The following is a 57671-nucleotide window of genomic DNA, read 5'->3' on the forward strand; positions in this document are numbered from 1 at the left end:
GGTATGACGGAAACAGGGACCGTATCACCGGAAGGACGCTCGACAGGCATCGATTATTTATTGGACCTCGGTGTGACCCATCTCCAACTGTTACCGGTTCATTTGTTTACGACGACGGAAGAAGTGAGCCGCCTTCCTTACAATTGGGGATACGATCCTGTTCAGTGGTTTTCACTGACAGGCTGTTATGCCAGCGATCCAATCGATCCAAAGGTCCGGATTCTTGAGTATGTCGGGATGATTGAACGGCTTCATGCAGCGGGAATTCGAGTGACGTTTGACGTAGTCATGAATCATGTCTACATCCGGGAACGGTCAGCGCTCGAATACCTGGTGCCGGGCTACTATTTCCGCTATGAAATGGACGGAACACTTGCCAATGGAACTGGAGTCGGGAATGACACCGCATCGGAACGGTTCATGATGCGACGGATGATTGTGGACTGCCTGACCTATTTTGCAGACATTTTTCATGTGGACGCCTTTCGTTTCGATTTGATGGGCATTCATGATGTTGAGACGATGAATCATGTCCGGTCAGCATTAGATCATATTGATCCGACCATTCTTGTGTACGGCGAAGGATGGGACTTGGCGACACCATTACCGCAACGTCAAAAGGCAATCAGTTCAGTCGCTTCACAAATGCCGCGAATCGGTCATTTTAATGATGTTTTCCGGGATGCTTTAAAAGGCTCGACGTTCAATGAAACAGACTGTGGTTTTGTATCGGGCAACGGTTGGTGGGAAGGGGAAGTACGCAACGGAATGGCCGGCAGTATCACGTTGAATGGTCAGACGACGGGGCGTTTCCCTGAGCCGACGTATTCGATCAATTATGTGGAAGCACATGACAATCACACCTTGTACGACAAGTTGACACTCGCCCGGCCGGACCTCGATGAAACGACACGGTTACAGATGAGCAGACTGGCCCAAACGATTATATTTTTATCAGCCGGCATCCCGTTTCTTCATGCTGGACAAGAGTTCGGCCGAACGAAACAAGGCGTCGAGAACAGCTATAATGCACCTGATGCGATTAATCGGGTGGACTGGACGTTACGGGACCGCCAGGCACAGATGGTCGAGTATTTAAAAAACATCTTGCAAATCCGTCGGATGCACGGTGGATTCCGGTTGCACCGAGCTAACCAAGTGCAGGAACTGATGCATTTTTTGCCGATGCAACCTGGAGTCATCGCATACGAAGTAGGGGCTGTTCATTCCTACGATGCCTGGCAACGGACGCTTGTCGTGCATAATGTGACGTCTGAGAAGATTGATATCGCGCTGGATCATCCTAAATGGAATGTGCATGTTTATGGAAACGAAGCATCTATCACACCGATTGAGAAGGGTGTTTCGCAGATCACGGTCCTTCCGTTGTCAACAACGATCGCCACATGTTAAGATAATCATTGTGCCTTAAGGCAAATCTACTAAAAAGTTGAGCGGATTATAATGGAATTAGATATTTTAGATGCGCTTGGCGAAGGCTGGACCCTTACGCCAGCAGGCGGAATTACGGGAGAAGCATACATTGCCTCAACGGGGCAGTCAAAACTCTTTTTAAAACGAAACTCCTCGCCATTTTTGGCGATTTTATCAGCGGATGGTATCGTGCCGAAGCTGCTTTGGACAAAGCGGATTTACAGCGGAGATGTCATCAGCGCCCAGCAATTCATCGAAGGTCAAGAGTTGGAACCGGAAATGATGGAACGGCCGGAAGTCGCAAGGTTGCTCGGAAAGATTCATGATTCGAAGGAACTGTTGTTCATGTTACAACAATTGGATCAGCGTCCGATCGAACCGGATGAACTCTTGCGGCAGTGTCGTTTATATTTTCAACCTGCTGAACTGGCACAACCGGAATTGATTGAACAGGCCATCGACTATTTGTCCGAGCGGTTAACTTACGTCCGGACAGACGAGCAAGTCGTCTGCCATTCGGATTTAAATCATAATAACTGGTTGGTCGGAACAGACGGACATCTGTATCTTAATGATTGGGATGATGCGATTATCGCAGATCGTGCGTATGATCTGGGGATGATGTTATACAGTTATGTCGATGAAGAGTGCTGGCCAGAATGGTTTGCGCATTACGGACATCCGTTGACGAAAGATTTGAAACAACGCATGTACTGGTACGTCGTGGCGCAAGCCGTACTCTCGATTTACTGGTATGAAGATACCATGCATCCTGATGCAACAGAGAGTTATCTTTTTTTAGCGCAATTGCTGGAAATGGAACAGGAAGATTAAAGCGGCGATCTGTTCAAGACAAGAATTTTAAAACACTAACGAAAAACGTGCGGACACAAGTGATTCTGTGTCCGCACGTTTTTTTAGCCTTCGGCAATTTGGATTTCTTTTTCGATATCATGACTTTCAAGATCAGCTGTCCGGTACGCTGCTGTCGTCGGCAAACGTAAGTCCAACTTTGGTTTTTCCTCGAATGTAACGGTTACGTCTTGTACCGTATAGTCGAAGACATGTCCGCCACCGCTTCGTTCTTGATCGATGAAATGAAGATGGTAGCCGGCGACTGCGATTCCATGACCAAACCGGGGTGTGAAATAACCGGCTAACGTACCGTCGATGTGTTCGAATGTCCGGGCGCTTTGTGTCGCGACGGCTTCAGTGATTGGACGGAATGGTTTTTCCTGCCGAGCGACGGTTCGTGTCTTGACCTCGGAAAATCGTCCTTCAATCCGGACGGCGTAAAAGCTGTTGATCGTACCAAGCTGTTCACTTAGCCAGTGTTCAAAATCAGCTTTAGACATCGTTTGCTTCACGGACAACGACTGTTCAGGAACGAATCGCGTAAGAGAACAGAACGGAGTTGTCGTTTTGGGATCGAGCGGACGGGCGCTGCCGTCCGACCGCAGTTGATAAAAGGAACCGTCAAAACCAATCATTTCCCCGTCGAGATGGTCGAATGTACCGATTCCGAAATCATAACCGGAAAGAATCGATTCGTAGCGTGTTTCACTTTCGAATACACCGTCGAGTAAGGCCATCATTGTCGAAATCTGAAGTAATGTATCGTCATGCTGCATCGCTTTCATCTCCTTATCAGTTCAATTGATCCAAGTGTACCTCTTTACCGAGTGTAATGTTATCGCTGTAGTCGATCGGAACATCCACGATGACAGGTCCCTCTGTTTGCCATGCTTCTTCCATGACCGAGATGAGTTCGGACGGATGATTGACACGGAGTCCTTTTGCGCCGAAGCTTTCAGCGTATTTTACTAAATCGACTTCTCCGAACGAGGTACCGGATTTCCGTTTGTATTTCATTTCCTGCTGGAATGCTACCATATCAAACCCGCTGTCCCGCCATACGAAATGGACGAGCGGAGCATTCAGGCGGACTGCCGTTTCCAGTTCCATGGCGGAAAAGAGGAATCCACCGTCGCCGGAAATCGAGACCGCTTTTTTACCCGGACGGACGAGCGTCGCGGCGATTGCCCAAGGTAATGCGACACCAAGTGTCTGCATGCCGTTGCTGAACAAGAGATGACGAGGCTCGTACGACCGGAAGTGACGTGCCATCCAGATGTAATGCGATCCGACATCTACTGTGACCGTGACGTCGTCCGCGATTTGTTCGCGTAATGTTTTCATGAAGTAAAGCGGATGAGTCAGTGGTGAGTCCTTCACGATTGGCGGGATGTCCCGTTCTTCCAGACGTTGTTGAAGACCGTGTAAAAATTCAGTTGAGCTTGCCGGAAGTGTCAATGCATGCAAACGTTCTGATAACGCATTGATGGTTGCTGCAACATCACCGACGAGTTCCCGGTCCGGACGATAGAAGTGATCGATTTCGGCCCGCATCTGATCAAGATGAATCAATGTCCGCTCGTGAGACGGTTGATTCCAGAATTTCGGATCATATCCGATTGGATCGTATCCGATCGATAAGACGAGATCGGCTTCAGCAAGTAAGGCGTCTCCCGGTTGGTTACGGAAAAGACCGACCCGTCCGTAGAAATTAGATTCAAGCTCGCGTGACAACGTACCGGCGGCCTGGAATGTCTGAACGACCGGGATCGACACGCGTTCGAGCAAAGCACGGATGGCTTGAACGACACGCGGTTGACTCGAGCGCATACCGAGTAACAAAACCGGTAACTTCGCTTGTTCAATCAGGGTAGCCGTCTCATCAATCCATTCTTCCGGAGCGATGCCGAGTTTAGGTGCTTCGACCGCTTTGAACGAAGTGACGTTCGCTTCATTTAATCCGACATCCTGCGGAATGCTGACAAAAGCGGCACCGCACGTCGTTTCCGCTGTCCGGAAAGCATTGGATAAGACTTCAGGGATATTGTCGGCATCTTGAACTTCAGCGCTGAAGTTGGTAATCGGTTTGAACAGTGCCTGGTTATCCATCGATTGGTGGGTCCGTTTCAACCGATCGGCTCGTGTGACGGCACCGGCAATCGCGACGACAGGGTCACCTTCCGAGTTGGCCGTGACAAGACCGGTCGCGAGATTGGAAGCACCGGGTCCTGACGTGACAAGTACCACGCCGGGTTTGTCCGTCAAGCGGCCGATTGCTTGTGCCATGAACGCGGCATTCTGTTCATGACGTGCGACGATCAGTTCCGGTCCCCGGTCCTGCAGAACATTAAAGACAGAGTCAATTTTCGCTCCAGGAATCCCGAAGATATAGTCGACACCCTGTTCGATGAGGGTATCGACGACCAAATCGGCTCCTGTTTTCTTCTGTACTAAGTCATTTGAATCACTGTTTTGTTTTTCTTTCATTACAATTCTCCTTTTATACCAGTAGTTTTGGTTGTTCGATAGCTGTAATATAAAAACTGTTTCGTGAAAAGTATACATCTGTTTCAATGAGAAACCAAGGTGAATCCTTCAGAAACTAAAAAAGACACCTTGTGATCAACACAAGATGTCTGCCGCTAACTGTTTATTCCGCATTCACTTTTCCGAACGTCGCCCAGACGAAAAGAGCCGTTACACCCATGACGAGAACGATCGGAGAACCCCACGCAATCAAGAAGTCTTCCAATATTAAAACCTCCTTTAGGAATCATCGTACTGTAAGTGTAGTAGATTGCTCACTTATTCTCAAGTGACGATCTGCTGAACATTCTTTTGGGAGAATGAAGAACATCTTATATATTTACCCGAATCATGATAAACTTATCTGCGGATAATTTAAGAATCGAAAGGATGAGCAGTATGCGTTTACGTCACAAACCATGGGCACTGGATTATATGAAAGAGCAATCCTCCATCTATATAGCAGACCCGTCGACTCTAAAAGGAAACTGGTCGAATGAATTTAAGAATGAGAATCCGATTTACATCGAAGTCGGATCAGGTAAAGGCGCCTTCATCACAGGGATGGCAAAACAGTATCCGGAGGTCAACTTCGTCGCAATCGAACTGTTTGAGAGTGTTGCAGTCGCCATCGTTCAAAAGATGGTGGAAGAACCGCTTGCTAACGTCCGTGTCTTGACGGTCGATGCCAAAGACTTGCGTGACTTCTTTGAAAAAGGAGAGGTGGCCCGTGTTTATTTGAACTTCTCCGATCCGTGGCCGAAATCACGGCATGCGAAACGCCGCTTGACGTACAAAACGTTTTTGGCAACATATGAAGATATTTTACCGGAAAAAGGGCAGATTCATTTCAAGACGGATAACCGGAAATTATTTGAATCAAGTCTGATGACGATGTCTGCTTACGGGATGACATTTGATTGGATGTCACTTGATTTACATGCCAACGAGCCGGAAAATAACGTCAGAACGGAATACGAAGAACGATTTTCAGCAATGGGTCAACCGATTTATCGGATGGAAGCAACGTATACGAAATAATTTAGACAAAAAGTTTTCTTATTTTCCTAGCATTTCTTTCACACTTTTTTCTTATTAATTGGTACAATGTTGTTGACTGAAGAACTGTATTTACAGGTAAAGGGGGAAATTGGGGATGTGGCAAAAAAGCTTAGCCTTCGTAACGGCACTCTTTCTCGCATTGAGTATCGGACAATCGGTATTCGCTGCGATTGATACGTCATCTATGCAAAAAGCACTTGACGAGGATTTGAAGAGTACACATTACGACTATAAAAAAGGTTCTGTAGAAATTGAAGATCCAAAAACATTCACTGGTGAAAAAGGTGAAAATATTATCGGTGGAATCGCGGTAATCGAGACAGTTCGTGATGGAATCTTCATCACGATCAAACGTGAAATTCATTTCTACAACGCAGACAGCGGTAAATTACTTACAAGCGCAGATGCGGCTAAAGTAAAAGGCGTCAAAGAATACATCGACAGCAACTCGGATAACCTGCACCAAAAGGTGGTTTACTGGTTGCCGATGTTACTGATGTTATTAATCATTGCAGTACCAGCTATCATGCTATACGTTGTTGTACCGCGTCTGTATTCAACAAGTGAATACATGAACCCGATCTACGAACGTAATGATAACCCGCGTTAATCTTTTATGAATTAAATGAAAATCCCTTGTCTACCCGAATTACCGGGTGCGACAAGGGATTTTTTTTGATGAATTCAGACGAATAAGACGAGTAAAAAAGCAATGATGGCCGGAAGCCCTTGTTTGAAAAGAATTGAGGTGTTGGCAGTAGCTGCACCATACAGAGCGGCGACGATGACACAACCGAGGAAATACAATTGGACCGCTGAGGAATCAAGGATCAGCCCGAAAACCAGACCAGCAGCAAGAAAACCGTTATAAAGACCTTGGTTGGCAAACAGTGTCCGGATCTGCGGATTGGAGACGGCTTCTTCGGTCAGACCGAATGTACGCCGGGCAGATTTTGATGACAGGAAAAACATTTCAAGTGCCAGAATATAAAAATGTTCCACGGCGACTATTAAAACGAAGAGAGTAGCGAGTAAAGACATGTCGAGTGTCTCCTTTCTGAAAAAAACCATACTTCGTCGATCGAAGTATGGTCCGTCTATTATGCGTATTCGAGTAAAGCACCTGTTTCCGCATCAACTGTGAATTGATACGTTTTTTCATCGTCACCTTCAAGGACCGAGATGCCACCTTTGTAGCTTTGGTAGTCACGTGACTCGTATGCGTACGCCTCTGGTGTTGCAGAGATCCATGCACCTTGGACACGTCCTTTTGCTGAAAATGTGCGTTTCGTGATTTCGAGCGCTTCCTCGGCAGAGAGTTGTTTGTTGTCGACAGCCTTCTTGACTGCGAAAGCGGCAACGACCGCTGCTGCGAGACCGATAATCCAATAGCGTTTTTTCATTAAAATTCCCCTCCTTACAGGTTCTATTCCTACTGTACCAAATAATCCGTCCAGTGAGAAACAAAAGGTTAAGTGATTGAAGCAAAATTTTGTATAATGAATGAACAGGAGGGGATACATATGAATGAAAAAACAAGAGACTTGTTTCGAACATTGACAGAATTGAACGGTGCACCCGGGTTTGAACATGATGTCAGACGCTTTGTGAAAGAACGGATTACACCGGTGACGGATGAAATCGTCATGGACGGTCTTGGTTCAATTTTCGGAAAACGCACGGGTCAGGCGGATGGTCCGAAAGTTATGGTTGCCGGTCATATGGATGAAGTAGCTTTCATGGTCACACAGATTACGAAAAACGGGATGCTCCGGATTCAACCGCTCGGTGGCTGGTGGAGTCAGGTTCTGCTTGCACAACGTTTTTCGATTTGCGGCGATAACGGGATCATTCCCGGTGTCATTGCGTCAACACCACCACATTTGCTGACGGATGAAGTCCGGAATAAACCGATGGCGATCAAAGATATGTTCATCGATGTCGGGGCAGACTCAAAAGAAGAAGCGGAATCCTTTGGTATTCGTCCGGGTATTCCGGCTGTCCCGTTTTTCCCGTTCACACCGATGGCGAACCCGAAAAAAATCATGGCCAAAGCATGGGACAACCGCTACGGCGTCGGGATGGCAATTGAGTTGTTGGAAGAAACGACAGCAGCGGATCATCCGAACGTCTTATTCTCAGGTGCAACGGTTCAAGAAGAAGTCGGCTTGCGCGGTGCACAAACGGCCACCAATCTGATTGATCCGGATGTTGCTTTTGTCGTTGACGCCTCACCGGCCAACGATGCTTCAGGAGATAAAACGGAATTCGGTCAGCTTGGTCAAGGACCGTTGTTACGTATTAAAGACAGCGTCATGATTTTATCGAAAGAAATGACGGATTATGTGCTCGATACAGCGGAATCGAACAATATTCCGTATCAGTATTACGTCGGAGCAGGTGGAACGGACGGAGGCGTCATCCATCGTTCGAACAACGGAATTCCAACGACGGTCGTCGGTCTTCCGGCACGTTATATCCATACACATGCTTCAATCATGCACACGGATGACTATGATGCGGCAAAAGAATTACTGAAGAAACTGGTCACGCAACTGGATGCGACGACACTTGCGACGTTACAAATTAAATGAACGTGATAGAAGAGGGGATCGTTGCGATCCTCTTTTTTTTGGTTTCAACTGTCTTGTCAGATGAAAAACAAATGTATGACCTTTTTTTAGAGTTTGTTATAATGAATCTGATTTTAAACAGAAGGAAGTGGCAGCTTGTTAAAAAGAAAAGGAATTTTACTCAGTCCGAAAGTATATTTTATTACGGTACTCAGTTATATGGCATTAGGATTATTCAGTTCTTTGATTATGGGACTAATTTTAAAGACGATTGGTGAAGGGTTAATCACAAAAGGAATCGATGCGGAAATACTCGTCACGGTCGGGCAGCAGGCTATCGCACTGACAGGGCCGGCAATCGGAGTAGCGGTTGCCTTTGCGCTCGAAGCTCCGCCGCTTGTCTTGTTTTCAGCCGTTGCGGTCGGTGCCTTTGGTTACGAAGCGGGAGGTCCTGCCGGAAGTTACGTGGCAGCCGTCATTGCGACCGAAATCGGAAAACTGATCTCAAAAACGACGCGACTCGATATCATTTTGACGCCATTCATCACCTTGCTCATCGGTTTTGTGAGTGGAAAATATGTCGGAGCTTGGATTGGAACGCTGATGACCGATTTAGGGGAAATCATCCGGTGGGGAACAGAAAGAGAACCTTTAGTCATGGGGATTTTTGTAGCGACCGTCATGGGTCTCGCTTTGACGGCTCCCATCTCGAGTGCAGCTCTCGGAATCATGTTAGGTCTGGATGGACTGGCAGCCGGTGCTGCAACGATCGGCTGTGCCGCACAAATGATCGGTTTCGGTGTCATCAGTTATCGCGATAACGGGATTGGGGGTTTCATTGCCCAAGGAATCGGCACGTCGATGTTGCAGGTGGGGAACATCATTCGAAATCCATGGACGATTGTTCCGCCGACACTGGCGGGCGCATTGCTCGCTCCATTTGCGACTGTCTTACTCACACTCGAAAGTAATCCTGAAGGGTCGGGGATGGGGACGAGCGGACTGGTCGGTCCGCTGATGTTGCTAAAGACGATGGGATTCGAAGGCGAGTACTACTTAGCGGTTTTCGTATTGTGTTTCCTGGCACCAGCACTGATCAGTTATTTGATTTACCGTATCCTCCGTCGCATGGGACGGATTAAAGACGGGGATCTGAAAATCGAGTATTGATGAACAAATTTTTTCGATGAGTAGATAAGCAAAGGTGGCAGATTATCATTCTGCCACCCTTGCTTTTTTGTAGAGACTGACTCAAAAGTCAGTCCCTTCATGTTCACAGTGAAAAGCCGAACGCACTGGAGTAAAAACTGGTGAAAAAGACATACAAGTATAAAAGATAGAGCGGAATCAAATACCGCATCCGAACGATCGGCAATTTTCTGGCGAGCCGTTTCCCGATTGCTTCGAGCAACATGATGATGGCAAATCCGACTACAAGAAGGATCAGGATTTGAGGCAGGCTACGTTCGGAATCGATAAACGAATAGCCGTACCGGAGACAGCTTGTCATGCCGACAAAACCAACAAATCGTTCAAAAGGATGCTTAACAGGTTGATCAGTCATAATAATTTCCTTTCAGGACATTTTCTAGTTGCAGTATAGCAAACAGAGCACGAAAACGCACAGAAACATTCGAATATGCTATGATGGAGCCAATGAAAAAGCAAGTATTGAAGGAGTGTAACAGATGAAAAAATTAGAATCGAAAGAACAATTTGATCAAGCGAAAAAAGAAAAATCGATTTTCCTCTTTTCAGCGGATTGGTGCCCGGATTGCCGGTTTTTAGATCCCTTCATGCCGGAAATGGAACAGACGTTCAGTGAATTTAATTTTTATTACGTCGACCGCGATCAGCACATTGAAATTGCCCAGGAAATGGACATCTTCGGAATTCCGAGCTTTGTTGCGTATCGTGAAAATGAAGAAACGGGTCGTTATGTCGGGAAAGAACGAAAAACACCTGAACAGGTGACCGCATTTTTAGAAACAGTCTGAAACAAAAGCGAGCGCTGACTCGCTTTTTTTAATAGGAAAGGATGAAATGGATTCATGGAACTACAACAAATTCGCCGCCTCGTTACGGAGGCATTTGATACCACTCAATATACAACGTATTTCGATCGGGAAAAATCGGTTCTCCGCATCGAACGCAAACAGGATCGGACAGGAGTCGATCTGGGATTGAATCCGCTTGTAGCGAAAGCAAAGCGTCGCGGTGTCATAGCGGTCGAAGAGACGATCGAATACATTAAAGCCGTTTTGGAGCAGACGGAACCGGTTTCGCTGATTGGTCATGAACAACAGGTCTTCCCTGTCATTCGGGCAAAATCTTTTGCCGATGAGACGAAAGATGGCAAAAAAATCATCAGTACACCACATACCGGTGAAACGAAAATCATGTACGCGCTTGATTTAGGGGCTACGTACCGGTTGATTGACGAAGAATTGTTGAATCAAGCAGGATGGACGACCGAACATTTGTCAGAGGCAGCGCGGTTTAATTTAAAATCACTCGAAGCGCCGTTTAAGATGGATGAAGTGGCCGGGAATATCTTTTATTTCTTGAGTACGGGTGACGGCTACGAAGCGAGTCGTGTCTTAAACAAACAATTATTAAGCGATTACGCTGAAAAAATGACAGGAGAGTTTGCTGTCGGAATTCCGCATCAGGACGTGCTGATCTTTGCTGACATTCGAAACGACGCGGGATACGATGTTCTGCAACAATTGATGTTTGACTTCTTCACGAACGGACGGGTTCCGGTAACGGCACTTCCTTTCATGTACGAAGAAGGCAGACTCGAACCTGTCTTCGTCCTTGCAAAAAACAAGCATCCGAAAAGCTGAATAATCTGCTACAATAGGCATTGTGAGAAAGTTTGAAGGGAGTCATGGATTGCATGAATGTTTTTTATAATAAAGAAGGTGTCGGAGACGTCTTGATGGTCATCTTAGCAGATGCACCCCGCGCTGAAATCACTGCCGAAAGAAAAGGCGATGTAGCAACGATTTTCCATGGCGAAGACGTAATTGGCTATAACATCTTCGAAGCATCAAACCAGTTTGAATTAAATGCTGTAGGACCGGTCGACTTGACACCGGAAATTGTTGAAACGATTCAACGCATACTAGGAGAAAATGGAATCAATTTTGAAGCACGTGAAATTGATTATTCACCTAAATTCGTCGTCGGATTCGTAGCATCTGCCGAAAAACATCCAGATGCGGACAAGTTGTCGGTTTGTCAGGTAGAGGTGGATGGTCAGACACTGCAAATCGTCTGCGGGGCACCTAATGTTGCCGCCGGACAAAAAGTAGTCGTCGCTAAACCGGGGGCGGTCATGCCGTCCGGATTGATTATTCGTCCTTCCGCTTTACGTGGAGTGGCTTCTAGCGGAATGCTTTGTTCTGCCCGGGAACTGGCATTGCCGGATGCACCGCAGGAAAAAGGAATTCTTGTACTCGAAGGTACCGCGAAAACGGGGGAAGCATTTTTAATCGGTCGATAATTCGGCCGATTTTTTAACAAGATGGAGGGGTGAGGGAATGAGCAATCGTTATGAGCAGTCGTTAAAGGAACAAGCAGCACGGATTCGACGTGAATTAGCAGGCGAAAAAGAAACGAAACCCGTCGAACGTCCAAAAAAAGAAGAACGTGAAGATCGATTCGTGTTGACGGATGTTCCATCGCCTATTTACGGATTCCAACGACCTAAAAAGCAACGGTCGATCCAAGAGGAAATCCATTCGGACGAATCTGAAGTCGATGTTTCAAGTGTACATGAAGAGGAAAAGTCATCAGAAGAGTCGCTTGAACATGAGACAGAGGAATTGAACGAAGGGTCGCGGATCGAGACGATGGAACAGACGGATCTAACCGAAGCGGATGCTGGCTTGGTACCGATGACAGATTCAGAGATTCTCGTTCCGGAACCGTCGATTGAAGAAAATTCTTCGCCGGAGGATATTGTCGAAAATCAAGTCGAAGCGCAAGCGTCAACAGAAACTCTTCTTCCTGAAGAAGAGGATGCAGTTGAAGAAGCAGAAAATCCGGGTGCAGAAGAAACGGACAAAGAAGATAAGGTAGAAGAAACAGTTGCAGAAGAAACCGACAAAGAAGAAACAGTGGAAACGCAAATCGAAGCGACTCCTGAGGTTCCTGTAGCAGATCAGACGGTACAGGAAGAAACAGAAACCATTCCGTCCTCAACGGATATGGTACACGTGGATTCTCAGATGGAAGAACCGCTCTCTGCCGACGACGCTTCAGTTGATGAAATGAAGCAAGTAGTTGCAGTGGAAACAGAACCGACGGCAAACCAGTCGATTCAAATCAAAAAGCCGGTCGGTCCGCCGGTAAACGTCGTGATGACGACGAAGGACTTGATGGCGATGTATCGTGCACGTCGGGAACAAAATAATTTACATGGTAAAAAATAAGTCGGTTTGCTATAATGGTACAGGTTTTGTACCCAAGCCCGATGGTACGGACCGGAACGTGAATTGGAGGGCTCATATATGACAAATTATCATTTTGTAGGGATCAAAGGAACAGGGATGAGTGCGCTCGCCCAAGTACTGCATGAAATGAATCATCAAGTACAAGGTTCTGATATTGACAAGCATATTTTTACAGAGGATGCCTTACGGGCAAAAGGAATTCCGTTTTTCCCGTTTAGTGCGGAAAACATTAAAGAAGATCAAGTCATCATCCAAGGGAATGCTTTTGGGGATGACCATCCAGAAATTGCTCGGGCAAAGGAACTGGATTTGACGATTTATCACTATTACGATTTCTTGGGGCATTTAGCAGATGAGTATCGGTCTGTTGCGATTACCGGATCACATGGTAAAACATCGACGACTGGTTTACTCTCGCACGTCTTGAGTGGAATTACACCAACGGCATTTCTGATTGGTGATGGAACAGGTGCCGGTGTGGCAGAAGCAAAAGCATTTGTCTTTGAAGCGTGCGAGTACAAACGCCACTTCTTATATTACAAACCAGACTATGCCATCATGACGAACATTGACTTCGACCATTCTGACTACTTTACGGGAATCGACGACGTCGTCTCGGCATTCCAAGAGATGGCGATGCAGGTCAAACAAGCAATCGTTGCTTGTGGAGATGACGAGCACCTGCAAAACCTTCAGGCGAATGTTCCGATTCTGTATTATGGTTTTGGAGAAAATAATGATTTTCGTGCAGAAAACGCGACGTCGACGCCGGACGGAACATCATTTGATGTCTATCTCCGGGATGATTTTTACGGGACGTTCCTGATTCCTGGTTTTGGCCGACACCATGTCTTGAATGCGTTGTCTGTCATTGCGATCTGCCAGTATGAAGGACTGAACAAAGAAGAAGTCGCTGCACGTCTGTCTACATTCGGTGGAGTGAAACGTCGTTTTAGCGAAACAAACTTCGGTTCGCAAATCCTTGTTGACGACTACGCGCATCACCCGAAAGAAATCAGTGCGACGATTGAATCGGCACGCAAGAAATATCCGGATCGTGAAGTCGTAGCGATTTTCCAACCGCATACGTATACCCGCTTAAAGTCATTCATGGATGATTTTGCGACATCATTACGTGAGGCGGATGCTACTTATCTGTGTGAAATCTTTGGATCGGCACGTGAGCAAGAAGGGCAAGTCCGTGTAGAAGATTTACAAGATAAAGTGCCGGGGTCTGATATTTTGACGCGGGACAATGTATCGATTTTACGTAAACATGAAAATGCCGTGTTGCTCTTTATGGGAGCAGGAGACATTCAAACGTATCAACACCAGTACGAAAATGCCAAGTAACATCATCAGAAGGAACAGGCGCTGACATTCATTTGTCAGCGTCTTTTTTGTCGGTTTCGTGAAACAAAAAATCGGAAGGGATTTTGAGAAAAAATCTGTTGAATTTTTGATTGCATCTTGAATTGATTTTTGGAATAGTGGGGGTATGTTATTTAGAAAGGAAAGACGTCATGGGACAAATTTTACTCATCTTACTGTTGCAGCTGATTTACGTACCTGTTTTGACACTACGTACCATCATGCTCGTCAAAGGAAGAACTATCATTGCAGGTGTGTTAGGAACGGTTGAAACGTTGATTTATATCTTTGCGCTCGGAATCGTATTCCGTGACTTGACGACAGTCGGCATGATTGTCTACGCCCTTGGATTCGGGCTTGGAATTCTGATCGGAGGATTTGTCGAACGGAAGCTGGCAATCGGATACAACATGATTCAAGTGCATACACAGGACTTCCCAGCAGAGCTGATTCAGGTCATCCGGGATAACGGATTCGGAGTCACGCATTATCAAGGGCAGGGCCGTGATGGAATTCGATACCGTCTGGATGTACTAGCAGCCCGGACGAGAATGAAAGTGTTGCGTAATCTGGTCGAGGAATATGAACCAAAAGCTTTTCTTGTCGCATTTGATTCCGTTGATTTCAAAGGAGGCTATATGCTCAAGGGATTAAAACGATCCCAGTAAGGAATTTCATCATCGGTCTTTGAAAGAATCTCCCATGAAATCATGTTTAAGTTTTGTTATTTAAGGATAAAGATGATATAGAACAAAACACAGTTTTATGAGAGGAGAGATCGATCATGATTAGTAATCACGCTAAGAGTGCTTTAAACCAACAGGTGGCAAACTACGGGGTACTGTTTGTAAAACTTCATAACTACCACTGGTACATTAAAGGTCCTGATTTCTTGACGCTGCATGTAAAACTTGAAGAGTTATACACTTGGGTTTCAGAACAATATGATGTCGTGGCAGAACGTCTGTTGATGAACAATGGAATGCCTTCTGCGACGCTGAAGGAATATTTAGAGCAGACGACGCTTGAAGAAGCAAAACCGGGTTTATCGGCAGATGAAATGGTGGAGTCGGTCATCAGTGATTTCCAACAGATTCGCAAAGAAATGCTAGATGCAATCGTTCATCTTGAATCGCAAGACGTAACGGTTGAAGATGATTTGCTGGCACAAGCAAAAGAAATCGAGAAACAAATTTGGATGTTGCGCGCGACATTAAAAAAATAACTTAAAAAAGCGGATGGCTTCATCCTATGTGGAATAAGCCATCCGTTTTCCCTTACTTTAAGTTTTCAGGATTCAAGACGTCGAGTTCAGGTAAAACGAAGCGACCGTCTTTGCGAATCAAAACATCATCAAACCAGATTTCTCCGCCGCCGTAATCCGGACGTTGAATGTTCACCAAATCCCAGTGAATGGATGAGTCGTTTCCGTTATACGCTTCAGCATATGCTTGACCAGGCGTAAAGTGGAAACTGCCGTCGATTTTTTCATCAAACAAGATATCTTTCATCGGGTGTTGGATGAACGGGTTGACACCGATTGCGAATTCTCCGACGAAACGAGCTCCGGCATCTGTATCAAATACTTGGTTGATGCGTTCCGTATCGTTTGCTGTCGCTTCTACGATTTTACCGTCTTTAAACGTCAGTTTGACGTTTTCGAAGGTAAATCCTTGATAAGGAGAAGGTGTATTGTAAGAGATGGTACCGTTAATCGAATCCTTGACCGGTGCGGTGAAGACTTCTCCGTCCGGAATGTTGGCATTGCCGGCACACTTGATGGCTGGAATGTCCTTGATGGAGAAAGCCAGGTCTGTTCCCGGGCCGACAAGACGGACGCGATCAGTTTTGTTCATCAGATCGACGAGGGGTGTCATGGCGTCGCCCATCTTCGCATAATCAAGCGTACAAACATCGAAGTAAAAGTCTTCGAACGCTTCCGTTGATTGGTTCGCCAGTTGTGCCATGGAAGTCGTCGGGAAACGTAAAACGACCCACTTCGTACCTTTGACCCGGTCTTCGGTATGCATCTTGCCGAGTGTTTGACCGTACAGCTTCATCTTGTCAGACGGAACGTCAGACAGTTCGTTGATATTGTCGCCGGCACGCAACCCGATATAAGCATCCATTGCCTGCATTTGTTTTTGTTCGATGTCCGCCATCAGTTGAAGCTGTTCTTCCGACGCATTGCGGTACAATTTCCGTAACACGCGGTTATCCTTTAAGAGGACGAATGGAAGGCCACCGGCTTCATAAGCGGCATCAACGAGTGCTTCGACAAGTTCACGTTCGATTCCGAAATTCTCGATCAAGACTTTTTCACCAGGAGCAAGTGCTACTGAATAATTGATAAGATTCGTTGCGAGTTGTGTTAGACGTGGGTCACGCATGAAAAGTTCCTCCTCAAAATGATGTATGTAGGTTTCATTTATCATTGTAACGGAAATAAACCATTTGGAGTAGCAGGAACCATCGCTTCTACGTCGAACTACCAACTAGACACTAGCAAAAGAAATTGGAGGCACGAACCATGGAAATCACATTAGGCGGAATTGCCGGACTGGTCGCTGCGATTGCATTCGTAGTACTCGTCATCTTCCTCGCACGCGTTTTAAGCGCAGCAGGTAAGACACTTAACAACGTAGCAGATACGACAGCAGGACTCGAACGTCAATTAGACGGGATCATGATGGAGACGACAGCGTTGTTACACAAAACGAACCGTCTTGTTGATACGATTGAAGAAAAAACTGAATTGCTTGCACCAGTTGCCAATTCAATTGAAGAACTCGGAACATCGCTTAATAAAGTAACCGATTCAGTCCGGACCGTATCTGATACGGTTGCAGGTGCTGCCGATACAAATAAAGAACAAATCGCGCAAGCTGTCCGTTGGGGATCAGTCGCGGTTGAACTCTTTAAAAAAAATAAGCCTGAACCGGGTCAGGAAGTTTCATCTTCGACAACGGCTACAACGACTGTTGAAAAGAAACCGCGTCGTCGTTTCCGTAAAAAAGCAGAAACACCGGTCACACCGGAAATCGTTTCCGTACCGGATGTCGAAAGTATTCCAGATGAGTTGAAGGGAGATCGTTCATAATGACAAAACAACATCCATACCAAACACAAGATACTTCTAAGGGCGGCGGATTTCTCGCAGGTATCATCGTCGGTGGATTAATCGGCGCAGCAGCAGCCTTATTATCAAGTCCAAAATCAGGCCGTGAAATGCGCGGAATGCTCGATGAGCGCACAGCACCGGCACGCCAACGTTTGAACGAACAGACACAAGTCGTTCGTGAAAAAGCAGAACCGCTCGTAGGGGAATGGATTCAACTGGCAAAAGATAAAGCAGCGCCTGTCATTGAAAAAGCGAAGAAAAACCCTACTGTTCAAGAAGCAGCACAATATGCTGGGTTTGAAAAAGACCAATCAAGCATCGATGCAGCACTTGCTGAGGCGGAACAGCTGGTCCGTGACATCGAACGTGAAATCGGCGACGAAGTGGACGGAGCATCGGTTGCAGAAGAACTGGATACAGAAACCGTCGCTGAACTGTCGGAATTCCGGGAGAAGCTTGTAGAAGAGCAGGATGATACAGAAGATGAGGACAACGATCCTCAGTCAAAATTAAGTCATGAAAAGAAACCTAAAAAATAAAGAATCGGAGCGTACTGCCTGACTTTTAACGGGTAGTACGCTTTCTTTGTATACAATTGCAAAAGAGTTCGCTATAATTAGTTGCTATTACGAGCTATATGCTGATTAGGGAGTGGTAGAAGAATGGATCAACATGCAGAATTGAAACGTTTACGGGATGAACTTGATTTAGTGAATGCTGAGTTGCTGGCGTTAATTAATAAACGAGGGGAAATCGCGGTTGAAATTGGTGAAGTTAAACGTGCCCAGGGAATCGACCGGTATGATCCGGTACGTGAACGTCAAATGCTTGAATCGATTGCAGCAAGCAATCATGGTCCATTTGAAACAGGACGCCTACAGCACGTATTTAAAGAAATCTTCAAAGCATCGCTTGAGTTACAAGGAGAAGACCGGACACGCAAGTTACTGGTTTCCCGCAAACAAAAACCGACGAATACAATCATTCGGATCGGGGATGATGTGATTGGTGACGGTTCCCAACAATTGATTGCGGGTCCATGTGCGGTCGAAAGTGAAGAACAGGTCTTTGAGGTGGCAGAGCAACTGGCGAAGCATGGTGTTCGATTCATGCGCGGCGGTGCTTACAAACCACGGACATCCCCATATGATTTCCAAGGTCTTGGATTAGAAGGATTAAAAATGTTGAAAAAAGCAGCAGATGCACATGGTCTTCATGTCATTACTGAAATCATGACACCGAGTGCGGTCGAATCAGCTTTACCTTACGTCGACATCATTCAAGTCGGTGCCCGCAACATGCAGAACTTTGACTTATTGAAGGAAGTAGGGCGGACAAACAAGCCGGTTCTGTTGAAGCGGGGCTTATCGGCCACACTTGAAGAGTTCATGTACGCTGCGGAATACATCATGGCAAGCGGTAACGAACAGGTCATCTTATGCGAACGCGGTATCCGGACATATGAACGGGCAACCCGCAATACGCTTGATATCTCTGCCGTGCCAATCCTGAAACAAGAAACACATCTTCCGGTCATGGTGGATGTGACCCATTCGACAGGGCGCAAAGATTTACTTCTTCCGACTGCCAAAGCAGCGTATGCCATCGGGGCAGACGCGGTGATGGTAGAAGTCCATCCGTTTCCGGCGCTTGCGTTGTCGGACGCGAACCAACAATTAGATTTTAATGAGTTCGATTCGTTCATCGAGAATCTGACTTCTACTTTTCCGGCACTAAACGTTCAATGATTTTCTAAAAAGGCTGTTCTTTAGCGAATGAAAACGTTTTACAATGAGGGAAGAATGGGAAAAGAAAGGTATCTTTTCCTGTCTTCCTTTCGTGTTGCCTAAAAATGAAAACGAGAATGAAAACAAAAGGATTGTCTAAAATAAGGAGGAATTTGTTTTGAACAGTAATATAACGATTTATGATGTCGCCCGGGAAGCCGCCGTCTCCATGGCGACCGTCTCACGTGTAGTGAATGGAAATCCGAACGTCAAACCATCGACGCGAAAAAAAGTACAGGATGCTATCGATCAGCTCGGATATCGTCCGAATGCAGTGGCACGAGGTCTTGCCAGTAAGAAAACGACAACTGTCGGTGTTATCGTACCGGATATTTCGAACATCTTTTTTGCCGATTTGGCACGTGGAATCGAAGACGTTGCGACAATGTATAAGTACAACATCATCTTGTGTAACTCGGATCAAAACCCGGAAAAAGAGATTCACCTGTTGAATACGTTGCTTGGAAAACAAGTCGACGGCATTATTTTCATGGGTGGACGTCTTCATGAAGATCTTGTCCGTGAATTCAAAACATCGCCTGTTCCAATCGTGTTGGCGGCTACTTTAAATCAAGAGTATGATCTTCCGGCCGTTAATATTGATTATGAGAGTGCTGCACATGATGCGGTCAAATCGTTGATTGACAATGGTCATAAACGTATCGGCTTCATTACCGGACCGTTGGAACAACAGATTAATGGCGAAAAGAAATTTGCTGGTTACCGCAGTGCCCTGGAAGAAGCCAATCTGCCGTTCGATGAGCAAAACGTTGTCCTTGGGAACTATACGTATGATTCAGGCATGAAGGCGATGAACCAATTACTTGAACTCGGGGATGCTTGTCCGCGTGCGATTTTTGCGGGAACAGATGAAATGGCACTTGGTGTCATTCACGCTCTGCAAGACGCCGGTCACCAAGTACCGGAAGATTTCGAAGTCATCGGACATGACAACACACGTCTTGCGACGATGATTCGTCCGAAGCTGACGACGGTCGTACAACCGATGTATGATATCGGCGCAGTATCAATGCGTTTATTGACGAAAATCCTCAATAAAGAAGAAATCGAGACAAATGACGTGACGTTACCACACCGTATCGAACAACGTGATTCGACACGTTCTTGATTAAAAAAAGACAATGAATCAAAAAGAAATCACCCGTTCTTTCACGCCTTTTCCTCAGGCGAGACACAAGACCCGCTTTCCTGTAGGAGTCGTGTGAAAAGAGTGATTCTTTTTAAACGGGAAAGGGCGGCAGATTTCAAATCTGCCGCCCTTTTTTATTACTTAACTGAAATGGTTTGATCCTGATGATGATGTAATTGATCGTTCTCGACATGAAGTCGGATGATGGTCTTGCCTGGATGTGTTAACGAAACTTCCCCTACGTATTGATCTGATTTTTTAGTGAGCGGCAGATACGTATGTTTTTCGACACCGGGCTCGATGACTTCGATTTGAACATCTGCCTGGAGCGGTTTGCCGTTTAGGAAGACATGAAAGGAGACAGGTAGCTTGGCCCCGGCTTTCATTGTTTTAGCACCCATGTAATGAACAGACAGTCCTTCGACGGTCGCATGCTCATGTGCCTGTTCAGTCGTGTCTTTTTTTGTGTCTTCATGGGAGTGATCCATGACGACGAATGAGATTTTATCCATATGATGAAGTCCGTTCTTATCATTGATATGATAAAGACCTTCGTATTCGCCTTCGGCAAGCTTGGCTTCGGCTTGATAAGTACCGGTCTTTTTTAAGGCTGCTTTGAATTTTTGATGAACCGCTTCTTTTTCATCGGCTTTCCAGACTTCAAAAGCCACGTTTTCCAGATTAACAGCCTTTTTGTTTTCAAGTGCTGTCGCTTGGAAAACTACTTTTTGGTTTTCCATCGTCTTCGCCGGTACATCAACTGTAACGTCGACCGGTTTTTTTCTCGAGCCTTGCATTGTATCGTGATCCATTGCTTGTTTGTCATTCGCGCATCCGGCAAGCAAAAGTCCTGTCGCGAAAAACATCCCCATGAAGCCTATTGTTTTTTTCTTCAACACGGATTCCCCCAATTTTCGTTTACTAAATAAAGTAATGAAAGCTTATTCAGTATAACAAGAACTTGTGAAATGCCCACGAAGTAATTGTGAAAAGAACAAGACATTTTTAATCATTTGAATAAGGGGATGAGAATGATAAATGTTCTTTTTTAGAATCATCGATGAACGGCCACAGTAATCGTTTAACGGTCTCCCAGTTTTTTTCTTCGATTTCCGGACGACGAGGAATCATCGGATACAGCGGAACAGGATCGGCCCATGTCACCGGAACCGTCGGACTCTCTTTCTGCCATCGCTGAATCCATTCTTCCGGAAGATTCCCGTGGAAGGGAGGTTGATTCGTTAAAGCAGCAAATACTTGACTCCAGGCGCGAGGGACGACGCGGTACCAATCGTACCCGCCGCCACCTAAAGCGACAATCCTTCCGTCTGTGTACCGGTCAGCAGCCTCAACAGCGATTTGAGGAATCTGTTCGTAGCTCTTCATCGTTAACGACAGATGGGTCAAGGGATCAAGGGCATGTGCGTCGGCGCCATTTTGAGTAATGATTAAATCCGGCTTAAAGAGTTCACATGCTTCAAACAGGACGGTCCGGTAGGCCTGCAAAAAAGAAGCGTCTTCCGTAAAAGCGTCAAAGGGAACGTTCCAGCTCCAGCCGTAGCCTTCTTCTGCTCCACGCTCCGTCACCATTCCGGTTCCGGGAAATAAGTAACGTCCGGTTTCGTGAAGCGACAATGTCATGACATCCGCCCGGTTGTAAAACGCCCATTGAACACCATCACCGTGATGGGCATCGGTATCGACGTATAAAATCCGGCAATCGTATTTTTGAATCATGGCTGCCATCGCGACGGCAGTGTCGTTGTAGATACAAAAACCGGAAGCCCGTCCGCGAAAGCCGTGATGCAGTCCACCTCCGATATGGAATGTCCGCCGGTATTGACCGGACAGGACGAGTTCGCATGCTTCAATCGTTCCGCCGACGAGCAAGGCTGCACTTTCATGCATCCGGTCAAAAAGAGGGGTGTCTTCGGTTCCTAATCCGTACATTTGCGCCTTCATCGGAGAAAGTTCGCCGTGTCCTGCGAGTTTCACCGCCTGTATGTAGTCCGCATCGTGTATCAGCGACAATTCCTCGTCGGTTGCCGGACGGGGGACGATGCAGTCGATATTCTCGAGGGCACCGGTTGCTTCCAATAAGGACAGGGTTAATTCAAGTCGAATCGGATTAAACGGATGGGAGTCGGAGAACCGGTAGGCGGCCTCTTCCGGGCTGTAAAGATAAGCAAACTCCTTCATCGGCTCATGTCAGGACCGACGACGTCGAATCCTTCCTTTCGTAATTTTTCGATGACGCGGATTGGATTCATTGTTTGGACACGAAAAGCGACGATTCGGACGTACGGATCATTTGTCGGGTAGACCAGGACGTTTAGGATGTTGACGTTTGTTTTCGCCAGGAGTCCGGCAATTTTAGCAAGTGTTCCTGCCGTATTTTCGACGCGGACTTCGATTTGGGAACTCGGTTCAAGGGCACCAGTCAATTGGACGAATGTCCGCAACAAATCCGTCTCTGTCACTAAGCCGACCAATCTTCGTCCCCGCACAATCGGAAGACAGGAGAGACGGTGTTCGTAAAATAAGACCGCCGCATCTTCGATGAAATCGAGCGGGTGAGCGGTGATGGGTGTTCGTTGCATGATGCTTGAAACAGCATTTTGCTGATCCTTCAAAAAAGTTTCCGGGTGAAAGACGCTGCTTGCGCTTTGCATCTCCTGAAGACCAATCAGCCCGAGCAGTTCCTGACGGGCGTTCGTCACAGGCAAGTGACGGATTTTGTGACGGCGCATCAACTCAGCCGCATGAGCAATTGAATTCGTAGGTTGGATGGTGATACAGTGTGTCTTCATGATTTGTTCGATTAACATGCGATCCCTCCTTAATCGTACATGAAGCGACGGCGGAGCCGTAAGGCATCGAAATGCGCTACGACTTCAGGTGCGACATGTTTACCGATCCGTGCCATTAAACAATTGGCAGGATGCGAGGCGATTTCTGGATCGTCCGTCGGGAAAAACACCAAACCACCGTGATTCATCATCTTTTCCATGATTTTGCGGTAGTCCCAAACGGATAAACCACTTCCTTTTAAATCCCAGTGCCAATAATATTCTGTCGTTAAAATCAAATAATGTTCCATCGCCGGATCGAGCATCGAAACTTCGAGGAGTTTCTTACCGATTTGTTGTCCCCGAAAACGGGCTGCCACTTCGATGGCACCCAGTTCTAAAATATACGGATTGTTCCCTTCGCTCCATGTCTCATACGGATCGGGATACAGGAATGTTACGTAGCCGATGATATCATTTCCTTGTCGGGCGATGATGATGCGTCCTTCTTCCAGCGCAGCGATCTCAACGAGTGCTTCGTGTTGCTCCGCTGGTTGTCGAAAAGCTGTCAGCCCGGGATCGAGTGTGTAAGTAGCAAGGATCTGGCTTGTGACTGGTCCTTCGATTTCCACCGGACCAAGCGATGTTTCAAGAGTACGATGATTGAATTGTTTTTCAAACATGTAAGCGTCACCACCTTCTTGTTCATTATAATCGAAAGCAGCAAAAGAAAGAGAGGGATTTTTTAACAAATTGACGGCAAATGGATTGAACTACACGATAACTAGCTTATAATGTAGTAGAGAACAGTGAAGGGGAGGAACGAGACATGAAAGTTTTGAAAGCGCTTCCGGGGAAGCATTGGTTATCCGAATATGATGGTTCAGATTCATATGATTGGCAAGAAGCGGAACAGTATTTTTCGTGGTCGACGACGGGGAAAGTCAACATGGCCTACGAAGCAATCGATCGTCATGCAGAAGGTGAACGTGCCAATAAGACGGCATTGATTTATTTTGATGGGACAACGGAACAGACGTTTACGTATGCCGATATGAAAAGACTGACGAATAAAGCGGCGAACGTCCTGAAAGACGCAGGAATCGAAGCGGGAGATCGGATTTTCATTTTCATGCCACGTTCACCGGAATTGTATTTTGCCTTACTCGGTGCGTTGAAAGTCGGCGCGATTGTCGGCCCGTTATTTGAAGCCTTCATGGAGCAGGCAGTTCGGGATCGCCTGCTGGATTCGGAAGCAAAAATGCTGATTACGACAAAGGCCTTATTGCCGCGTGTTCCTGTTGATGAGCTGACATCACTCGAACAGATTTTCCTAGTTGATGAAGACGTAGGGGAAGACGATAAAATCAAGGACTTCCGACAAGCGTTCCAACAAGCATCTGAATCGTTTGAGCCTGTCTGGCTGGACCGGGAAGATGGTTTGATTCTTCATTATACATCGGGATCGACGGGTAAACCGAAAGGCGTTTTACATGTTCAAAATGCCATGATCCAACATATGATGACAGGACGATGGGTGCTTGATCTACAGGAAGACGACGTCTACTGGTGTACGGCAGATCCGGGATGGGTCACGGGGACAAGCTACGGTATCTTTGCACCTTTCTTAAACGGTGCGACGAATGTTGTCGTAGGCGGTCGTTTTAACCCGGACTTCTGGTACAGTGTCATCGAGAAATATAAAGTAACTGTGTGGTACAGCGCACCAACCGCTTTCCGAATGCTGATGGGAGCAGGGGCGGAAGTCGCCAATACACATGATTTGTCCAGTTTACGGCATGTCCTTTCCGTAGGAGAACCTCTTAATCCGGAAGTCATCCGCTGGGGGAAAGAAGCTTTTGATCAACGGATTCATGATACGTGGTGGATGACGGAGACAGGGGCCATGATGATCTGTAACTACAAATCCATGGATATCAAACCGGGATCGATGGGGAAACCGATTCCGGGAACAAAAGCGGCTATTGTAGATGATCAGGGAAATGAGTTACCTCCGTTCCGGATGGGAAATTTGGCATTAAAAACACCTTGGCCGTCGATGATGCGCCAAATTTGGAACAATCCGCAAAAGTACGAGTCGTATTTCTTTAAAGGGTGGTATGTATCAGGGGACTCGGCCTATATGGACGATGAAGGATACTTCTGGTTCCAGGGTCGTGTCGATGATGTCATCATGACTGCCGGAGAACGTGTTGGACCATTCGAAGTGGAAAGCCGCTTAGTCGAGCATCCGGCTGTTGCAGAAGCGGGTGTCATCGGGAAACCGGATCCGGTTCGCGGTGAAATCATTAAAGCCTTCATTTCGCTGAGAGACGGTTATGAGCCGACAGAAGAGCTCAAACAAGAAATTCAAAAGTTTGTCAAAGAAGGATTAGCCGCACATGCTGCTCCGCGTGAAATTGATTTCCGCGATAAATTACCGAAAACACGTAGTGGTAAAATCATGCGTCGTGTTTTAAAGGCGTGGGAGCTGAATCTTGAAACGGGAGATTTGTCGACGATGGAAGACTGAGGAAACATCATAAAACGAGACCATCTATTTCCGGAAAAATCGGAAGTAGGTGGTTTTATTTTTTAATTTTAAAAGGAAACCTAAAAAAACACCGACTTGTTTAGAGTCGGTGTTTGAGTGACGGAACTTGGATTACTCTGCATTTTTCCGATTCTCATCGGCTTTCTTTTTGGCATCAGCCTTGGCTTTTGCTTCATCCGCTTTACGTTTGGCATCAGCATCAGCTTTGGCTTTTGCTTCATCCGCTTTACGTTTGGCATCAGCATCAGCTTTGGCTTTTGCTTCATCCGCTTTACGTTTGGCGTCAGCATCGGCCTTGGCTTTTGCTTCATCCGCTTTACGTTTGGCATCAGCATCGGCCTTGGCTTTTGCTTCGTCCGCTTTACGTTTGGCGTCAGCATCGGCCTTGGCTTTTGCTTCGTCTGCTTTACGTTTGGCGTCAGCATCGGCTTTGGCTTTTGAGTCGTCCGCTTTCTGTTTCGCATCAGCGTCGGCTTTGGCTTTTGCTTCATCTGCTTTCTTTTTATCTTGTTCCGCTTGTTTTTTCTTTTCTGCTTCCGCTTTTTTCTTCGCTTCCGCTTCTTTTTTCTTTTGATCTTCCTCTTTGAAACGACCGGTATTTTTGAAGTCGTCTGCACTGACAGAGGCTGGCTGATTGAATCGGGCACCTGACTTGAAGTAACTGCTGTTTGCGTTATATGTCAGATTCGCCATTTGAGCCCAAAGATTTTGTGTCCGTTGATAGTACGTCGTCGCACCCATCAAGGAGTTGTTTTGGTCATGTCCAGTCCAGACGGCAAGCGTGACACCAGGTGTTGAACCGACAAGATATGAGTCTTTGATTTCATTCGTCGTCCCGGTTTTACCTGCCCAATCACCAGGTGCCTTGAGTAATGAATTGGCATATTGCGCCGTTCCTTTATCAAAGACACCTCGCATCATATCAAGCGTTAAATAAGCCGTCCGATCCTGGTAAATCCGTTTTTTCTTTGATTTTGCTTTATAGATGTTTTTGCCGTCTTTCGTAATCTTCGAGATGACATACGGTTTGACGTATTGTCCGTAGTTGGCAAGTGTCGCATAGGCGCCGGCCAGTTCGACCGGTGTGATTTCCATCGTTCCTAACGCGGCAGATGGTGCATAGCGGATGTTATCGGGAATTTCAATTCCCATATCCACTAACTTTTGAATCGAGTTCGACATGTTCATCTTTTCATACGTTTTAACGGCAGGAACGTTAAGCGAGAGTTCCAGTGCTTCCCGGACAGTGACGTTTCCGCGGTAACGTCCGCCTTCGTTGTTGATCGGGTTATCACCGGGTTGACGCGGGACGGTCTGGTAATAATATTCTTCGTCATTAATGGTGGATGCCGGTGTGATCAATCCGTTTTCGATTCCGTTTGAATAAACAAGAATCGGTTTAGCGGTAGAACCGATCTGGCGTTTTGCCTGGAATGCGCGGTTGAAGTCATCCGCTGTCCCATCCGTGTAACGTCCACCTACAAATCCCAGTATCCGGCCGGTTTCATTTTGAACCATGACCGCAGCGGTCTCTTCCGGATCTTTTTTCGTGACGGTCTTTTTCGTTTTTGGATTAACGACTTGTTTGTATTGCGGCGCACTTGGGAAGTTGGCCGCATTTTTAGCCGGTGCCTGCATCGCTTCGTGAATCTTTTTATCGAGCGTCAAATGAATTTTATATCCACCTTGTTTCATGGCAATCATCGCCTGATCCCGGTAGTTGGCTTTGACTTCGGCCAGTTCAGAAGGTTTGACTTCATCCTCTTTAATCCCGTCCTGTTTCATGAAATAGCTGGTCATGATTTTAAGCGCTTCTTTTTCGGCTAAATCATAGACGTAAGGATACGTATCGCGGGAACGTTTTGAGGTTTTGGCAAAGTCCTTTGTAATATCGTATTTTACAGCTTTTTCATATTGGGCTTTTGTAATACTTTTTGCGACATACATCCGCTTCAAGACGGTTTTCATCCGATTGGTACTCGGCGTCAAATCTTTTTTGACGACCCCACCTTGAAGGTAAGGCGTATAGTAGTAAGGTTTTTTTGGAATACCGGCCAGGAATGCTGCTTGCGGTAATGTCAGTTTTTTAGCGGGTTTATTGAATACACCGCGTGACGCAGCTTCGATTCCGGCGATATTTCGCCCGAGTGAATTCCGTCCGAATGAAACGACGTTCAGATATGCTTGAAGAATTTCATCTTTAGTCATTGCATTTTCGAGACGAAGTGCCAAAATGATTTCTTTCGCTTTTCTTTCAAAAGATACTTCATTCGTCAAAATTTGGTTTTTAATCAATTGTTGTGTTAACGTACTTCCGCCCGTCCGAGAAGACGAGTTCGTCAATTCCTGTAAGACGGCACGTAAAGTGGCTTTTGGAACGACTCCATCATGCTCATAGAAATCAACATCTTCCGTTGATAAAACAGCATCGAGCAGATAAGGAGAAATTTCTTTGATATTGACAGGTTGACGTTCTTCGTCTGTGGCGATGTTCGTCAGCTTTTCGCCACTTCCCCAGTAGATCTCACTCGTAACGGCGTAACTGTTTACTTGTTGTTTCATTTCTGTTAGTTTCGGAGCTTTTGTATCTTTGACGAGCGAAGCGAAATAGCCGCCAGCTGCTCCGACAGAAAAACTTCCGACCAACAGGACCCCTATAATGAGGAATAAAATGATATTCCAAGACACATCATATGTGATATTTGACCAGTGCCGAACGGCTTTCGTCCGGGGATGATTCCAAAACTTGAACCAGTTCTCGCGCATAAATGATCTCCTTTACATCTTAAACTTGGGTGTAAATTAACATTAAATCACAGATAGACGTATTATACCATAACTGAAGTATTAGAAAATGGCTTGACAGTGGATTCTGCTTCAACGTATCATGGAAACAGCTTCATCAAATGTATAGTAAAATCAGCTGTGATTGGAAAAAAGTAATGAACCGCTCCCTGTATCAGAGACCTAGTGGTGCTGCGAACTAGGACATAGCGCTTCATGAATTACGCTTCCAGGAGCTTCTTGAGAAATCAAGCGGACTGCCCCGTTATCGGCAATCTAAGTGGCATGATTTTCATGCAATTAGGGTGGTACCACGGAATATTCCGTCCCTTCGTTTCAGACGAGGGGACGGTTTTTTTTTAGACTATTTTAGGGGGAAGACAGATGACGTTACTTGAAGATTTAGAGTTTCGCGGATTGATCAGCCAGATGACGGATGAAGAAGGAATTAAGGAGTTACTTTCCAGTCCGACGACACTTTACACGGGATTCGATCCGACAGCTGATTCGCTCCACATCGGACATTTACTGCCGATTCTTGTCTTACGACGCTTCCAGGAAGCAGGACATCATGCGATTGGATTAGTTGGCGGAGCGACAGGGATGATCGGGGATCCAAGCGGTCGTTCGACGGAACGCTCATTGAATACATCAGATATCGTTGAAGAATTTGCTAACCGGATTAAAGGGCAGTTATCCCGCTTTTTACCGCTTGATGGTGAAAATCCGGTGACGATTGCGAACAATCTTGACTGGACAAAGGATTTGACGATCATTGATTTCTTACGTGATATCGGAAAACATTTCCCGATCAGCTACATGCTCGCGAAAGATTCCGTTGACTCGCGTCTGCAAAATGGGATTTCATTCACGGAGTTTTCTTACATGTTGCTTCAGTCATTCGATTTCCTGAAGCTGTATGAAAATGAAGGATGCCGCCTGCAGGTCGGAGGAAGTGACCAGTGGGGGAACATCACAGCTGGAATGGAATTGATCCGCCGTGTCGGTCACGATCAAAAGGCATTCGGGATTACCGTACCGCTTGTGACGAAATCGGATGGACAAAAGTTCGGGAAAACAGCCGGCGGAGCAGTCTGGCTCGATGCCGATAAAACGACGCCGTACGAATTTTACCAGTTCTGGTTCAACGTCGACGATCTCGATGTCATCAAGTTCTTAAAATACTTTACGTTCCTGACACCTGACGAAATCAACGCACTCCAACAGGAAGTCGAAACGGCACCGGAAAAACGCGTCGCGCAACGCCGGTTGGCTGAAGAGATGACGGTTCTTGTTCACGGAGCAGAGGCGCTTGAACAATCGGAACGCATTACAAAAGCACTTTTCAGCGGGGAAATCAAATCGTTGAAAGCAGAAGATATTGCCGATGCCTTTAAAGGAATGCCGCGTTTCACACTCGGTGAAGCAACCAATCTGGTCGATATCCTTGTTGAAGCCAAAATCAGCCCGTCAAAACGTCAAGCACGTGAAGATGTAACGAACGGTGCGATTTACATCAATGGAGATCGTGAACAAGAATTAACAAAAGAGATCACAAAACAAGATGCGATCGGTGATTTTACAATTATCCGCCGCGGGAAAAAGAAATACTTCGTGCTTGAACATGCTTAAATAGAATGAAAAACAACGCTGACGATTTCGTCAGCGTTGTTTTTTTGGTTTAAGCGACACGGAACAACCGGAGCGGAAGCAGTCGAACCGCGATTGTCGTTGCAAGCAATGCTTTCAGGACATCCCCCAAAATAAACGGTGTGTTGATGACAAGGGCATCCATGAAGGAAAGGTGGAGAACCAGCATTAATCCGAATGTACCAAGGACATAGACAAGACCAAGTCCAAACACAATCATCCCGATGAACAACGGTAGGAAACGGCGGGTCTTTTCAGCGACCAGACCGATGAAGAAACCGGCAATCGGAAAAGCAATCAGATAACCGACAGTCGGACCGACGAACGGGGCAAGTCCTCCTTTTCCACCGAGCAATGGGAGACCGGCAGCGGCAAGCAATAAGAAAATCAAGACAGCCAGTCCGCCGCGTTTCGCGCCGAGAATGGCGCTGACCGTCATGATGGCCAGCATTTGCAGTGTGATCGGCACAGGACCGACGAGTTGAAGTTGCGGCAACAGACTGACCGCAGAAATGATGGCAGCACCTAACGCAATAAATGTAAGGTCTTTTGTTTTCATAAGATGACACGTCCTCTATGTTTTTGTGTTAACCAATATAAAATAAAGGTTAACACAAAAAAAGCAAAAGGGAAACATAAAAAAAGCACCCACCGGAGTGGATGCTTGAAACAACTGATTAACGTGAGTAGTACTCAACGACGAGTTGTTCTTGGATTTGATCGTTCAATTCAGAACGCTCTGGAAGACGGACGAACGTTCCTTCGAGCTTCTCAGCATCGAAAGTAACGAAGTCTTTAGTTGCTGGTGCAACTTCGAGTGCTTCTTTGATAACGACAAAGTTCTTCGATTTTTCGCGAACTGAGATCGTTTGACCTGGTTTCACGCGGAACGACGGGATGTCGACGCGAGCGCCATCAACTTGGATGTGACCGTGGTTGACGAGCTGACGAGCAGCACGACGTGTACGAGCCATACCCATACGGTAAACGACGTTGTCAAGACGTGCTTCAAGTAAGAACATGAAGTTCTCACCGTGGATACCAGGCATTTTGCCAGCATCGTTGAAGATACGGTTGAATTGGCGTTCGTTTACTCCGTACATGTGACGAAGCGTTTGCTTCGCTTGAAGTTGAAGACCGTACTCAGACATTTTACGACGGCTGTTACCGTGTTGTCCTGGAGCGTACGGACGTTTTGCGATTTCTTTTCCTGTTTCAGTAAGTGAGATACCGAGACGACGTGAAAGTTTCCAAGCTGGACCTGTATAGCGAGCCATAATAAGACTCCTCCTTAGTGTTCGTTATTATTTGCATAAAAATAATAACGCCATCAAACCCACGTTACGCCCATTTCATGATGTGGCACCCTCGCTTGATAGCAAAGTTACACGATGCCCCTCCGGCAAAGCCGAGTCATGAAATGTGATACGCAAGCGATTTGACCGCTATCGTTATCATTTCTGCACTTTTACAAGTATACGTCTGCTGATTCGTGCTGTCAATCAAATATGACGAAGAAGAATTTCGCTGAATGCTTCGAGACCGGCTTGATCCGTCTCATCGAAACGGCTGAGTTCAGGACTGTCGATATCGAGGACACCAATCGTTTTTCCGTCTTTAATCAACGGGACGACGATTTCCGAATTCGTGGCCGCGTCACAGGCGATGTGTCCCGGGAACGCATGAACATCCATGACGAGTTGTGTCGTCTGATCTTGTGCCGCTGTACCGCAAACGCCACGACCAAGCGGAATCCGGACACATGCCGGTAATCCTTGGAATGGTCCGAGCACCAATTCATTTTGTTCTTGATCCATCAGATAAAAACCGACCCAGTTTGTTCGGTCGAGAAATTGACCGAGGAGTGCACTTGCATTTGACAGATTGGCAATCTGGTTTGTTTCTCCCGTCAGCAAAGCATCAAGCTGTTTATTCAACATCTCGTATTGTTTTGTACGGTCACCATCATAAGTCGTTGTCTCAAACATATAGAATTCCTCCTGAAAAATCATATTTCATTCATCTTATCGGGTTTTCCCGTGACTGACAAACAATTGATTTCAGGAATTCCGACTTAAAAATCCGGAAGAAATTAGTAAAAGCCCGAGTAAATCTATGCAAATCGGTTGCGCTATACTATTATAAGGATAAGATTAAAGCGAATTTCTCAAAATATAAAGTCGCTTGATAGGGTGGAGGTCGTAGCAAATGTGGGCATGGGTGATTGGCGTCATCGTCATCGTATTACTCGTCATGCTGTTCAGCATGGTCAGTCGGAAAAAATATTATACGAAAATCGATGAACTTGATCTTCGGAAACAAGGAATCATCAGCGCGTCGATTCCGAAGGAGTTGCAAGAACTGAAGGAACTCCCGATGGCGGGTGAGACGGAGACGAAATTCACTTCCTGGCATCAAGCATGGGAGGAACTCGTGACAGTCCACGTCGCACAAATCGACGAGACATTATATCGAGCGGAAGAAGGATTGGATCGTTACCGGTTTGTTGCGGTCAAAAATGATCTGGAAGTGACAGAACAATTAATTGCCGAACTGGAAGGATTAATTGATGAAATGCTGGCAGAGATGTCAACATTCAAAACGAATCAGTCGGTCTTGGCGGAACTCAAGGCGCAAGGCGAAACAAATTCGAGCCAAGTTCGTAAGTCGCTGTTGTTGCAGGCGACGTCATTCGGACCTGCATTACCTAATCTAGAAGAGCAGGCGGAACAAATCGACCGGTTACGCGTCGAGATGGTTGCCTTTGAAGAGGCGGGCGAAGTGACGAAAGCTTATGAGACCAGTCTGTTACTGGAAGCAAAAGTAGAAGAAACACGCCAACTCGTCGAAGTGATTCCGCAACAATGGAAGACACTTGCGCATGAATTACGTCAACGGATTGACCAGCTCAGTGCCGGATACAAAGAAATGACGCTTGACGGTTATCCGCTTGAACCGCTCGGAATGCAGTCGGATATCAAACGGTTTGAAGAACAACGTCTGAGCCTCGTCAAAAAGCTCGAATTCCTGGAAATCGCGGGACTTGAAGAGCAGGTGCAACAACTCGCTTCGGATATCGATCAAATGTACGATACATTCCGGCGGGAAGTCGATGCAAGACATCATGTCAAAAAAGAAAATCAATCATTGAAACAAAAAGCATTACGGATGCGGGAAAAGGTCCATCAACTGGCACAGGAATTCAGCATGCTCCGTGAGAATTACGAGATTTCAGCAGATTTAGGGGAACATTACGAATCGATTCAGCGCGATGAAGAAATGTTGTTCGGAGCAGCAAAAGATTTAGATGAATCGATTGCGAGCCGGATCATTCCTTTCAGCATGCTTGAAGATCAAATGCGGGATGCGGTCCGTTTGGAAGAACAGCTGATACTTCAATATGAACGGTTCGCTGTTGAACTGCAGGCATTACGGAAGGAAGAAACGGAAGTCCGTCAACGTGTTGCCGAGTGGCGTCAACTGTTATCGACCATCCGATTACGCTTAAAACGACTCGGTCTCCCGAAAATTCCGGCAGACGTCGAAGAGGCTTTGCAGGCATCAAGCCGTTCACTGCAGACACTTGAGATGCGGTTGGAAGAGTTACCGTTTAACGTCCATTACATCGTTTCGCAAAGTGAAGATGTCAACGGAACGTTTAAAACATTGCAAGAACGGATAGATAAAGTAGTATTCGAAGTCACGTATGCAGAGCGACTCGTCCAATACGCCAATCGATTCCGTCGACAAGATAACGAGATACATATGTCGTTGACGATTGCTGAGACGAAGTTCCTTGCAGGAGACTATGAACGGACGATTGCATTAGGGGAACAAGTGTTACAACAGTTTGATCCTAATTCGATTGAACGTATTCGAAAAGCATGCGGTCAACCGGAAACGATGCATGCATAATCATCACTGACAATTCAGGGTGGCCGTCCAGGTCACCCTGTTTTTGTAAAAAAAGGAGCGATTGAGATGGGGAAACTGTATGTGAACGGAATCATTCGAACGATGTCGCATGAAACAGACATTCATTCGGCGATGTTCGTTGAAGGAACGCGTATCATTGCAATGGGGGAAGAAGGAAAGTTACGCCGACGGTTCGGAAGACGGATTCTGTCAATCGTTGACCTGAACGGGAAAGCTGTTTACCCGGCCTTCACGGATGCGCACATTCATTTAATCGGATACGGAGAAGCGATCGGGCGGGTCGATGCATCAAACTATGCGACACTTGAGGAATTAGGAAAAGCATTTGTTGAGGCAGAGGCAATCAACGGGTTACATGTGGCGGAAGGGTACGATGAAACGAAGCTTGACCGGGCACCGACGAAAGCATGGTTAAACCAACTGTTCCCGACAGAACCAGCGCTCTTAAAGCGGACGGATCGGCATACAGTCCTCGTTAATGATGTGTTATTCAAACAGCTGGGGTATAAAGCCTCAACTGTCGTCGAAGGCGGGAAAATCGGATTACTTGAATCAGGAGAAGCAGACGGATTCCTTTACGATGCAGCGATTGAACCGCTGTACGCCTTACAATCCGGATCGGTCGAGCGGAATAAATCCTCGTTGCGGTCGGCAATCAAAGACTTGTACCGTCACGGAATTATTGCTGCGCATACGGAAGATTTAGCGTATCACGGTGATTTAGAAGAAGTCCTGCAGGCATACCGGGAGGTGACGGAAGAAACAGGCTTCCATGCCCATCTGCTTGTTCATCATTTAGTCATCGATCAACTCATTCAGATGAATCCCGTGTTGCCATCGACCCTGTCGACCGGCGCAATGAAACTTTTTGTTGACGGAGCGCTTGGCGGACGAACGGCACTGCTTGGCAGAGGATATTCGGATGATGCGACGACACGCGGCATCGAAGTCCATTCGCCGGAACAATTGGAACAACTCGTCAAACGAGCCCGGAGTTACGGCTTCACGGTGGCGGCACATGTCATCGGCGATTTGGCGGTCGAACGTTTTGTCGCCGTCCTCGAAAAATATCCAGCGCCAAAAGGAACACGGGACCGGATCATTCATGCGACGGTCGTCCGTCCGGAATTATTGGCACGGATTCGTAAATTGCCGGTCTTGATTGACGTCCAACCGGTCTTCCTGCTCGATGATGCAGATTTTGCGCAGGAACGTCTTGGTCTGAACCGTCTCGATTGGGCGTATCGATTGAAGTCACTGGCGGAAACGGGAGCACTTCTCTGTGGCGGATCGGATGCGCCGATCTCGAATCCGGATGTCCGGCGGGCCTTGTATGCCGCGACAACCGGAACAGCAGGGAACATCAATAAAACGAATGAAGTTTTGTCGATGTATGAAGCGTTATTATTGTTTACGAAAAATCCGCATATCGCGACGGAGACCCACGGACGAAAAGGGATGTTGCTTCCGGGTTACGACGCGGACTTCGTCATTTTCGAACAGGATTTTTATACGTTACGCGGGGACGCTGTCTTGCATAACCGTTTGCTCGAAACCGTTCAAGCAGGTAAAACAGTCTTTGAGGCGGCACCGGTCATGAAATAAAATAAAAAAACTGCCAATCGGCAGTTTTTTTATTTTATAAGAAAGAACGTTGGATTTTATGCCAAAATGTATTATTCGTTAATTTAACAGTCTTCAGTTCTTTTTCCGATAATTGAATATCGACGGAATCAGTCCGTTTTAAGCTGAGCGCCTCATTATCCATTCCGATGATCGGATAGTCGTTGCCGTCTTCGATGATACGTAAAGACAATTTCCGACCGCGGTTTAAGAGGAACGCCGAACCGAGTGTCCGGTAACGGTTGTTGTTGACGGACGCAATCTCACTGACTTGCAGACAATGGATCAATGGATCGACGATGGCACCTGACAATGATTTGTTGTACGCCGTTGAACCGGTAGGTGTCGAGATGACCATACCGTCCCCGCGGAATGTCTCAAACAGGAAACCGTCAATGTAAACTTCGATTGCCAGTGACTTGATGATGCTCGATTTAACGGAACATTCGTTCAGACACAGCATGGCTGGACCACCGTTGATCGAAGCTTCAAGCAACGGATAGCGGCGGACTTCAATTTCGCCTTCTGAAGCGCGGCTGCCGGTTTCTTTGAAAATCGCTTCGACTGAAGACAGATCGTTGATGTCGAAATCACAGTAAAATGAATTTTGTCCTTCACCGAACCCGACATAAATGGCATCTTCCCGGAATCCCGTGAAGCGGGCCGCCTGAAGAAAGGCACCGTCTCCGCCGACAGAGACAATGATGTTGGCTTGTTTGTGATCCTGGACGACGTTCAATCCATACCGATTTCCTACTTCAATCAGTTTACGTACCTGCGTCTCGTGTCTTTGTTTATTACGGTAATACAGGTAGACATTGTTTCGAGCCATGGTCAATTCCCCCTTGAAAGCGTTTCATGAACTCTTTTATTATACCTGTCTTTGACAAAAATCGGTACTGATAGCTTAAAGCACGGGCAGAAATCTTGTGTTATCGTGGCAGCATTTTTATAGTAGAATGGAAAACGACATATGAATCTATTGGGAAATGGGGAATTTACATGGCAACATTTAAAGGCAACGCAATCACATTAATCGGAACACCTGTTGAAATCGGACAAGAGGCACCGGATTTTGAGGTTCTAGCAAACGACCTTTCACCGGTGACACGCGATACGTATGAAGGAGTCCGCATCATCAGTGTCGTGCCGTCAATCGATACAGGTGTCTGTGATGCCCAAACACGTAAATTCAACGAAGAGGCAGCGGCGATCGAAGGTGTGACGGTCTTGACGATTTCAAACGACTTACCGTTTGCACAACGTCGCTGGTGTGCAGCAAGCGGCCTCGATAATGTCGTCACACTGTCCGATCACCGCGATCTTTCATTCGGTACACAATACGGAGTAGCAATCGAAGAACTTCGTTTGCTCGCCCGTGCCGTATTCGTCATCGATGCGTCAAATGAAGTCGTCTACGCGGAATATTTAGAAGAGTCAACGAACGAAGTTGATTTCGATTCGGCACTTGCAGCTGCTAAAGGCGCAAAAGCAACGAAGTAAGAATAGTTTACAAACGGCGTAAAACCGCTACAATGAAAGTAATGAGAAAAAACGGCTCCCAAGAAGTGCGGGGGCCGTTTCGTTTTGGAAAGGGTGGGAAACATATGGAATCGTTAGAAAAATTATATAAAGAACTGACGCAACAAGCACGTAAGTTAGAACGTGATTTGGACATGCCTTATCTTGAAGGATTAACGGAAGTCATTGACCGCTTAAATGAGCGGCATACGGAAAACGTGGAACCGGAAACAGTCCGCAAAGCGGTTTCCCTCGCAATTCTTGAAGGAATGAAACAAGCGCAACCGAATCATTTGCCGACACCGGACAGCGTTGCATTGTTTGCGGGTTATTTAATCGGGAAATTAATCAAGAAGGAGGATGTCCGTCTACTTGATCTCGGAAGCGGAACCGGCGGCATGTTGCATGCTGTCCTCAGTCAACTTCCAAAAGATACGGTTGCCGAAGCCGTCGAGGTGGATGAAACATTGATTCGATTATCGGCATCGGTTTCGGAATTAATGGATTATCCGGTCAACTATACGCATCAGGATGCATTACGTCCGCTCCTGCTTGATCCGGTCGATTTGGCGATGGCAGACTTGCCGATTGGCTACTATCCGGATGAGGAAGTTTCAGAAACGTATGTTTTAAAACGGGACGAAGGCATGAGTTACAGTCACTTCCTGTTGATTGAACAAGCGATGAATTATGTCAAGCCGGGCGGGTTTGGTGTGTTCGTCATTCCGAATGGACTTTTTCAACATGATACAGAAGGTAAACTGAAGCAGTATTTCGAAACGAAAGCACATGTCGTCGGAATCCTCCAATTACCATTGACGATGTTTAAACAGGAGCAAGCGGCTAAAAGTTATCTGATAGTCCGGAACCACTTGGCGGGTATGACGATGCCGAAACAAGCATTACTGGCCGAGTTACCGTCGTTTACGGATGCCCGTGCGTTTGGCGGAATGGTGAAACAGATTGATGAATGGATTAACACAGAATTAAAATGAAATGCGCAAAGTGATTGAAATCTGTCGTTAATTTGACTATTCTAGTGTAGAACAGAAAAAGAGCAAGACTCATACAGATGTGAATGTCGATCGATTTGAATGGAAAAGGGGAAATAAATCATGGCAAAGATTATGGCAGTAAACGCCGGTAGTTCGTCACTGAAGTTCCAGTTACTTGAGATGCCGAACGAAACGATGATTGCAGTCGGTTTAGTAGAGCGCGTCGGAAAAGACGATGCCATCTTTACGATTAAATACGGAGAAGGACAGAAATTCACAGACGTTCTTCCACTTGCAACACATAAAGAAGCAGTTGAATTGTCACTTGAGAAGCTGATGGAATTCGGCATCATCTCATCATATGATGAGATTAAAGGTGTCGGACACCGTGTCTTACACGGGAAGGAAAAATACGCGGACTCTGTCATCATTACAGAAGACGTCATGCAAGATATCGAATCGTACACGGAGCTCGGTCCGTTGCACATTCCACCAAACTTGATCGGGATTCGCGCATTCCAAGCGATCTTGCCAAACGTACCGCAAGTCGCAGTCTTCGATACAGCGTTCCACCAAACAATGCCGGAAGAAAACTTCCTTTACAGTCTGCCGTATGAGTACTATACAGAGTACGGCATCCGCAAATACGGTTTCCACGGAACAAGCCATAAGTACGTCACAGAACGTGCCTCTGAACTGCTCGGCCGTCCGTTACAAGACTTGCGTCTGATCTCATGTCACCTCGGAAGCGGAGCGTCAATCGCAGCCGTTGCCGGCGGTGAATCGATTGACACAACGATGGGCTTCACACCACTTGAAGGAATTACAATGGGTACGCGGTCTGGTTCACTTGACCCGGCTCTGATTCCGTTCTTAATGGAGAAGACAGGGAAAACAGCAGAAGACGTCTTGAACGTCATGAATAAAGAATCTGGTATTTACGGTCTGTCTGGTCTTTCAAGCGATTTGCGTGATGTCCAAACAGCTGCAAAAGAAGGAAATCACCGTTCAGAAATGGCGCTTCGCATCTTTGCGAACCGGATCCACGGCTACATCGGACAATATGCAGCCGAGATGAACGGAGTCGATGCGATCATCTTTACAGCAGGTGTCGGTGAAAACTCGGATTCGATCCGCGAGCGCGTCTTACGCGGTCTTGAGTTCATGGGCGTTTACTGGGATCCATCACTCAACAACGGTGCACGCGGCGAAGAATTATTCATCAACTATCCGCATTCACCGGTCAAAGTCATTATCATTCCAACGAATGAAGAATTGATGATTGCCCGCGATACAGTTCGTGTAGGTGGATTGGTTGAACAAAACGCATAAGTAAATCAAACGTCTGGATGACAACGAAAGTTGTGTTCAGGCGTTTTTTGTTTGAAAAAAATCATCTGAACAGACTAAAAACAGAAGGCTTGCCCCTGTTGTTAAAAACGTTTGTTACAACAGTTGTCATATAAAAAACGTGAAAACGAAAGTTGAACCGGTTATTGTCGTAAAAATGGTTTGGAACCGTTAAAAATGAGTCTTTTGTAACATAAAAGTAACAATCGCGTCATCTTTTTGTGGTCTATATGTAACGGCACTGCTCCATTTTGTCATGTATATTAATGTAAGTTACAAAACAGGAACAATTATGGAGGAGAGATTACATGATGATGAAACGAATAATCGCTAGTGTTTTAGCAGTCTTGTTAGCACTCAGTTCGTTTGCAGGTCTTCAAGCGGAAGCTGCAACTAAAAAAAATGTCAAGTCGTCGGTCGATAGTCTGATTGTTCGCCAGAAAGCCACAACAGCGTCCAAGAAACTCGGTCTTCTATATAAGAATCAAACATTGCCGTACAAAGCAAAAACAGGAAACTGGTATAAAGTCAGCTATAAAGGAAAAACAGCTTACCTCAGTGCCCGTTATTCTAAAGTCGTTACATCAAGCGGTTCGAAGAAACAATCAACAGGCGGATGGAAAACAATCACAAACGTCAGTGCGACAGCTTATACACCATATGATCCAGGCAGCGGTAACTTAACAGCTATCGGTTGGAACATCAAGAGTTCGAAAAAGAAAGTCGTAGCAGTTGATCCACGTGTGATCCCGCTTCGCTCAACAGTAAAAGTGTATTACAAAGGGAAATTAAAAGGGACGTATACAGCAGCAGATACAGGCGGTGCCATCAAAGGCAAGAAGATGGATATTCTGTACTACTCACGTGCCGAAGCCTTTAACTGGGGTCGTCGTAACGTCACTGTTAAATACAAATAAGTTTTTTCAATCAATCGTACATCGGTGCGATTGATTTTTTTGTCTTAAAAAAGCACCCCCTCTTTTTTTAGAGGGAGTGCTGAAAATAAGTTCAATTAAAGGCGGACGATTAAGACATCGCATTTCGCATAACGGGTAATACTTTCAGAGACACTACCGATGAAGAAACGTTCGACAGCATTTAAACCGGTTGCACCACAGATGATCAAATCCACGTTATGATTCGGTGCAAGCTTTTTGGCGATGGTTACTTTAGGAGAACCGTATTCAATAGCAACTTCAACATCCTTGACACCACGTTCTTGAGCCGTCTTGACGTAATCATCGAGCAGTTCTTTCGCATAGGATTCGGCGCGTTCGGTGATCGTCCGATCATACGCTTCGACAGTCGCGAAAGTCCGTGTATCAATGACGTGAGCAATGACGAGTTTGGCATTGTTTCGAAGTGAGACGTCAATCGCCGTTTCAAAAGCACGTTCTGCCTCTTTTGATCCGTCGACTGCTACTAAAATGTTGTGATATACGATTGCCATCATGTATCCATCCCTTCGTGTTCGTCTGATTTTACACCCTTATTATACCATTCCCTTAAATAGAAGGTGAGGAACATTTAAGGAGATTTTAAAATTGTTCTTCGACAGCGGAACCCGTAAGATGGAAAGAGATGAAAGGAGGCGATGCCAAGATGAGGCACGCATTAATTACAGCAGGAACAAAAGGATTAGGTGAGATGGTGACCCGCCGTTTGCTTGAAGAAGGTTGGCACGTTACGGCACTACATCGCTCGGAACCGACATTTTCCCATGAACGGCTCCATTTGATTCAAGCAGACGTGACAAGTCAAGATCAGTTGATGGATGCGGTCGAACAGACGATGGCTGTCCACGGTCGGATTGACGCGTTGATTTTAAATGCGGGGCCGTATATCTTCGAACGGAAATCGCTCGTCGACTATTCGGATGAAGAATGGAATGAAGTAGTAACCGGTAACCTGACAGCCAGTTTTTGGTTGTTAAGAAAAATCCTTCCAATCATGCGCGACCAACAATACGGACGTATCGTTACATACGGTTTTCCGGAGAGCGCTTCTGCACCCGGGTGGGTGGAACGGGCTGCCTTCGCCGCTGCGAAAAGCGGTATGGTCAGTCTGACGAAAAGTGTTGCCCTTGAAGAGGCCGAACACGGCATCACAGTAAATATGGTCAATCCCGGCAATATTGTAGGGGACAATAAATCGAAACGGATTGAAGAAGCGGCAGCGGATGATCAGACACCTATCGGACGAACGGGTGTCGGAGAAGATATCGCCCGAGCCATTTCGTTTTTACTGGCGGAAGAGTCCGGTCTGATTACAGGCGCAGTTTTAGATGTGACCGGCGGCGTCAATGTCGTCCATCAATCACGTCCTTGAAGAAGAGGAAGGCAAAAAAAGAGATCAATTCCGACTGATTCCGGAATTGATCTCTTTTTTTAGTGGGACGGGATGGACTGAAGATGTTTCGGATAATGTGTCAAAGCTTCAGGACCGTTTTCTGTCAGATGAATATCGTCTTCGATTCGTACTCCGCCGACGTTTGGAACATAGATGCCCGGTTCGAGTGTATAGACGATGCCGGCTTCTGCTGACAGCAAGTTGTTTGATGCGAGTGACGGGAATTCGTGGACGTCGATGCCGAGACCGTGTCCGACACGATGCGTGAAGTAGTCTCCGTAACCGGCTTGATCAATCACGTTCCGGGCTGCTTGATCCAATGTGCCGAGGGTCACGCCGACCTGGCTGGCTTCTGTTGCAGCTTCAAGTGCCTGGAGAACGGTTTGATAGATGGTTTGTTGTTCTTCACTGGCCTCTCCGTAAACAAAAGTCCGGGTGATGTCTGAACAATATCCTTTCCATACGACACCGAGGTCGAACAGGACGAAATCGCCTTCTTGAATGACACGGTCACCTGGGACGCCGTGCGGATCAGCGCTGTTCGCTCCGAATAGAACGAGTGTGTCGAACGACATCTCGCGGACACCTTTCTTTTTCATTTCGAACTCGATTGTTGAAATGACTTCCATTTCCGAGACACCTGGACGAATCGCCTGTTTGCCGATTTCGATTGCTTCGTCCGCGAGTGCGGCCGCTTCGCGGAGAATTTCAATTTCTTGAGCATCTTTTTTAAGGCGTAATGCTTGTACAGGTTGACCAATATCAAGGATGGCCGCATTTTCCTGGCGGGCTTCCAACTCTCTGAACCGGCTGAACGTCATATGTTCACCCTCGATCCCGATTCGGTTATTGGAAATCGAAAATGTCTTCAGGGCTTCGCTGATTTTATCAAAGGGATGTTCATGGTCTGCATACGTAATGACTTCACCGTCCCATGGACTTGCGGCAACAATGTTTGCTTCGAGCGCAGGGCAGAAAAGAGCGCGTTTCCCGTTTGCATCAACGATGACGGCCATTACGCGTTCATGGGGTTCCGCATAGACACCTGAAAAATAAAAGACACTCGCTTTTGACGTAATTAAGGCAACGTCAATTCCTGATTCTTGTAATACACGACTAATCTGGTTTGTCCGTTCTAACATATCGTTTCCACCTCTCTGTTCGTTTCATGATTCAGTATACCATCGTTGGAAATGGAAAACATTTCTCGTAAATCGGGACTAGTACACTTTTCATTCATTGGAGTAGTACAGTATAATGACAGAAGAGTAGAATATAGGAAAAAGAAGGGATACAGCATGCCTACAAAACATGAACAGATCATCCGGCACATTGAGGATCTCGATGTGGGCGCCAAAATATCCGTCCGGCAAATCGCAAAGGACTTAACGGTATCCGAAGGTACGGCCTACCGTGCCATTAAAGAAGCGGAAAATTTAGGGTTCGTCTCAACGATTGAACGCGTCGGAACGATCCGCATTAAAAAGAAACAAAAAGAAAATATTGAAAAGCTGACGTTTGCGGAAGTCGTCAATATCGTCGACGGACAAGTTCTCGGAGGACGTGACGGACTGCATAAGACGTTGACGAAATTCGTCATCGGCGCCATGAAGCTGGAGGCGATGATGCGTTACATTGATGTCGACAGTCTCGTCATTATCGGAAATCGGGAAAAAGCACATGAACTGGTCCTCGATGCAGGAGCAGCGGTCCTGATCACCGGCGGATTCGATACGACGGAAGACGCAAAACGGTTGGCGGACGAAATGGAACTGCCGATCATTTCAACGTCTTACGACACGTTCACTGTCGCGACGATGATCAACCGGGCAATCTATGACCGATTGATCAAAAAAGAAATCCTGCTTGTCTCCGATATCCTGATTCCTTTACACGATACGTTTTATCTACAAACGAACGATCCGATTTCCAGATGGCATGAACTCAATGAACAGACGAAACACAATCGTTATCCGGTCATCGATGAACAGATGAAGGTTGTCGGCGTCGTGACGGCGAAGGATATCATTGACCGCCCGCACGATTGGCCTGTTGAAAAAGTCATGACCCGTCATCCGATTACGGTCGGAATCCGGACGAGTGTGACGAATTCCGCGCATCAGATGGTGTGGGAAGGAATTGAGATGTTACCGGTCATCGATCAATACGGTCGGTTGCTCGGGATCATCAGCCGACAGGATGTACTGAAAGCCCTGCAACTTGCGAACCGCCAGCCGCAAGTCGGTGAAACGTTTGATGATTTGATCACCGGACAAATCAAGGCGGCGGAAGATGCGAGAGGACCTTACCTTTCACTGGAAGTCTCGCCGCAAATGACGAACTTCATGGGTACGGCTTCGAGTGGTGTGTTGACGACTCTGCTCGTCGAAGGGGCGACCCGGATGTTGCGTCATATGAAAAAGGGCGATCTCGTTATCGAAAACGTCAGTATCTATTTCATCAAACCCGTCCAAATCGAGAGTACGATTACGATCCGGGCAAATGTCTTTGATGTCGGGCGAAAGTTTGGAAAAGTGGATGTCGAAATGTATCAAGGCACACAAATCGTTGCGAAAGCCCTCGTGACCTCACAACTGATTGATCGATAACGTAACAGGACACAAAAAAAGACGGTATCTACCGTCTTTTTTAGGACTGTTCCGTCTGTTCCATTTCACGGACGACATACGGATAGATTTTTTTATAGCGGATGAAGCCGGCGATGAACGAAGCGACACCGATGACGATCAAAATCGAACAGACGACTTTTCCGATCGTCGTCGTCAATCCGTCACCGGAGACGAATTGGTTGACGGCAAACAAGATGACGAACAAGCTGAGCCAGATGCTCGCTTGCGTATTAAATAAAAATTTTCGGTTCGTGCTTTTCGTATGAAATGCACGTCGTTTAGCAAGCAGATATCCGCCGAGTGACAAAACGATTAACAGAATGAGAACAAACTGCATATGGATGACCTCCTTTTCTTTCTGTATCTGTTTGTATCATATCAATATTTAGAGGAGCTGTGCACTGTGAAAGAACAAATCAGACAATTGATTGAACAAGCATCCACGATCATCATTCACCGCCATGAACGTCCGGATCCGGATGCGTTAGGCAGTCAGTTTGGATTGCAACGGGTTTTACAAAATCGATTTCCCGATAAAAAAATAAAGGCCGTGGGAGAAATGGCGGCTTCGATTTCCTTTATGGGAGAACTTGATTCAGTGGACGCAACAGAATATCAACAGGCGCTTGTCATTGTACTGGATACAGCCAATCAAGGTCGGATTGATGGAGCGGAAGCCTTAAACGGGCAACACACGATTAAAATCGATCACCATCCGGATGAAGACCCTTACGCAGACGTTCAGATTGTCGATACAACCGTCAGTTCGACGTCGGAGCTGTTGGTCCATCTTTTAAATGAATGGGAGTACGACATCCCGGCCGTTGCAGCGATTCAATTTTATGCAGGGATTGTTGGAGATACAGGTCGTTTCCAATTCAGAGGGACGACAAGCCGGACGTTTTCCGTCGCGGCGCAACTGCTGGATACAGGGATTGATACGGATTGGCTCTATCGAAACATGTATCAGACGGAACTGGTCGCTTTACAGTTACAAGGTTACGTGTTGCAACACATCCAGTTGACGGAAGCAGGCGTCGGTTACGTCGTGTTGACGCAAGATACGCTGGCGACGTTTGATGCGACCGTTGAACAGGCCTCCCTTCTTGTCAACAGTTTTGCAGGCTTGAAAGGCTTAAAAGCATGGGCCTTGTTCCTCGAAACAGATAAGGAAGTGCGTGTCCGTTTGCGCTCGAAAGGGCCCGTCATCAATGAGGTGGCTAAAGAATTCAACGGGGGCGGACATCCGATGGCATCGGGTGCGACAATCAAGGATTTAACGGAAGTTGATAAGGTTGTATCCCGTTTAAATGAAGTGGCAGAAGCCTTTACTTTCGAATAAAAAAGGGCTGCTCGCCATCATCCTGTTTCGGATACATGGCGAACAGCCTTTTTTGCATCAATGAGTGGAAGCCTCTTCCTGGGGGATGAACCAAGTTCCCCGTTCTGTATGATCTTCAATGACATTCAATTCAAGTTCTTTGACGGACTTACGAATTTTTTCAGCGATTTCTTCAGTCTCGGTAAAAGCGGTGACCCCTAATTTCAGTTGTTCCACTTTTTCACGAGCGATTTGGCTACGGTTTAAAATCATGGCAAACTCTCCTTCCGTGCAAGTCATGATGTTCTCTTTTTATTGTAGCGAAAAATGATGGGGATGGCGAGACTGAGAAACACATAGATATGAAACTTCTGAAAACGTTTCATTTTACAGGCGAAATATAATCAAGTGAGGATGGAGGAGACAGGATGGTCCAACTAAATGTCCGTACAGCATACAGTCCGTTGCAAAGTACGATTCGGATGGATCGTTATCTCGATGAAGTGAAACGACGCGGCTTTCCGGCTGCGGCGATTTGTGAGACTTCTTTGACAGGCGTTCCGGCATTTATGGCAGGCTGTAAGCAACGGGAACTGATTCCGATCGTCGGATTCGAACAAGTCATAGAACCGGATGAACTTACGATTCTATGGTATGCGAAAACAAGCCGTGGATTAAAAGTACTTTACCGGCTGGCCAGTGAAATGCCGGTTGAAGATTACTCGGAGCTGATTGCGGTCCTCGAACCGAAACGTCAGGCACCGGAAGATGAAGCACGCTTGCGTCGTCTCGTCGCCCAGTGGATGGGATCAGCACACAAAGCCAAGATTTTACTTGGTGTCAAGGCAGTCCGCTCGACTGTTGAACGCGACAGCAGGGAACGATACCGTCAAGCGGCAAATGCCCTGGGAATTGAAACGATTCCGATTGATCCCGTCCGTTACCTCTTTCGTGAAGAGGCAGATGCGTTTCAAGCCCTGCGTGCCATTGACGAGGGTACGACGTTCGCTGAACAAAAAATCAGCCGGTCGGCTCATTTTAAACTGACGGAAGAATTACACGATCAATTTACGGACCGGGAACTGCGGTTGTTAAAACGGTGGGCGGAGTCGCAGGATACGTTGACGTTACCGTTTCAATCGCGTCCTCTTCCGCAGGTGACAGATGATTCGAATCACGCCCTGAACCGGTTGGCACACGATGGGTTACTCGCACATGGACATGTCGGGGAAGAAGCGACGAAAAGGCTGCAGTATGAACTCGAAGTCATTGAAAAAACAGGGTTTGCGGACTATTTCCTGATTGTTGAAGATTTAGTTCGCCATGCGAAAAGTGAAGGAATCCGTGTCGGACCGGGGCGTGGATCGGCTGCCGGATCACTTGTCAGTTATGCCCTCGGGATTACGACTGTCGATCCGCTGAAGTACGGTTTGTTATTTGAACGGTTCCTGAATCCGGAACGGATCTCGATGCCTGATATCGATATTGACATTGAAGATGCGCGGCGGGAGGAAGTGCTTGAGTACCTGGTCGAGCGGTACGGCAAGCAACACGTCGGTCAAATCGGAACGTTATCGACTCTTGGAGCGAAAGCCGCCCTGCGTGATGTGGCACGGGTATTGGAATTTTCGAAAGATGAAACCGATGCGGCGGCAAAACAATTGGGAAAAGTGACGACGCTGCAAGGGCTCGAGCAACAAGCATCCATTTACCGTTGGTTCTCGGGCAGTGAAAAACGACGTCAATTGTTACAGTTGGCTCAAGCGATCGAAGGATTACCGAGACAACGTTCGATTCATGCTGCCGGCGTCATCATCGGTTCAGAGGAACTGATCGAGACGACACCGGTTGACTTACATGCAAGTGGACGGTTCGTCACACAATATTTAATGAAAGCAATCGAACAACAAGGTTTGCTGAAGATCGACTTGCTCGGATTACGTAATTTAACACGGTTACGGCAGATGGAGCAGTTGATTCAGCATGCGTACCCTGATTTCTCGGTCGAACGGATACCGGACGAGGACAAAGCGACGTTACGGTTGTTTGCCAAAGGAGAGACGGATCAAATCTTCCAATTTGAATCGGCAGGGATGAAACAGACGCTGCGCGAAGTCAAGCCGAACCGATTTGAAGATTTAGTCGCAACGATGTCACTGTTCCGTCCGGGACCGATGAAGTTCATCGATCTCTATGCGAAACGAAAAGCCGGTCAACCTTATCAAATGGTTCATCCGATTTTAGAAGAAATTTTAACCGCGACCTACGGCGTCATTGTCTATCAGGAACAAATCATGGAGATTACACGCCGGGTTGCCGGATTTACGCTGGCTCAAGCCGATTTGCTGCGGCGGGCGATTTCGAAAAAAAGCAGTCAGTCTGTAGAAGCGGAAAAGAAACGTTTTATCGAAGGGGCATTGCAAAACGGTTTTGATTTAACGGTTGCCGAAACGTTGTACGATCAAATCGAACGGTTTGCCGGTTATGGATTTAACCGCAGTCATGCTGTTGCCTATACCAAAATCAGTTATGCACTCGGATATATGAAAGCTCATTATCCGCAAATCTTTTCATTGGTATCGATTGATCAACCGGAACGTCTCGTCCGCGTCATGCGGGAAAAACGGCTTCCGGTATTGCCGCCCGATATTTGGATGTCGGATTTCCGTTCGACATTAGAAGGCAAAGGAATCCGGCTCGGAATTCAGACGCTTCGGGGAATTACGGAAAAAGACTTTCATACGTTACGTGAAGCCGCGAAAACCTCGCAGACGATCACACAGTTATTGTCGGCAGTCGGGTGGGGGAAAAAGGAACGGGCGAAGATTGAACTGTTGTTGTACAGCGGGGCATTCGATCGTTCGACTCATGGAGACCGGGGGCTTGCAGAGCAGGAGGTCCTCGACTACTTTACGATGGCTTCAAATACGCTGCTTCCGGACGAACTCGCAAGCCTTGGACGGAGAAAAACAACAACACAAACGAACCGGACAGCGACCGATTGGGCACGTCTTGAGCGCGAGTCACTTGGATTTTGGCTGACCTATTCTCCATTGATGACCGCGATGAAGCCGCCTGTTGAGACGACACATTTCCAAACCATCTCCCTTGAAGGGAATCAAACTAACTATCTGGTTTGTTATATCGAGCAAATCCGTGAATTCAAAACGAAGCGTGCCCAGACAATGGCAGTCATTCATGCCGTCGACGGGTATACGACGGAGGAAGTCGTTGTCTTTCCGCAACAGTATGCCGCGTTTAAACGTTCGTTGTATATCGGAAACGTTCTGTTAATTGAAGTGAAGGTGCAGGAACGTGAGGGAGATCGTCAATTCGTCCTCGAGCGCTTGCGTCCTTTGGGGCAGGACGTCCTATTCGTCAAACTGCCGTCTAAAAATGATCTCGCTGTTCTGGAACGGATGCTCGAATCGGCCCCGGGTGACATTCCGGTCGTCGTTCGTTATGCCGATACGAATGAAACCAAGCCGCTGCCGGGAATTTATGCCGTTCAACAGGAAGAGGAATTGATGGCCCAACTCCGGATTCGCTTCGGGGAAGCGAATATCATTCTGAAAAATGTGCCGCGTTCGAACTAGTAGTAGGTAATAAGATTTGTTATAATAAGGGGTAATTGGTCTGACCAATGACCGCCGGAATAAGGAAATGACGCATGCGTCAGGAAGGTGGTGCTGTACAAAATGGAGAAAAAGCGGAATGCTTTTGAAACGAATATTTCAGCAATCAAAACGATGATCGAACAGGACGGCTTTGTGCCGGGAGATCGAATTCCATCAGAACGTGAATTGGCAGAACGACTGTCGATCAGCCGTCCTTCGGTGCGGGAAGCACTTCGGACGCTCGCTTATCTCGGAATCATCGAGACAAGGCACGGGGGAGGCAGTTTTCTTTTAAACCGGGATGACCATACCTACATTCAGATCATCGCACAATTTTTAGTGACCGGCGATTCAAAATTTGAAGATTTGGCAGGAACACTTCGTTTGCTTGAACAGGCAGCGTTTGTTCAACTCGCAGACGCGTCCATTCTAGAAGCGCACGTCGATTCCGATGCGGCATTTCGGGAAACGCTGATCGCTACAATCGACAATGATTTGTTTGAGCGAATCTGGCGGCAAGTGAATGCCTTCTATCAAAGTTTTGGTCAAGGGGAGCTCTATACGCGAGCGGAACGGGAAGCTTTTCTAAAACGCTCGTAGGAACCACAAGGGGGAACTAACGTGCAAGCATTTTTTCGAAAACCTAAAAAATTTGTCACTCTGACGTCAAAGGAACAGCGGGTCGATGTACCGGTTGGTTTAATGACAAAATGTCCGAAGTGCAAACTGATCCAATATACGAAACAACTCGAAGCGAACTTAAAAGTCTGTGTCTGTGGATACCATCATCCGTTAACAGCGACTGAACGATTTGAACAATTATTTGATGCGGGAACGATTACGTATTTTGATTTACCGGCAGTCAAGGCCGATCCACTCGATTTTCAGGATTATCCTGAAAAGCTGAAAGGTGATCAAGTGCGGACAGGACTTGAAGAAGCGATTGTCTGCGGTGTCGGTCAAGTCAATGGATATCCGCTCGTCGCCTGTGTCATGGACGCCCGTTTCCGGATGGGCTCAATGGGAGCAGCAGTCGGAGCAGCGATTTCGGAAGCAATCCGTTACGCGACAAAAGAAAGATTACCCGTAACGATTTTTTCAGCTTCAGGTGGAGCACGGATGCAGGAAGGAATGGTCAGCCTGATGCAGATGGCGAAATCGAGCTTATTCCTGAAACAGCATTCTGATGCCGGATTGCTGTACGTTTCATGTATGACGCATCCGACGACAGGTGGAGTATCGGCAAGTTTTGCCATGTTAGGCGATTTTAATATCGCAGAACCCGGCGCTTTGATCGGCTTTGCCGGCCGGCGGATCATTGAACAGACGATTCGTGAAAAATTACCGGAAGACTTCCAAACGTCAGAGTTCTTACTGCAGGCGGGACAACTCGACGATGTCGTATCGCGACACGACTTGAAAACCTACTACACACGAATTCTGATGATGCACTCGGAGGGAACCAATCATGCAACCATTTGATCAACCAGTAATCGCATTGCGCGAAAAAATATTAGAACTGCACGATATGGCAGAGACGCAAGGCCTTGATTTCAAAGAAGAACTGAATTTATTGGAAGAGCGGCTGCGTCGGTTAGAACTCGATATTTACGGGAATATGAAAGCGTGGAACCGTGTGCAACTGGCACGGCACCCGGAACGTCCGACGACACTCGATTATGTGCGCTTGATTTGTGACGACTTCATTGAATTGCATGGTGATCGGCATGGATATGACGATGCAGCCATCGTCGGAGGTATTGCAATGCTGAATGGACAAGCCGTAACGGTGATTGGTCATCAGCGGGGGAAAGATACGAAGGAAAATATCCGCCGTAACTTTGGTATGCCGCATCCTGAAGGGTACCGGAAAGCTTTACGGTTGATGCAACAAGCAGTGAAGTTCAATCGTCCCATCATTACATTCATTGATACAAAAGGCGCATATCCCGGCCGTGCAGCGGAAGAGCGCGGACAAAGTGAAGCCATTGCGAAAAACCTGTTTGAAATGGCCGGAATGCCGGTCCCGATTATTTCAATCGTCATCGGCGAAGGCGGATCGGGCGGAGCACTCGGAATCGGTGTCTGCGATCAGCTGTTGATGTTGGAGAACTCCACGTACTCCGTCATTTCACCTGAAGGTGCAGCTGCCCTTCTTTGGAAAGACGCCAGTCTCGCGGAGAAAGCGGCGGAATCGATGCAAATCACGGCGCCTGATTTACTGCGACTCGGGATTGCGGACGGCATCATCTCAGAAGTCATCGGTGGAGCGCATTTAGATGTTTCATTACAGGCGGACAAACTAAAATCTGTTCTAGAACAAAAGCTTGCCCAGCTGACCCGTTTGACACCAGAACAGTTAATCGAGAAGCGTACAGAAAAATATCACCAAATTGGCACATAACCTGCATGTAATCGCTATCATGATTGGCAGTCCTTATTTCGTGAGAGGATGAACAAACTGCTGTAGAAAGTTTATGCAGTCTGCCCTGTTGTAAAACAACAAAACTACGTGCTATTTTAGACTAAGATTAATAGAGAGGTGATTAACGTGAGTTTGAAACGGATTGCTGTTTTAACAAGTGGTGGCGATGCACCCGGCATGAATGCCGCAGTGCGTGCTGTAACACGTAAGGCGATTTTTCATGGACTGGAAGTGTTTGGTGTCTACAACGGATACCAAGGTCTGATTAACGGAGATCTCGTCCAATTGAACCTTGGTTCAGTCGGTGACATCATCCAACGGGGTGGAACGTTCCTGCGTTCTGCACGTTGCCCGGAATTCCGGACTGAAGAAGGACGCGCGAAAGCTGTCGTCAATCTGAAGAAATTCGAAATCGATGCACTCGTCGTCGTTGGTGGTGACGGGTCTTATCGTGGTGCTCAAAAATTGACGGGACTCGGTTTCCCGACGATCGGTCTTCCGGGAACGATTGATAACGACATTCCGGGTACGGATTACACGATTGGTTTCGATACAGCCCTCAATACGGCCCTCGAAGCCATCGATAAGATCCGTGACACGGCGTCGTCACATGAACGGACATATGTCATCGAAGTCATGGGACGCGACGCAGGGGATATCGCACTATATGCTGGATTAGCCGGCGGAGCGGAATCAATCCTGGTTCCGGAACGTCCGGAAGATTTAAAAGAAGTCTTGAACCGGATTCAAAGCGGTGTCAATCGTGGTAAGAAACACTCGATCGTTATCGTAGCGGAAGGTGCCGGACGTGCGCAGGATGTTGGAGACGAGATTGCCAAGGAAACAGGACTTGATACTCGTGTCACGGTATTAGGTCATGTTCAACGTGGCGGTGCGCCGACAGCTGCTGACCGTGTACTGGCAAGCCGGATGGGTGCCTATGCGATTGACATCCTGCTTGAAGGTAAGCAAGGACGTGTCGTAGGTGTACGCGGCGGTAAGATGGTCGATCTTGATATCGACGAAGCATTGGATGAAAACAAACACGAACTGGATCTCGAAATCTTAGAGTTGTCAAAACAACTATCCATCTAAGGTAGACTGACATTCGTCGTATTGGTATAGGTTTTTTATTGGCATTGTGATCGAACAGCCAAACACTGTAGGAGGTTTATGGAATATGCGCAGAACTAAAATTGTATGTACGATTGGACCGGCGTCAGAAAAACGTCTTCCAGAAATGATTGAAGCGGGTATGAACGTTGCTCGTCTTAACTTCTCACACGGTGACTATGAAGAACATGGTGCCCGCATCACGGATATCCGTCGTGCAGCAGAAGAAGCAAACAAATTAGTTACGATTCTTTTAGATACAAAAGGTCCGGAAATCCGCACGCATACGTTTGAAGAAGGTAAAGCCCTCCTCGCACGCGGCAAACAAGTTATCGTCGTCAGCGGTGACGCAAACGAAATCGTAGGTACAGCTGACAAGTTCTCTGTCACATACGACGGTTTATACGATGATGTCGAAGTCGGTTCAATGATTATGCTTGATGACGGGTTAATCGGACTCCGTGTCGCAGAAAAACTCGACAACCGTGAACTTCTTTGCGACATCGAAAACGAAGGAATCATTAAAACGAAAAAAGGGGTTAACTTACCAAATGTAAAAGTTAACTTGCCTGCTTTGACAGACAAAGACATCGCAGACATCGAGTTCGGAATTAAGAGCGACATCGATTTGATCGCTGCTTCATTCGTGCGTCGTGCGTCTGACGTTGTTGCGATTCGTCAATTGCTCGAAAAACACAATGCCAGCCACATCAAAATCTTCCCGAAAATCGAAAACCAGGAAGGTGTCGACAACATCGAAGAAATCATCGCGATTTCTGACGGTTTGATGGTCGCACGTGGTGATCTCGGGATCGAAATTCCGACTGAAGAAGTCACGCCGACACAAAAAGATCTCATCAAAATCTGTAATGATTACGGTAAACCGGTCATCACAGCAACGCAGATGCTTGACTCGATGCAACGTTTCCCGCGTCCGACACGTGCGGAAGCATCAGACGTCGCCAACGCAATTCTTGATGGAACAGATGCCATCATGCTTTCAGGTGAAACAGCAGCCGGGGACTACCCGATTGAATCTGTTCAAATGATGCACACGATTGCGAAGCGTACGGAGAAAATGCTCGACTACAAAATGCTCTTGAAAGATCGTCAAACACGCAGTGAGCACACTGTGACGGATGCGATCGCTCAAGCGGTTACGCATACAGCCATCAACCTGGACGCAAAAGCAATCTTGACACCGACACAGTCTGGTTACACAGCTGCCCGGATTTCAAAATACCGTCCAGAGCCAAACATTGTTGCCGTCACACCGAGCGCGCGTGTTGCACGTCAACTCAACATCGTTTGGGGTGTTTATCCGATCGTTGTCGATCACCTCTCAGACAACACGGATGACATGTTGACACTTGCTGCTGATACAGCAAAAGAAGCAGGATTCGTCACAGACGGTGACCTCGTCGTCATCTCTGCAGGTATCCCGGCTCTTACAGCAGGTACAACAAACATGTTGAAAATTCACATCGTCGGTAAAGAGATCACAAACGGTCGCGGAATCGGTGAACGTGGTGTCGTTGGCGAAGTCGTCATCGCGCATACAGCTGAAGAAGCAAACGCAAAAGCAAAACCAGGCATGATTCTTGTCACGAACTCAACGGATCGCGACATGATGCCTGCAATCGAGATGGCTGCAGCAATGGTCACAGTAGACGGCGGATTGACTAGCCATGCTGGAATCGTTGGTCCTTCACTCGGTAAACCGGTTATCGTCGGTGTTGAAAACGCCATGACAATCTTCACGGATGGTCAACGTATTTCAATCGATCCGTTAACAGGTAAATTGTACAACGCATAATCACTGAAACGGATGTGGCGAAAGCCATATCCGTTTTTTCAAATCGGGGGTTTTAACATGGAAGCCTATCTGTTTTTGATCGGTCTCGTGTTGATCGGTGTCATCGCTCAAAACAAATCATTGATCATTGCAGCTGCTTTTTTGCTAATCATTAAGGCGATTGGTCTCGACGGACGTCTGTTTCCGTCTTTACAGGCGAAAGGCATCACCTGGGGAGTCACGTTGATCACAGCGGCCATCCTGGTACCGATTGCTACGGGAGACATCGGATTCAGGGAACTGTTCAACAGCGTACGGGGACATATCGGTATCATTTCGTTTTTAGCGGGAATTTTTGTCGCAATCATTGCGGCCCACGGTGTGGGTCTGATGAAGGAAGATCCCCTGGTCACGACAGCGTTGCTTGCCGGAACAATTCTTGCAGTCGGATTGTTTCGGGGTGTGCCGGTCGGTCCTTTAATCGGCGCTGGAATCGCGGCTCTTGTCATCGGGATGTGGGACATCATCGTCAAAGCAATCAGCGGCTAAGGGATGTTGTAATAGGGAACAGAATTAATTTTTTGATAATAGTATGCAAGTTCGTTCACTTTTTGGTTAATTTTGTTTATACTAAGAACAGAAACAAGATGGTCTATTCAGGAGCAAACGGTTCGATGTGGGGAACGACTCTTGCTTAGACGTCTTTTTTTCAATACGGAAATGAAAGCGTTTTAAATTTCTGGGGGAAAAAAAGGGGGATTTTTGTATGACACAAACAAAAGGTTTAGAAGGAATCGTCGCAACATCATCGAAGATCAGTTCGATCATCGATGGTCAGTTGACGTATGGTGGGTATACAATTGATGATTTGGCGGAGCACGCCTCATTTGAAGAAGTGGTCTTTTTACTTTGGAATGACCGCTTACCAAAAGAAGACGAACTGAAGCAATTGTCAGAAGCTTTGATTTCTGAAGCGACGGTTGCACCGGCAGTCCTTGAGACATTAAAAGTGGCGCCAAAAACCGCTAACGCGATGTCAGCCATCCGAACGGCTTTGTCACAACTTGCATTATATGATGAATCGGCGGAAGATATGTCGACAGAGGCGAATTACGCTAAAGCCATCAAACTCCAAGCGCAGATTGCGACACTCGTGACTGCATATGCACGAATCAAAAAAGGTCAAGAGCCGGTTGCACCGAAAGCTGGACTTTCATATGCAGCGAATTTCCTCTACATGCTGACAGGCGAAGAGCCGACAGAAGTAGCAGAAAAAGCCTTTAACCAGGCGCTTGTCTTGCATGCGGATCATGAGCTGAACGCTTCAACATTTACGGCGCGTGTCTGTGTCGCGACGTTGTCTGACATCTATTCAGGTGTCACGGCTGCCATGGGTGCTTTAAAAGGTCCGCTTCACGGTGGAGCGAACGAAGCCGTCATGAAGATGTTGGTTGAAATTGATTCAGTTGAAAAGGTTGACGAGTATGTTCATAATAAGTTTAAGAACAAGGAAAAAATCATGGGCTTCGGTCACCGTGTCTATAAGGACGGCGACCCGCGTGCGAAGCATCTCCAAGAGATGAGCCGTCAATTGACAGCACAAATCGGAGAACCGAAATGGTATGAGATGTCAGTGAAGATTGACGAAATCGTCCAATCGGAAAAAGGATTGAAACCAAATGTTGATTTCTATTCGGCTTCGACGTACCATGCACTTGGACTTGATACGGAATTGTTTACACCAATCTTTGCCGTTAGTCGTATGTCAGGTTGGTTAGCGCACATTTTAGAGCAGTATAGCGACAACCGCCTCATTCGTCCACGCGCCGATTATATTGGTGAAACACACCGGACATACGTGTCCATGAACGAACGTTAAAAAGGCGGAGAGGAGAAATCCTCTCCTGCTTTTTGATGACATCAATCATATTCAAGGGGGATTTTACAAATGGCTACAATTCAAGGCGAAAACATTACAGTAACAGACGGAACACTTAACGTACCAAATTCACCAATCATTCCATTCATCATCGGTGATGGCACTGGACCTGATATCTGGAATGCTGCAGTTCGTGTCTTCGACGCTGCTGTCGAAAAAGCATATAACGGCGAGAAGAAAATTGAGTGGAAAGAAGTCTACGCCGGAGAAAAAGCCTTTAACAAAACAGGCAACTGGCTTCCAGAAGAAACACTTGACCTGATCCGCGAACACATCATCGCGATCAAAGGACCACTCACGACACCGGTCGGCGGCGGAATCCGGTCGTTAAACGTTGCGCTTCGTCAAGAACTTGATTTGTATACATGTCTTCGCCCGGTCCGTTACTTCACAGGTGTTCCTTCACCGGTTAAACGCCCAGAAGATACAGACATGGTCATCTTCCGCGAAAACACAGAAGATATCTATGCTGGAATCGAGTACGCATCAGGCAGCGAAGAAGCACAAAAATTACTTAACTTCCTGCAAACAGAGATGGGTGTCAACAAGATCCGTTTCCCTGAAACATCTGGTCTCGGAATCAAGCCGATTTCAAAAGAAGGAACAGAACGTCTTGTCCGTGCAGCAATCGAATATGCACTTGAAAACAAACGCGCTTCATTGACGCTCGTCCACAAAGGAAACATCATGAAGTTCACGGAAGGCGCATTCAAAAACTGGGGTTATGAACTCGCAGAACGTGAATATGCAGAACACGTCTTCACATGGAACCAGTATGACCGTATCAAAGATGAAGAAGGTGCTGATGCAGCGAACAAAGCACAGTCTGAAGCAGAAGCAGCCGGCAAATTGATCGTTAAAGACTCGATTGCTGATATCTTCTTACAACAAATCTTGACGCGTCCAAAAGAATTCGATGTCGTTGCAACAATGAACTT

57 protein-coding genes and 1 other annotated feature (2 of these 58 cut by a window edge) are annotated in these 57671 nt (G+C 46.7%); of the genes, 37 read left to right on the forward strand and 20 right to left on the reverse strand.

Annotated features, from left to right (window positions below; genetic code table 11):
* Together pulA and N7U64_RS00290 are read left to right on the forward strand one after the other, a co-directional pair.
* Positions 1-1413: the 3' portion of a type I pullulanase gene (gene pulA, locus N7U64_RS00285; RefSeq protein ID WP_318927802.1), read on the forward strand. 693 nt of this gene lie to the left of the window's left edge; 1413 of the gene's 2106 nt are visible here — the last part of the coding sequence; its start codon lies beyond the left edge, outside the window; its stop codon occupies positions 1411-1413.
* 51 nt (positions 1414-1464) lie between these two features.
* The gene (locus N7U64_RS00290; protein ID WP_318927804.1) at positions 1465-2268 is read left to right on the forward strand and encodes a phosphotransferase family protein; all 804 of its coding nucleotides are present in this window, start codon (positions 1465-1467) and stop codon (positions 2266-2268) included.
* An 83-nt stretch (positions 2269-2351) separates the two neighbouring features.
* Here the strand turns inward: N7U64_RS00290 and budA are convergent, their stop codons facing one another.
* The 3 genes from budA to N7U64_RS15380 all read right to left on the reverse strand — a co-directional run bounded on the left by budA (position 2352) and on the right by N7U64_RS15380 (position 5041).
* Positions 2352-3065 carry an acetolactate decarboxylase gene (gene budA, locus N7U64_RS00295; RefSeq protein ID WP_290827401.1) on the reverse strand — a complete coding sequence of 238 codons (714 nt, stop codon included), beginning with the start codon at positions 3063-3065 and terminating at the stop codon, positions 2352-2354.
* A 16-nt stretch (positions 3066-3081) separates the two neighbouring features.
* Positions 3082-4776, reverse strand: a complete 1695-nt coding sequence (gene alsS / locus N7U64_RS00300; protein ID WP_318927806.1) for an acetolactate synthase AlsS — start codon at positions 4774-4776, stop codon at positions 3082-3084.
* Between the two features lie 163 nt (positions 4777-4939).
* Complete coding sequence (locus tag N7U64_RS15380) at positions 4940-5041, reverse strand: cytochrome bd oxidase small subunit CydS (RefSeq protein ID WP_413230418.1); 102 nt, start codon at positions 5039-5041, stop codon at positions 4940-4942.
* A 173-nt stretch (positions 5042-5214) separates the two neighbouring features.
* Here N7U64_RS15380 and trmB point away from each other — a divergent pair, with 173 nt between their 5' ends.
* Positions 5215-5856 carry a tRNA (guanosine(46)-N7)-methyltransferase TrmB gene (gene trmB, locus N7U64_RS00305; protein WP_012371129.1) on the forward strand — a complete coding sequence of 214 codons (642 nt, stop codon included), beginning with the start codon at positions 5215-5217 and terminating at the stop codon, positions 5854-5856.
* A 115-nt stretch (positions 5857-5971) separates the two neighbouring features.
* Positions 5972-6487 (forward strand): hypothetical protein, encoded by a 516-nt coding sequence (locus tag N7U64_RS00310; protein ID WP_012371128.1) that lies wholly within the window; start codon positions 5972-5974, stop codon positions 6485-6487.
* 74 nt (positions 6488-6561) lie between these two features.
* Here N7U64_RS00310 and N7U64_RS00315 read toward each other — a convergent pair whose 3' ends face one another.
* Positions 6562-6918, reverse strand: coding sequence for a DUF1304 domain-containing protein (locus N7U64_RS00315; RefSeq protein WP_318927808.1), 357 nt, complete (start codon positions 6916-6918; stop codon positions 6562-6564).
* Positions 6919-6977: 59 nt separating this feature from the next.
* Positions 6978-7280: a PepSY domain-containing protein gene (locus N7U64_RS00320; RefSeq protein ID WP_012371126.1), complete on the reverse strand. Its 303-nt coding sequence runs from the start codon at positions 7278-7280 to the stop codon at positions 6978-6980.
* Between the two features lie 120 nt (positions 7281-7400).
* On the opposite strand from N7U64_RS00320, the gene N7U64_RS00325 reads away from it, so the two are divergent.
* Both N7U64_RS00325 and N7U64_RS00330 read left to right on the forward strand, forming a co-directional pair.
* Positions 7401-8471 carry a M42 family metallopeptidase gene (locus N7U64_RS00325; RefSeq protein ID WP_012371125.1) on the forward strand — a complete coding sequence of 357 codons (1071 nt, stop codon included), beginning with the start codon at positions 7401-7403 and terminating at the stop codon, positions 8469-8471.
* Positions 8472-8606: 135 nt separating this feature from the next.
* Complete coding sequence (locus N7U64_RS00330; RefSeq protein WP_290827398.1) at positions 8607-9620, forward strand: PTS transporter subunit IIC; 1014 nt, start codon at positions 8607-8609, stop codon at positions 9618-9620.
* A gap of 103 nt (positions 9621-9723) precedes the next feature.
* On the opposite strand, the gene N7U64_RS00335 is transcribed toward N7U64_RS00330, so the two are convergent.
* A complete protein-coding gene (locus N7U64_RS00335) occupies positions 9724-10014 on the reverse strand; it encodes a hypothetical protein (protein ID WP_214767116.1) in 291 nt (96 codons plus the stop codon).
* A 124-nt stretch (positions 10015-10138) separates the two neighbouring features.
* Between N7U64_RS00335 and N7U64_RS00340 the strand changes: the two genes are divergently transcribed.
* From N7U64_RS00340 to N7U64_RS00370, 7 genes are all read left to right on the forward strand, one after another.
* Complete coding sequence (locus tag N7U64_RS00340) at positions 10139-10447, forward strand: thioredoxin family protein (RefSeq protein ID WP_012371122.1); 309 nt, start codon at positions 10139-10141, stop codon at positions 10445-10447.
* A gap of 54 nt (positions 10448-10501) precedes the next feature.
* Positions 10502-11299, forward strand: a complete 798-nt coding sequence (locus tag N7U64_RS00345) for a DUF1444 domain-containing protein (RefSeq protein WP_318091005.1) — start codon at positions 10502-10504, stop codon at positions 11297-11299.
* Between the two features lie 53 nt (positions 11300-11352).
* Positions 11353-11961: a YtpR family tRNA-binding protein gene (ytpR, locus tag N7U64_RS00350; protein WP_318927823.1), complete on the forward strand. Its 609-nt coding sequence runs from the start codon at positions 11353-11355 to the stop codon at positions 11959-11961.
* Positions 11962-11998: 37 nt separating this feature from the next.
* The gene (locus N7U64_RS00355; RefSeq protein ID WP_318927825.1) at positions 11999-12892 is read left to right on the forward strand and encodes a hypothetical protein; all 894 of its coding nucleotides are present in this window, start codon (positions 11999-12001) and stop codon (positions 12890-12892) included.
* Between the two features lie 78 nt (positions 12893-12970).
* A complete protein-coding gene (gene murC / locus N7U64_RS00360) occupies positions 12971-14266 on the forward strand; it encodes a UDP-N-acetylmuramate--L-alanine ligase (RefSeq protein WP_012371118.1) in 1296 nt (431 codons plus the stop codon).
* Between the two features lie 170 nt (positions 14267-14436).
* A complete protein-coding gene (locus tag N7U64_RS00365; protein ID WP_012371117.1) occupies positions 14437-14952 on the forward strand; it encodes a DUF2179 domain-containing protein in 516 nt (171 codons plus the stop codon).
* Between the two features lie 116 nt (positions 14953-15068).
* Positions 15069-15509 carry a Dps family protein gene (locus N7U64_RS00370; RefSeq protein ID WP_012371116.1) on the forward strand — a complete coding sequence of 147 codons (441 nt, stop codon included), beginning with the start codon at positions 15069-15071 and terminating at the stop codon, positions 15507-15509.
* A 52-nt stretch (positions 15510-15561) separates the two neighbouring features.
* Here the strand turns inward: N7U64_RS00370 and N7U64_RS00375 are convergent, their stop codons facing one another.
* Positions 15562-16674, reverse strand: a complete 1113-nt coding sequence (locus N7U64_RS00375) for an aminopeptidase (protein WP_290827389.1) — start codon at positions 16672-16674, stop codon at positions 15562-15564.
* 140 nt (positions 16675-16814) lie between these two features.
* Here N7U64_RS00375 and N7U64_RS00380 point away from each other — a divergent pair, with 140 nt between their 5' ends.
* The 4 genes from N7U64_RS00380 to ccpA all read left to right on the forward strand — a co-directional run bounded on the left by N7U64_RS00380 (position 16815) and on the right by ccpA (position 20321).
* The gene (locus N7U64_RS00380; RefSeq protein ID WP_290827387.1) at positions 16815-17384 is read left to right on the forward strand and encodes a DUF948 domain-containing protein; all 570 of its coding nucleotides are present in this window, start codon (positions 16815-16817) and stop codon (positions 17382-17384) included.
* The gene (locus N7U64_RS00385) at positions 17384-17944 is read left to right on the forward strand and encodes a YtxH domain-containing protein (protein WP_290827385.1); all 561 of its coding nucleotides are present in this window, start codon (positions 17384-17386) and stop codon (positions 17942-17944) included. The genes N7U64_RS00380 and N7U64_RS00385 overlap by 1 nt, the downstream gene beginning before the upstream one ends.
* Before the next feature lie 123 nt (positions 17945-18067).
* Complete coding sequence (locus N7U64_RS00390; protein WP_290827383.1) at positions 18068-19153, forward strand: bifunctional 3-deoxy-7-phosphoheptulonate synthase/chorismate mutase; 1086 nt, start codon at positions 18068-18070, stop codon at positions 19151-19153.
* Between the two features lie 157 nt (positions 19154-19310).
* Positions 19311-20321, forward strand: a complete 1011-nt coding sequence (gene ccpA / locus N7U64_RS00395; RefSeq protein WP_290827381.1) for a catabolite control protein A — start codon at positions 19311-19313, stop codon at positions 20319-20321.
* A gap of 158 nt (positions 20322-20479) precedes the next feature.
* Here the strand turns inward: ccpA and N7U64_RS00400 are convergent, their stop codons facing one another.
* From N7U64_RS00400 to N7U64_RS00415, 4 genes are all read right to left on the reverse strand, one after another.
* Positions 20480-21241 (reverse strand): FixH family protein, encoded by a 762-nt coding sequence (locus tag N7U64_RS00400; RefSeq protein WP_318927830.1) that lies wholly within the window; start codon positions 21239-21241, stop codon positions 20480-20482.
* 106 nt (positions 21242-21347) lie between these two features.
* Positions 21348-22541, reverse strand: a complete 1194-nt coding sequence (locus N7U64_RS00405) for an acetoin utilization protein AcuC (RefSeq protein WP_318927832.1) — start codon at positions 22539-22541, stop codon at positions 21348-21350.
* The gene (locus N7U64_RS00410) at positions 22538-23170 is read right to left on the reverse strand and encodes an acetoin utilization AcuB family protein (protein ID WP_012371108.1); all 633 of its coding nucleotides are present in this window, start codon (positions 23168-23170) and stop codon (positions 22538-22540) included. The genes N7U64_RS00405 and N7U64_RS00410 overlap by 4 nt, the downstream gene beginning before the upstream one ends.
* Before the next feature lie 11 nt (positions 23171-23181).
* Positions 23182-23814: a GNAT family N-acetyltransferase gene (locus tag N7U64_RS00415; protein ID WP_318927834.1), complete on the reverse strand. Its 633-nt coding sequence runs from the start codon at positions 23812-23814 to the stop codon at positions 23182-23184.
* Between the two features lie 146 nt (positions 23815-23960).
* Here N7U64_RS00415 and acsA point away from each other — a divergent pair, with 146 nt between their 5' ends.
* A complete protein-coding gene (gene acsA / locus N7U64_RS00420; RefSeq protein WP_318927835.1) occupies positions 23961-25664 on the forward strand; it encodes an acetate--CoA ligase in 1704 nt (567 codons plus the stop codon).
* Between the two features lie 132 nt (positions 25665-25796).
* On the opposite strand, the gene N7U64_RS00425 is transcribed toward acsA, so the two are convergent.
* Positions 25797-28451 (reverse strand): transglycosylase domain-containing protein, encoded by a 2655-nt coding sequence (locus tag N7U64_RS00425; protein WP_318927836.1) that lies wholly within the window; start codon positions 28449-28451, stop codon positions 25797-25799.
* A 150-nt stretch (positions 28452-28601) separates the two neighbouring features.
* Positions 28602-28803 (forward strand) — a binding site (T-box leader).
* A gap of 50 nt (positions 28804-28853) precedes the next feature.
* Between N7U64_RS00425 and tyrS the strand changes: the two genes are divergently transcribed.
* A complete protein-coding gene (gene tyrS / locus N7U64_RS00430) occupies positions 28854-30101 on the forward strand; it encodes a tyrosine--tRNA ligase (RefSeq protein WP_012371104.1) in 1248 nt (415 codons plus the stop codon).
* Between the two features lie 49 nt (positions 30102-30150).
* Here tyrS and N7U64_RS00435 read toward each other — a convergent pair whose 3' ends face one another.
* The 3 genes from N7U64_RS00435 to N7U64_RS00445 all read right to left on the reverse strand — a co-directional run bounded on the left by N7U64_RS00435 (position 30151) and on the right by N7U64_RS00445 (position 32107).
* A complete protein-coding gene (locus N7U64_RS00435; protein WP_214767134.1) occupies positions 30151-30678 on the reverse strand; it encodes a biotin transporter BioY in 528 nt (175 codons plus the stop codon).
* 118 nt (positions 30679-30796) lie between these two features.
* The gene (gene rpsD / locus N7U64_RS00440) at positions 30797-31396 is read right to left on the reverse strand and encodes a 30S ribosomal protein S4 (protein WP_012371102.1); all 600 of its coding nucleotides are present in this window, start codon (positions 31394-31396) and stop codon (positions 30797-30799) included.
* A 225-nt stretch (positions 31397-31621) separates the two neighbouring features.
* Positions 31622-32107 carry a GAF domain-containing protein gene (locus N7U64_RS00445; protein WP_012371101.1) on the reverse strand — a complete coding sequence of 162 codons (486 nt, stop codon included), beginning with the start codon at positions 32105-32107 and terminating at the stop codon, positions 31622-31624.
* Between the two features lie 220 nt (positions 32108-32327).
* Between N7U64_RS00445 and ezrA the strand changes: the two genes are divergently transcribed.
* Positions 32328-34034, forward strand: coding sequence for a septation ring formation regulator EzrA (gene ezrA, locus N7U64_RS00450; RefSeq protein WP_318927843.1), 1707 nt, complete (start codon positions 32328-32330; stop codon positions 34032-34034).
* 66 nt (positions 34035-34100) lie between these two features.
* Positions 34101-35660 (forward strand): amidohydrolase, encoded by a 1560-nt coding sequence (locus tag N7U64_RS00455; RefSeq protein ID WP_318927845.1) that lies wholly within the window; start codon positions 34101-34103, stop codon positions 35658-35660.
* Positions 35661-35694: 34 nt separating this feature from the next.
* Here N7U64_RS00455 and N7U64_RS00460 read toward each other — a convergent pair whose 3' ends face one another.
* Positions 35695-36510, reverse strand: a complete 816-nt coding sequence (locus N7U64_RS00460; protein WP_012371098.1) for an NAD kinase — start codon at positions 36508-36510, stop codon at positions 35695-35697.
* Between the two features lie 164 nt (positions 36511-36674).
* Here N7U64_RS00460 and tpx point away from each other — a divergent pair, with 164 nt between their 5' ends.
* The 4 genes from tpx to N7U64_RS00480 all read left to right on the forward strand — a co-directional run bounded on the left by tpx (position 36675) and on the right by N7U64_RS00480 (position 40461).
* Positions 36675-37181: a thiol peroxidase gene (gene tpx, locus N7U64_RS00465; RefSeq protein WP_318928800.1), complete on the forward strand. Its 507-nt coding sequence runs from the start codon at positions 36675-36677 to the stop codon at positions 37179-37181.
* A 104-nt stretch (positions 37182-37285) separates the two neighbouring features.
* On the forward strand, positions 37286-38194 hold the full coding sequence (locus tag N7U64_RS00470; RefSeq protein WP_012371096.1) for a class I SAM-dependent methyltransferase: 909 nt from the start codon (positions 37286-37288) through the stop codon (positions 38192-38194).
* A 120-nt stretch (positions 38195-38314) separates the two neighbouring features.
* Entirely contained in the window at positions 38315-39526 is a 1212-nt protein-coding gene (locus N7U64_RS00475) for an acetate kinase (RefSeq protein ID WP_012371095.1), read from the forward strand.
* Positions 39527-39855: 329 nt separating this feature from the next.
* Complete coding sequence (locus tag N7U64_RS00480) at positions 39856-40461, forward strand: 3D domain-containing protein (protein WP_233494505.1); 606 nt, start codon at positions 39856-39858, stop codon at positions 40459-40461.
* Positions 40462-40556: 95 nt separating this feature from the next.
* Here the strand turns inward: N7U64_RS00480 and N7U64_RS00485 are convergent, their stop codons facing one another.
* Positions 40557-40994 (reverse strand): universal stress protein, encoded by a 438-nt coding sequence (locus N7U64_RS00485; RefSeq protein WP_026827730.1) that lies wholly within the window; start codon positions 40992-40994, stop codon positions 40557-40559.
* A 152-nt stretch (positions 40995-41146) separates the two neighbouring features.
* On the opposite strand from N7U64_RS00485, the gene N7U64_RS00490 reads away from it, so the two are divergent.
* Entirely contained in the window at positions 41147-41872 is a 726-nt protein-coding gene (locus tag N7U64_RS00490; RefSeq protein ID WP_318927851.1) for an SDR family oxidoreductase, read from the forward strand.
* 59 nt (positions 41873-41931) lie between these two features.
* Here N7U64_RS00490 and N7U64_RS00495 read toward each other — a convergent pair whose 3' ends face one another.
* Positions 41932-43035, reverse strand: coding sequence for a Xaa-Pro peptidase family protein (locus tag N7U64_RS00495; RefSeq protein ID WP_318927853.1), 1104 nt, complete (start codon positions 43033-43035; stop codon positions 41932-41934).
* Between the two features lie 156 nt (positions 43036-43191).
* Here N7U64_RS00495 and N7U64_RS00500 point away from each other — a divergent pair, with 156 nt between their 5' ends.
* Positions 43192-44502 (forward strand): DRTGG domain-containing protein, encoded by a 1311-nt coding sequence (locus N7U64_RS00500; RefSeq protein ID WP_012371089.1) that lies wholly within the window; start codon positions 43192-43194, stop codon positions 44500-44502.
* A 40-nt stretch (positions 44503-44542) separates the two neighbouring features.
* On the opposite strand, the gene N7U64_RS00505 is transcribed toward N7U64_RS00500, so the two are convergent.
* A complete protein-coding gene (locus tag N7U64_RS00505) occupies positions 44543-44860 on the reverse strand; it encodes a YtpI family protein (RefSeq protein WP_012371088.1) in 318 nt (105 codons plus the stop codon).
* Positions 44861-44926: 66 nt separating this feature from the next.
* Here N7U64_RS00505 and N7U64_RS00510 point away from each other — a divergent pair, with 66 nt between their 5' ends.
* Positions 44927-45865, forward strand: a complete 939-nt coding sequence (locus tag N7U64_RS00510; protein WP_318927856.1) for a bifunctional oligoribonuclease/PAP phosphatase NrnA — start codon at positions 44927-44929, stop codon at positions 45863-45865.
* Positions 45866-45922: 57 nt separating this feature from the next.
* Here the strand turns inward: N7U64_RS00510 and N7U64_RS00515 are convergent, their stop codons facing one another.
* Complete coding sequence (locus N7U64_RS00515) at positions 45923-46117, reverse strand: hypothetical protein (RefSeq protein ID WP_114595250.1); 195 nt, start codon at positions 46115-46117, stop codon at positions 45923-45925.
* Between the two features lie 155 nt (positions 46118-46272).
* Between N7U64_RS00515 and dnaE the strand changes: the two genes are divergently transcribed.
* From dnaE to icd, 9 genes are all read left to right on the forward strand, one after another.
* Positions 46273-49440, forward strand: coding sequence for a DNA polymerase III subunit alpha (gene dnaE / locus N7U64_RS00520; RefSeq protein WP_318927860.1), 3168 nt, complete (start codon positions 46273-46275; stop codon positions 49438-49440).
* 102 nt (positions 49441-49542) lie between these two features.
* Complete coding sequence (locus N7U64_RS00525) at positions 49543-50061, forward strand: FadR/GntR family transcriptional regulator (RefSeq protein ID WP_318927861.1); 519 nt, start codon at positions 49543-49545, stop codon at positions 50059-50061.
* A gap of 21 nt (positions 50062-50082) precedes the next feature.
* On the forward strand, positions 50083-50943 hold the full coding sequence (accD, locus tag N7U64_RS00530) for an acetyl-CoA carboxylase, carboxyltransferase subunit beta (protein ID WP_290827357.1): 861 nt from the start codon (positions 50083-50085) through the stop codon (positions 50941-50943).
* The gene (locus N7U64_RS00535; RefSeq protein WP_290827355.1) at positions 50930-51865 is read left to right on the forward strand and encodes an acetyl-CoA carboxylase carboxyltransferase subunit alpha; all 936 of its coding nucleotides are present in this window, start codon (positions 50930-50932) and stop codon (positions 51863-51865) included. The genes accD and N7U64_RS00535 overlap by 14 nt, the downstream gene beginning before the upstream one ends.
* Before the next feature lie 153 nt (positions 51866-52018).
* Entirely contained in the window at positions 52019-52981 is a 963-nt protein-coding gene (gene pfkA / locus N7U64_RS00540; protein ID WP_285801107.1) for a 6-phosphofructokinase, read from the forward strand.
* Positions 52982-53066: 85 nt separating this feature from the next.
* Entirely contained in the window at positions 53067-54815 is a 1749-nt protein-coding gene (pyk, locus tag N7U64_RS00545) for a pyruvate kinase (protein ID WP_214763313.1), read from the forward strand.
* A gap of 57 nt (positions 54816-54872) precedes the next feature.
* Positions 54873-55343: a DUF441 domain-containing protein gene (locus N7U64_RS00550; RefSeq protein ID WP_318927863.1), complete on the forward strand. Its 471-nt coding sequence runs from the start codon at positions 54873-54875 to the stop codon at positions 55341-55343.
* A 217-nt stretch (positions 55344-55560) separates the two neighbouring features.
* Entirely contained in the window at positions 55561-56673 is a 1113-nt protein-coding gene (gene citZ, locus N7U64_RS00555; protein WP_214763320.1) for a citrate synthase, read from the forward strand.
* 69 nt (positions 56674-56742) lie between these two features.
* A protein-coding gene (icd, locus tag N7U64_RS00560; protein ID WP_012371077.1) for an NADP-dependent isocitrate dehydrogenase crosses the window boundary here: on the forward strand, positions 56743-57671 show its 5' portion. 346 nt of this gene lie beyond the right edge of the window; only the first 929 of its 1275 coding nucleotides appear in the window; the start codon lies at positions 56743-56745; its stop codon lies off the right edge, out of view.

The organism is Exiguobacterium sp. K1 (assembly GCF_033721435.1).
GTDB classification, from domain to species: domain Bacteria; phylum Bacillota; class Bacilli; order Exiguobacteriales; family Exiguobacteriaceae; genus Exiguobacterium_A; species Exiguobacterium_A artemiae.

What these genes read in the sequence shown, in the direction of transcription:
- N7U64_RS00290 (WP_318927804.1), top strand. Translation starts at nt 1,465, where the DNA reads ATGGAATTAGATATTTTAGATGCGCTTGGCGAAGGCTGGACCCTTACG.
- budA (WP_290827401.1), bottom strand. Translation starts at nt 3,065, where the DNA reads ATGCAGCATGACGATACATTACTTCAGATTTCGACAATGATGGCCTTA.
- alsS (WP_318927806.1), bottom strand. Translation starts at nt 4,776, where the DNA reads ATGAAAGAAAAACAAAACAGTGATTCAAATGACTTAGTACAGAAGAAA.
- trmB (WP_012371129.1), top strand. Translation starts at nt 5,215, where the DNA reads ATGCGTTTACGTCACAAACCATGGGCACTGGATTATATGAAAGAGCAA.
- N7U64_RS00310 (WP_012371128.1), top strand. Translation starts at nt 5,972, where the DNA reads ATGTGGCAAAAAAGCTTAGCCTTCGTAACGGCACTCTTTCTCGCATTG.
- N7U64_RS00315 (WP_318927808.1), bottom strand. Translation starts at nt 6,918, where the DNA reads ATGTCTTTACTCGCTACTCTCTTCGTTTTAATAGTCGCCGTGGAACAT.
- N7U64_RS00320 (WP_012371126.1), bottom strand. Translation starts at nt 7,280, where the DNA reads ATGAAAAAACGCTATTGGATTATCGGTCTCGCAGCAGCGGTCGTTGCC.
- N7U64_RS00325 (WP_012371125.1), top strand. Translation starts at nt 7,401, where the DNA reads ATGAATGAAAAAACAAGAGACTTGTTTCGAACATTGACAGAATTGAAC.
- N7U64_RS00335 (WP_214767116.1), bottom strand. Translation starts at nt 10,014, where the DNA reads ATGACTGATCAACCTGTTAAGCATCCTTTTGAACGATTTGTTGGTTTT.
- N7U64_RS00340 (WP_012371122.1), top strand. Translation starts at nt 10,139, where the DNA reads ATGAAAAAATTAGAATCGAAAGAACAATTTGATCAAGCGAAAAAAGAA.
- N7U64_RS00345 (WP_318091005.1), top strand. Translation starts at nt 10,502, where the DNA reads ATGGAACTACAACAAATTCGCCGCCTCGTTACGGAGGCATTTGATACC.
- ytpR (WP_318927823.1), top strand. Translation starts at nt 11,353, where the DNA reads ATGAATGTTTTTTATAATAAAGAAGGTGTCGGAGACGTCTTGATGGTC.
- N7U64_RS00355 (WP_318927825.1), top strand. Translation starts at nt 11,999, where the DNA reads ATGAGCAATCGTTATGAGCAGTCGTTAAAGGAACAAGCAGCACGGATT.
- murC (WP_012371118.1), top strand. Translation starts at nt 12,971, where the DNA reads ATGACAAATTATCATTTTGTAGGGATCAAAGGAACAGGGATGAGTGCG.
- N7U64_RS00365 (WP_012371117.1), top strand. Translation starts at nt 14,437, where the DNA reads ATGGGACAAATTTTACTCATCTTACTGTTGCAGCTGATTTACGTACCT.
- N7U64_RS00370 (WP_012371116.1), top strand. Translation starts at nt 15,069, where the DNA reads ATGATTAGTAATCACGCTAAGAGTGCTTTAAACCAACAGGTGGCAAAC.
- N7U64_RS00375 (WP_290827389.1), bottom strand. Translation starts at nt 16,674, where the DNA reads ATGCGTGACCCACGTCTAACACAACTCGCAACGAATCTTATCAATTAT.
- N7U64_RS00380 (WP_290827387.1), top strand. Translation starts at nt 16,815, where the DNA reads ATGGAAATCACATTAGGCGGAATTGCCGGACTGGTCGCTGCGATTGCA.
- N7U64_RS00385 (WP_290827385.1), top strand. Translation starts at nt 17,384, where the DNA reads ATGACAAAACAACATCCATACCAAACACAAGATACTTCTAAGGGCGGC.
- N7U64_RS00390 (WP_290827383.1), top strand. Translation starts at nt 18,068, where the DNA reads ATGGATCAACATGCAGAATTGAAACGTTTACGGGATGAACTTGATTTA.
- N7U64_RS00405 (WP_318927832.1), bottom strand. Translation starts at nt 22,541, where the DNA reads ATGAAGGAGTTTGCTTATCTTTACAGCCCGGAAGAGGCCGCCTACCGG.
- N7U64_RS00410 (WP_012371108.1), bottom strand. Translation starts at nt 23,170, where the DNA reads ATGTTAATCGAACAAATCATGAAGACACACTGTATCACCATCCAACCT.
- N7U64_RS00415 (WP_318927834.1), bottom strand. Translation starts at nt 23,814, where the DNA reads ATGTTTGAAAAACAATTCAATCATCGTACTCTTGAAACATCGCTTGGT.
- acsA (WP_318927835.1), top strand. Translation starts at nt 23,961, where the DNA reads ATGAAAGTTTTGAAAGCGCTTCCGGGGAAGCATTGGTTATCCGAATAT.
- N7U64_RS00425 (WP_318927836.1), bottom strand. Translation starts at nt 28,451, where the DNA reads ATGCGCGAGAACTGGTTCAAGTTTTGGAATCATCCCCGGACGAAAGCC.
- tyrS (WP_012371104.1), top strand. Translation starts at nt 28,854, where the DNA reads ATGACGTTACTTGAAGATTTAGAGTTTCGCGGATTGATCAGCCAGATG.
- N7U64_RS00435 (WP_214767134.1), bottom strand. Translation starts at nt 30,678, where the DNA reads ATGAAAACAAAAGACCTTACATTTATTGCGTTAGGTGCTGCCATCATT.
- rpsD (WP_012371102.1), bottom strand. Translation starts at nt 31,396, where the DNA reads ATGGCTCGCTATACAGGTCCAGCTTGGAAACTTTCACGTCGTCTCGGT.
- N7U64_RS00445 (WP_012371101.1), bottom strand. Translation starts at nt 32,107, where the DNA reads ATGTTTGAGACAACGACTTATGATGGTGACCGTACAAAACAATACGAG.
- ezrA (WP_318927843.1), top strand. Translation starts at nt 32,328, where the DNA reads ATGTGGGCATGGGTGATTGGCGTCATCGTCATCGTATTACTCGTCATG.
- N7U64_RS00455 (WP_318927845.1), top strand. Translation starts at nt 34,101, where the DNA reads ATGGGGAAACTGTATGTGAACGGAATCATTCGAACGATGTCGCATGAA.
- N7U64_RS00460 (WP_012371098.1), bottom strand. Translation starts at nt 36,510, where the DNA reads ATGGCTCGAAACAATGTCTACCTGTATTACCGTAATAAACAAAGACAC.
- N7U64_RS00470 (WP_012371096.1), top strand. Translation starts at nt 37,286, where the DNA reads ATGGAATCGTTAGAAAAATTATATAAAGAACTGACGCAACAAGCACGT.
- N7U64_RS00475 (WP_012371095.1), top strand. Translation starts at nt 38,315, where the DNA reads ATGGCAAAGATTATGGCAGTAAACGCCGGTAGTTCGTCACTGAAGTTC.
- N7U64_RS00480 (WP_233494505.1), top strand. Translation starts at nt 39,856, where the DNA reads ATGATGAAACGAATAATCGCTAGTGTTTTAGCAGTCTTGTTAGCACTC.
- N7U64_RS00485 (WP_026827730.1), bottom strand. Translation starts at nt 40,994, where the DNA reads ATGGCAATCGTATATCACAACATTTTAGTAGCAGTCGACGGATCAAAA.
- N7U64_RS00490 (WP_318927851.1), top strand. Translation starts at nt 41,147, where the DNA reads ATGAGGCACGCATTAATTACAGCAGGAACAAAAGGATTAGGTGAGATG.
- N7U64_RS00495 (WP_318927853.1), bottom strand. Translation starts at nt 43,035, where the DNA reads ATGTTAGAACGGACAAACCAGATTAGTCGTGTATTACAAGAATCAGGA.
- N7U64_RS00500 (WP_012371089.1), top strand. Translation starts at nt 43,192, where the DNA reads ATGCCTACAAAACATGAACAGATCATCCGGCACATTGAGGATCTCGAT.
- N7U64_RS00505 (WP_012371088.1), bottom strand. Translation starts at nt 44,860, where the DNA reads ATGCAGTTTGTTCTCATTCTGTTAATCGTTTTGTCACTCGGCGGATAT.
- N7U64_RS00515 (WP_114595250.1), bottom strand. Translation starts at nt 46,117, where the DNA reads ATGATTTTAAACCGTAGCCAAATCGCTCGTGAAAAAGTGGAACAACTG.
- dnaE (WP_318927860.1), top strand. Translation starts at nt 46,273, where the DNA reads ATGGTCCAACTAAATGTCCGTACAGCATACAGTCCGTTGCAAAGTACG.
- N7U64_RS00525 (WP_318927861.1), top strand. Translation starts at nt 49,543, where the DNA reads ATGGAGAAAAAGCGGAATGCTTTTGAAACGAATATTTCAGCAATCAAA.
- N7U64_RS00535 (WP_290827355.1), top strand. Translation starts at nt 50,930, where the DNA reads ATGCAACCATTTGATCAACCAGTAATCGCATTGCGCGAAAAAATATTA.
- pyk (WP_214763313.1), top strand. Translation starts at nt 53,067, where the DNA reads ATGCGCAGAACTAAAATTGTATGTACGATTGGACCGGCGTCAGAAAAA.
- N7U64_RS00550 (WP_318927863.1), top strand. Translation starts at nt 54,873, where the DNA reads ATGGAAGCCTATCTGTTTTTGATCGGTCTCGTGTTGATCGGTGTCATC.
- citZ (WP_214763320.1), top strand. Translation starts at nt 55,561, where the DNA reads ATGACACAAACAAAAGGTTTAGAAGGAATCGTCGCAACATCATCGAAG.